Origin of the sequence: Bradyrhizobium sp. BRP56 (assembly GCF_020194035.1) — a bacterium.
Classification (GTDB): domain Bacteria; phylum Pseudomonadota; class Alphaproteobacteria; order Rhizobiales; family Xanthobacteraceae; genus Bradyrhizobium; species Bradyrhizobium australafricanum.
The window spans coordinates 57672-114808 of record NZ_JADYVV010000022.1 but is presented as its reverse complement, the minus strand read 5'-3'; the positions used below and the strand labels follow the sequence as shown (position 1 = coordinate 114808).

The following is a 57137-nucleotide window of genomic DNA, read 5'->3' as shown; positions in this document are numbered from 1 at the left end:
ATGTACCGGAGACGTCGGCCGACGTCTCCGACCTGGAGCGTGAAATCGGCTTCCGCCCGCAGACGCGGATCGAGGATGGCATTGCCAGGTTTGTCGCCTGGTATCGGGCCTATCACGACGTCGATCGGACCTAGGCGCCGCGAGAATCGTCGTCGTGTTTCAGCCCGCAGTCAGAGCTTGATCTTCGCGCAAACGCGATCCGCGTTTTGTTGCGACGGAAAACCGCTTCGCACTCTTCCGGATCATGCTTTAGTGCGCTGCTTGCGAGTCCGGGCTCGAGAAAAAACTGATTCAGTTTGGAACGGAGTGTGGCAATGCGAGTTATCTCGGGTTTTGCGATCGCCTCAGCCGTGATCATGATCTCCAGCGCAATGGTTCCCGCGCATGCGATCGACGTGCAGGTGGCGCGCGCCTGCGATGCCTTGGTCGCGAAGGCATTTCCGCCGCTACAGCCCGGCAATCCCGCTTCCGGGAGCGCGCGGGGAGGCGCCAAAGCCCAGCGGGACTATTTCAACAAGTGCGTCGCCAATGGTGGCAGGATGGACGACGATACGCCTCCTAAATCGAAATAGCGCGCGATCGCGACGCGTGGCGAATTAGCGATGCTTATGGCGAATCTTCGCTGTCGTTGCTGTTCGTGGGGGCTGTGCAAGCGCGTGCGAATGCAGCGACAAGCGCGCGAAAGGCGTCCGCTCCCTCTGTTCAAGCCGGACGCTTCGGTCCCGCTCATTTTAATTAGAATAGCGTTAGCGCGGTTGGGTCCGGCGGAGGCGAAATCGCGCTTGATCCGATGTCCAGCGTTGAATTCATTTCGCTGGATTGCTCGAGCGCTTCAGGGCACCGTCAGCCGCTTCAATATTCGCAACCGATCGAAACACTCTGCGATCCTTGATGGACGTGGCAGCAGCAGATTTTGCGTCTGCGGAGCAGCTTTGGTGGAATATCTTGTGTGCAGCTGAGCACGTCCCTTGAAGCGCGATCGCTGTAACACGGCGACATTGTGATAGCCGGACAATGCACGTTCGGTTGAACGACACGGCAGCCATCAATGATCACCAAGCAATATCATGCGCTTGGTAGAGCTTCCGACCCACATTGAGCCGCGTTGTCCAGCCGCGCGCCTCATAGCTGCCGCTGCCAACTCATCTGTACGACACATCAAAGGCCGCCGATCGAGCGCTTCGCGATCAGGTTGTGGAACCTGATTGAGAAAATTTAACTCGGAGCCATGTTGGTCGCAAACCTGCCCCATTAACCGCCTTCCATGTGCGCGGAATAACCCTGTCATCGAAACTTCAATCACATCGCTCATACCCTTAACCGCAGAGCGAGGGCGCGCCATGAAGCAGCACAAAGTTCAACATTTGCATCAGCCGATCGAAGAGGCGTTGCTCGCGACCAATCAATCGCTGCGCAACGAAGTCGTTGCGCTGATGCTTGATATCGCTGAGTTACGTGAAATCCAGGAACGCCCGGGCTCGTCGCGTTCGTTCGGCATGTCTCGAGAGCAGAACACCCCGCGCGTCGCGCTGCGCCGGGTTCACAGCTGAAGTCCGTCAGCCTCTTTCTCATCGGCAGAATATGCGGCCACATCCTCGCCAATCCGGCGAGCATGCTGGCGCGCCTGCAGTTGCGGACATTTCAATTCTAAATTGAATGATGCGCTGGCCCGATGCTCGTCTAGGCGAGCTGGCGGACGTTGCTGCGGATAATCGCGGTCGTGAGGGTTGGGGTGGTCAGTGCTCCAGCGGCACGGACTTGCGTGCCCCGACATCGGACAGACGCTCGCGCAGGATCCAATTCTGCAAGACCAGTTCGACCGCGGTATGCCGGAGCTCGCAATTCTCCGCGACGAGGCGTTCCAGGATGTCGGCCGCCTCGCTTGACGCGGGTTGGTTCCCCTCGAAGACCTTGAGACGCGCCATGGTGTCGATCCTCGCAAAATGTTGATCAGAGACTGGCTCTGACAAGCGTCAGCACGGAATGGTTCGCGGATTATCGGGCGGACGTGGTTCCGCCTGATGGCCTCGGGTGGGAAAGCGCTTAATTGATAATTCGTGGATCGAGATATGAGTGTTAGGTTTCGTGAAAATAATCCTCAAATATGTTGAAACCCTCATGACACCTAACGTCCTAGTAACTACTGCTGGGCGTGTACGCCCGCAAGCGGCCGGACGCGAAAGTCGCGGGATTAATTTGTTAGAAATTTGTGAAAGTTGCGCTTGACCGGTGGGGCGATTATCGCGGCGAGGCATGGCGCACTCACAATCTGTCGAGAGACCGATTGAATATTCTCATTTGCTTCCCGTTTGAGAATGCAAACAGTGCGCCAGTTATCCCGATCAAACTCTCATACACAGAAAGTCGTATAACTTTTTTTATCGGGCCCTTTCAGCGGAGGAATATTCCCCGTATATTCCGCTCAATACCTTGCAGCTTCGGCGTTTCTTCGCACTATGTGTTGCTGCCGACCGGCAAGTTCGAGGCTCCCGAAAGGCCCCCGGGAAACCCTCAATTTGAATTTCCTGTTGCATTTACATAGCTTATAGGCCATGCGATGATTGCTAATCTAGGGGGCAATGAGATGACCAATGAGGCGTCATTCTACTGAGGAGATCAGTTCCAAGGTCAAACAGGCCGAGGAGCTCATGGCGCGGGGGCAGTCCCAGGCCCAAGCGTGCAAGGTGCTGGGCGTTAGCGTGATGACATTTCATCGCTGGCGCAAGCAGGAGGCCGCACGTGGCCACCAGGCGAATGGTACTGTTACCGAATTCGCCGCTCGCACCGATGATAGAGATGGGATCCCCCCTGTCCATAACCGTATTGATGAATTACGGCTGGAAAATGAACGGCTGCGCCGTATCGTGACCGACTTGCTGCTCGAGAAAATGAAGATCGAGGAAAAGCTTGCGCTCAGGTCCGGCGGCGGGAGCGGCTTGCCCCGCCGGGGTGAAGCCCAAAGCTGACGTAAGCTCCGTTAGTGGATGCGTGAAGGCCTGGGAGCCAGCAGCAGCTGGTCGCTCAGATGTGCCTTCTCCGACCTTGCGCGCAGCTCTTCGAAGATCGGACGCAGTCTGGCCTGCGCAAGGTCCAGGCCCCTGACGATGTCCTGATTCGGCATGTCGGCCGGGAAGCGGGCCGCGCGCAGCTTTGTCTCGATCGCCTTGACCAGCACCTCGACGTCGTCGCGGTGCTGGCCCGCGACGAGCTCGGCGCCCATCAGGCGGATGAGGTGGAGGAAGGCCACCAGCGCGGCCTCGGTTTCGCCAGCCGATGAACTCATGCGCGCTCTCTATCCGATATCCGCAGCAGGTCTTGCGAGCTCACAACCCGCCTGATATTACACATATGAATTGTTAACACGAATGTTAATTCCCGATGACCGACCTTTCGGACGCTCGATTGGCGAAGGTACCGGTTAACTTCGGCGCCTTCTCGTTCGCTTTCGCTTCCCTCGAGGCGTTTGCCGTCGCGTTCGAGATGATAATCGTCGTGCTGTCCAGCATCGTCGGCGGCGCGGCCTATCACCTCTTTTACTACCACACGGTTTATAGCAACAGCTTCGAGGGTTTTCTAGGGATCGGGGTCCTCGCCGCCATCCTTCACATGTTCGTGGCGAAGTCGCAGGGCCTTTACAATGCGCAGGTGCTGGCCGGTCTCGACCGGCGCTGGAGCAGCCTGCTCGGCGGATGGCTGCTGGTCGTTCTGCTGATGACCCTGATCATCTTCCTTTTGAAGGTGGGTTCCGGCGTCTCGCGCGGGTCGGTGCTGTCATTTGGCCTGATCGGCGGCCTCGGGCTGGTCGGCGGACGGATGCTGCTGCAGGCGCCGCTGCAACGCGCGATCGACCGCGGCATGCTGGCCACGCGCCGCGCGGTCGTGGTCGGGATGGCGGACGAATTGTCCCGGGTGCGGCAAGCGAGCCTGCTGCGCGATTTCGGCCTCAGCGAGGTGCGACGGGTCCAGCTCTCCGGATCGTCCGACGACGCCGGCGACCGGGCCACCGTCGCGTCGGCCATTCTTGCAGCCCGCGAGTGCGGCGCCGACGAGATCATCCTGGCCATGCCCTGGCAGCAGGAGCCGCGCATCCAGTTCGTGTGCGATCAGCTGCGGGCATCGCCGCTGCCGGTGCGGCTGCTGCCGGACCGGACCGCGGAGCGGTTCCTGGCACTGCGGATGGTGGCGACCGGCCCGATCCCGACGCTGGAAATGCAGCGCTCGCCGCTTACTTCGCTCGAGCGCGCCGGCAAGCGGCTGTTCGACATCGTGGCATCGAGCGGCCTTCTGGTGCTGTTCGCGCCGCTGCTGATCGGAACGGCGATTGCGATCAAGCTCGACTCCAGGGGGCCGATCCTGTTCCGGCAGCGCCGTAACGGCTTCGACGGCAAGCAATTCACCATCCTCAAATTCCGCTCGATGCACGTGCTCGAGGATGGCGATGTCATCACGCAGGCTCGCCCGAACGATCCGCGGCTGACCGGGATCGGCGCGACCCTGCGCCGCCGCAGCATCGACGAACTGCCGCAGCTGGTGAACGTATTGCGCGGCGACATGTCGCTGGTCGGGCCGCGGCCGCACGCGCTGGCGCATGACGACAAATATTCGAAGCTGATCGCGAGCTATGCAGAGCGCCAGCACGTCAAGCCCGGCATCACCGGTCTCGCGCAGGTGCAAGGGCTGCGCGGCGCGACGCCGGCGATCGAGGACATGCAGCTGCGGGTGGCGCATGACCTCATCTACATCAAGAGCTGGAGCTTCGTGCTCGACCTGCGCATCCTGCTGCGCACGGTCGGCGCGGTGTTGCGTCACAAGGGTATCTGACGGCTGGGCATCTGGGCGCCAGGCGCGCGTTACTGCGGAATGCTCTGGTTGGCGTCCTTGAACTCCGCCTCGATGATGCGCCGGTTGGCGTCGCCAGCCACGCGATAGGCCTGCCCGATCGCGCCCTTCAGTTCCGGCGCCCGCGTGAGGATCAGGCGGATCTGCCGCTGCAGCAGGTCGACCAATTCGACATCGCGCGTGGTGTCGACCTGCGCCAGGAGGATCAGGCGCGGCGCGATCAGGTCGCTGCGGTTGAAGCCGGTATAGTAGGACATCTTGAGCGCCTTCGACGCGGTCGGGTTCAGCCAGTCGAACCGTCCGGTTGCCGAGGCGAGGCCGAACCAGGCGCCGGCGTCCATCGGCGAGAGGCGAAGCGCGCGCGTGAACGCGGCTTCGGCCGCCTCCGGCGACGTCTGCAATTGGCTCCAGCCGTCGCGCAGCCACAGCTCGCCTCGGACCATGCCGACCTCTGCGGCGATCGCCGGTTTGCCGCGCAATGTGTCGGCGGCAAGCCACCAGGCCGACAAGGCGAGCGTCGCCGCGCCGATCGCGGCGGCGGCGGGCATGAAGGCCGGCGAGAGACGCCTCGCATTCCGGCCGAGCACGTCAGCCATCGTGTTAGCCATCGTATTAGCCATGGCGCGCGGCCCGGTTGCCGGTCATCAGCAGGGTTCGCCGTGCTCCCTCGAGCTTGACGCAGGTCAGGCGACCGGTCGCATAGGCGCCGGTGTCGACATTGATGCGGTTGCGCAGCAGCTCGGCCTCATGCACCGGCGTATGGCCGTGCACCACGACCTTGCCGAAATCATCTTCCGAGATCAGGAAGTCGTCGCGGATCCAGAGCAGATCTTCCTTGCGCTGCTGGTTGAGCGCGACGCCGGGCCTGACGCCGGCATGGACGAAGAAGTAGCGTTTGTGCACATAACAGAGCGGCAGCGAGCGCAGGAAGGCGAGATGGGCCGGCGGCATCTGGCGGATCAATTGCCGGGCGAGCGCCCTGCGTTCGGAAGCGTCGGGATTGGGCGAGGGCGTCAGGCCGTAGGACATCAGCGTTTGCAAGCCGCCAAACTGCCGCCATTGCGCGAGCATGTCGGGATTGACGAGAAATTCCAGCAGGCAGGCCTCGTGATTGCCGAGCAGGCAGACCATGCTGCGGGTGCGGCGGCGTTGTTCGAGCATGGCGATGACATCGCGCGAATCCGGTCCGCGATCGATATAGTCGCCGAGGAACACCTGGATCGGTCGCGCCGGCCGGAACCGACGGATGTCGGCATCGATGCGGGCGCAGATCTCGTGCAGCAGGTCGGCATGACCGTGGATATCACCGACGGCGTAGATGCAGGTCTCGTCGCCCTCATGTTCGAGATCGCCGGTCTGGCCGACAAGACGCTGGAGGAAGCTGCGCATCTGGCGTCTAGCCCGCCTGCAACCGTGAACGGCTGATCCGCTGTGCCAGTCCTGTTCCGATCACGGCTCCCAACACGATCACTCCGGGCAGCGCCGGCAATTCCGGCAAGGTGAAGCCAGCAAGCAGCAGCGTCAGCAGGACGGCTGCCGCCGATGCAGGGTAGGACCAGTCGCGGCCGCGATTGCGCGCATCGGCCGTGAACGCTGCGATGCCGACGATGATAGCCGCAACTAGAGTCCAGAACATGGCGGAGCCGAATTGCGCGATCAAGGCCGCCGCGCTGGTCGCAACCACGGGGCGCGTGGTGGCGCCCTGCCAGTCCATATAGGTCGACGCCAGCGTTGCCGTGGCGCCGGCGCCGCTGCCGAGCGCGGGCAGGTCGGCGAGCAGATTGTGGGTCGATTGCACGAACTCGGACGGTGCATGAACAAAGGCGACCGCAAGCGGCACGTCGGGATGACGGTTGCCGATCGCCGTCGCCAGGGCGATCAGCGCGATCGCTGCCGCAGCAGCAGCGCTGCTCCAGCGGTGCAGATGAAGTTTCCGCGCGGCGAAGGTCATCAGGACGAGGGCGATGCCCGCGGCAATCGCGATCGCGGCGCCGCGCCGCCCAACCCAGCAGGCGCTGACGGCGCAGAGCAGCGCGGCGGCGGCGAGCAGCCAGCGCAGCCGTGTCAATTGGGCTGCGGTGCGACCATCGGCGTGTCCACCGACGTCGAGCGCGCGCGCAACACTGAGCGGAACGCCAACGAGAACGACGACCAGGAATCCGTTTGCCGTCTCATCGCGGGCAGCGCCAGGCCAGACTTTGACCGGATCGCTTGACAGCAGCAGGATCAGGGCCGCGACGGCCGCCGTTGCTGCAATGGTGCGGGCCACCATATCGGCGCGGCGGGCGTCGATCGCGATCGCGGCGGCGGTGATCATGACTGATATGAGTGACAGCCAGATCAGCAGCGCGCCGAGGCTTGCGCCGGTGTCGATCGTGATGCTGCCGCTGAGCTGTGCTCCCAGCGTTTCGCCGGCGAACTTCCACACCGGATGCGCCAGGGCTGCCAGGGGAAGCATCTGCAGGATGATCCAGAGCATCGGCAGAAGCGCCGCCGCAACAGCGGGACCGGCGACCGACTTGAGGAACGACAGCTCACCTGGACGGATCGCCGCGAGGCTCGCGAGCAGCCCGAGCGACGTCGCCGCGCCGACGAGACCCGTCGCGAGCGATGCGTCGATGAGACCGAGCGGAATCGACGCCCCGATCAAGATGCAGATGAAGGCCGTGACGTTCCACACGAGAGGGGGAGGTCCTGCAGAATGGCGGGCGCGCGCGCCCAAGGCAGCGGGATGCCCCGGGCTTGCCGCGAGGTCAACGGAAATCGGGCACGCCAAAGCGGGCAGTGTCATGCCCTGCTATTGCGAACGGCGCAGGGCGAGACGTGGCGTCGAGGTGCGAGACCAGAACAGCGACGCGAAGGTGCTTGCCAGATATCCGACTTGCAGCGCTACGATCGCAGCGATCATGAGCAGCGCGGTTTCCGACCACGACAGGCGCGCGCCCCCGATGGCGGCCAGCAGCGCGACTTCCGCGAGCGCCACCGGCGCCAGCACCAGACAGTGCTGGCGCAGCCCGAGAACGGTGCCGCCGATGAAATTGCCAAGGAAAACAAATAACATAACCAAACCCTGCGCCCGCATGATATCGGGCCGGGCCTAAGCCGGGGTTAACCCGCACGTCGCAGAGCCGTCGGCGCGGTGCCGGCCGACCTCGATCACCTGTGGTTTTGTTAGTCGATTAACATTCAGAACGGACGCAGATCGCCGTAACCATAGGCGGCCCAATAATCGCGGCCGCCATACGGTCCATAGGCGCCATAGAGCGGCGCGCAGGAGTAGCGATCGGGACAGCCGTGCCAGCAAACCCGTTTCCACTGGCAGACGTCGCCACGACAATATTGCAGCCGCTGACAGTTGCCGCTGACCCGTTGCACGGCGCGCGGGGCCGGGGAAACACCCAATTCAGCGGCAAAAACTGCGCTGCCAACAGAACCGCCCAACAGCAAGGCGACCATTCCCAACGCGATCGCGGGTAGCTTCCTGCGGGCCATCGAACCCTCAATTGGTTAACTCAAACCATCTCATTCACAGATAACGGGGAGATTGGACGAAAGCAAAGCCGGAGTGACGGCGCGCGGGGCTTTGTCTCACGGCGGTGCGCCGGTGTCGCCGAATTGCCTCACCTCGATAACATTATTTATCAATTGCATCGCAATATATCGCGGAAACTTGTGATTGTGATAGTCGACGTGTTACGGCACGGCCGGAGTATTTGAATGTCGCGTGCGAATTTCATTCGGGTGATGTTATTGCTTGCGGCCGCCTGTTGGGTCAGCGGTTGCCATTACATGCCGACCAACGGCCCGACGAGCTCCGATGTCGTGGCCGGGCAGCGCGATCCCGAAAGCCTGCCCTATGCGATGGTCAAGATCACACCGCAGATCGAGAACGTGCTGGCGTCATTCGCGCCGCAACTCGCCGGCGGCATTCAGGGCCCGCCGCCGAAGGACATCCGCTTCGGCATCGGCGACGTCGTCAGCGTCACGATCTTCGAGGCCGCCGCCGGCGGTCTGTTCATTCCGGTCGAGGCCGGCGTGCGTCCCGGCAACTACATCACGCTGCCGAACCAGAATGTCGATACCGACGGCAACATCTCGGTGCCCTATGCCGGCGCGATCCGCGCCAAGAACCGCACACCGACCGAAGTGCAGCGCACGATCGTCGATGCGCTGAAGAACCGCGCGATCGAGCCGCAGGCCGTGGTCGCCCTGATCGAGCAGCGCACCTCGCTGATCTCCGTGCTCGGCGAGGTCAATTCGCCGAACCGCTTCCCCGCCAATGCCGCGGGTGAGCATGTGCTCGACGCCATCACGCGCGCCGGCGGCCCGAAAGGGCAGGGTTTTGACACATGGGTCATGCTCGAGCGTGACGGCAAGCGCACCACGGTGCCGTTCGGCCAGCTGGTCTACGAGCCCAAGAGCAATATCTACGCCCATCCCGGCGACACCATTTATGTCTACCGCGAGCCGCAGACCTTCGTCGCCTTCGGCGCGTCCGGCGCGCAGGGCCAGTTCAATTTCGAGGCCTGGCGCATCTCGCTCGCCGAAGCCGTCGCCAAGGCGGGCGGCCTGAACGACTCCTCGGCCGATCCGGCTTCGGTGTTCGTCTATCGCGGCGAACTGCCGGAAGTGGCGGCCAAGCTTGGCGTCGACGTCAGCAAATATTCAGGGCCGATCATCCCGGTCGTCTACAACATCAATTTCCGCGATCCGGCCGGCTATTTCCTGGCCACGCGTTTCCAGTTGCGCAACAAGGACGTGCTCTATGCGTCGAACGCGGCATCCGTCGAGGACGCCAAGGTGATGCAGCAGATCCGCCTCGTGACCGCAACGGCGAACGATCCGATCGTAGCCGCCTACAACGCAACCTTACTTCGTAATTCGATCAAGCTTGCGCCCTGATACTGGGGCGTGAGCCGGCACGGCCGGCTTCATGACACGCTTAAGATTAGCTTCCGGCTCAAGCGAGGCGACGGCGTTGCCGTGGCCGGTGCGCTGGTCATCGTGGCTGTTCTGCGCCGTCGTCGCTTTGGCGCCTCTGCCGCTCGGCTCGGTCGGTGCTGTTGCGCCCGCGATCTGGTCGATCCTGCTCGGGATTGCACTGCTCGGGGTGTTGCCGATGCGCCTGCGCGGCAGTCAGCTCATGATCCTCGCCGTGACGGCGTTGTTGACGGCGCTTGCCATGCTGGTGCTGCACGAGCAGTCGGCGCTCCACCCCTGGTCGGGTGTGGCGCCGAACGCGTTGTGGGCGGAGGCCGGCAAATTGCTGCCTGCCGAGTTGCCGCCGGCCGTGTCGATCGCGCGCGGTCAGCCGTTCTATTCGATCGGCGTCGGAATCGTTTGCCTGCTCAGCTTCGCCATCGGCGTCGTGCTCGGTGCCAACCGCGGACTGGCGCGCGGGTTGTTGCGGGCGGTGGCCGCGGCGGGCCTGGTCTATGCGATCTGCGGCATCATCACTTTCGTGATCGATCCCACCCGGATCTACCTGCTGCACGAGAAGCAGGCGCACCTGGCGTGGCTGACATCTCCCTTCGTCAATCGCAACACTGCCGGCATCTATTACGGTTGCTGTGCGCTAATCTGGCTGTTGTTCGGCTGCGAGCTGATCGAGCGGCATTGGCCGCCGCGCCGTGCCGGCCTGTCACGGCTGCTCGGGCGCCTCGATATGCCGGCGCGGCGCCGGCTCGCCGGCCATGCGTTCGGCTGGCTCACTTGCCTGCTGGCGATGTTTCTGACCGGCTCGCGCGGCGGCGTCGGGATCTCGCTGCTCGCGGCGGTCGCGGCTGCTGCAATCTTCTTTCGCAACCGGGTGCCGCGCCGCTACGGCATGATCGTGGCGCTCGGCGTCGGCAGCCTGGTCGCGCTGGCACTGCTGCAGCTTCTCGGCGGCGGCGTCGGCGCGCGCTTCAGCACGATGGGCCTGTCCGATGAGGGACGGTTCTCGACCTATCGCGTAACGTTGCGGATGATCTGGGATCACCCGTGGCTCGGCGATGGTTTCGGGACCTTCGAATGGGTTTATCCGGCCTATCGCACCGACGACATCTCGCTGCGCGGGACCTGGAACCGGGCACACAACAGCTGGCTCGAACTGGCGTCCGATGGCGGAATGTTAATGGCCGGCGCCGCCATGATCGCGCTGCTCGCGGCGTTCGTCGTGCTCGCGCATGGCGTGCGGACCCGTCGCCGCGACGTGATCGTGCCGCTCGCGGCGCTCTGCGCGTCGGCCGCCGGCGCGCTCCATTCGATGATCGATTTCTCGCTCCAGATCACCGGCTATGCCGTTGTTATCGCGGCCTTGCTCGGGGCAGGCCTGTCGCAATCCTTCCGCTCCGGCAGCGGCGCCGGCGGTGGCCGTGACGCCCGTGTTACGGTCGGGCAGCCGGTTAACGCTGATTTCGCGCACCACGGCCCGGCCGCGGCCGGCGAGGCTATTTAATTGGCGCGATAACTCTGACTATGCTAACGAACTGTTAGTATTCGTTAGGAGATAGCTGTGTTCACATTTGAGCGATCCGGCGGCTTTTCCGCCCCGCGCCTGGCGACGTTGGTGGTGATGTTGGCGCTCGCGATGCCCGGTGGCGCGGCGCTGGCGGAGACTGCTGGCGGGCTGATCCAGCTGTCCCAGGCGGTCACCAATTTCAAGGCCAGCCCGGAGCAGCTGCTGACCCAATATCCGAATGCGGGTGTGGAGTTGACCTCGCGGGCGCGCGACTTCGCCCTCAACGATCCGACATCGCTCGATCCACTGATTGCGCTGCTCGCCAAGGCAAGCAAGGACCAGAAGACGGCGATCGCCGCCGGTCTCGCCCAGGCCGCGCGCATCGTGGTGCGCAGCAACCAGCCCTACGCGACGCGCATCCAGCAGGCGATTGCCGACACCAAGGATCTCGACACCGTGATGGCGTTTGCTGCTGCATCGGGTGACAGCGGCACCGCGGCGACCGGCGCCGGCGGCGCGGGCAGCGCCGGCGCATCCGGCGGCCAGACCAGCGCGCTGGGCGCCAGCGGCGCCGGCGGCGGCACGCTCGAGGCCATCGACGGCAACAGCGTGAACACCGGCATCTTCAGCTTCACCTCGTCGGTCAGCAGTTCGGGCAGCACGACAACCGGTACGGCCACGGGTACCGGCACCACCCTCATTTCAACAGTTACCCCCTGAGCGGACGTCCGATCGCCAATGGAAAACTTTCTGCAGCAACGCGCTTCGGTGTCGGCGGCGGGACGCTTCCCAGGATCATTGGAGGGCGCGAGGGCAGGATCCATCCTGCCGGCGCGACGATAGGACGAGATGCTTCAGCGCAACCAGATTTCGCCGTCTGTCGATCTGAGAAATCGTCCGGCTGAATTGCCGTCGCTGGCGGAAACCTTCGACGCCTTCGTCACCTATCTGCTCCGGCAATACTGGGTCATCCTCGGGACCGCCGCGCTCTGCCTGTTCGGCGGCATCTGCTACCTGGCGACGGCGGCGCCGAGCTATACGGCGCTTGCTACGATGATCATCGACACGCGCAAATTCCAGGCCTTCCAGCAGCAATCGCCGGTGAGCGAGGCCCCCGTCGATTCCGCCGCGGTCGAGAGCCAGGTCGAAATCCTGAAGTCGGAGAATGTGGCGCTTGCGGTGATCCGCGACCTCAAGCTCAACGAGGATCCGGAATTCGTCGGCTCCAGGGCCGGCGCGGTAGGAGCCGTGCTCGATTTCGTGTCCGGCCTGCTCGCCGGCGGGGCGCCGCCCACCGAATTCGATCGGACCCGGCGCGCGGTCCGCACGTTCCAGAAGCAGCTCGACGTCCGCCGCCGCGGCATGACCTATGTGATCGAGGTCAGCTTCCGCTCGCTCGATCCCGAGCGCGCGGCGCAGATCGCGAACGCCGTCGCCGACGCCTATATCGTCGATCAGCTCGATTCCAAATATCAGGCGACGCGCCGCGCCAGTGTCTGGCTGCAGGACCGCATCCAGGAGCTGCGCACGCAGGCATCCAACGCCGAGCGCGCGGTGCTCGACTACAAGAAGACCAACAACATCGTCACCTCCAGCGGCAAGCTGCTCAACGAGCAGCAGCTCGGCGAGCTCAACACCCAGCTGCTCCAGGTGAAGTCGCAGGTCACCGACGCCAAGGCCAAGCTCGACCGCATCGAGGCGGTGGTGAAGGGAGGCGTCCCCGATGCGACGGTGGCCGATACCCTGAACAACCAGGTCATCACCAAGCTGCGCTCGCAATATCTCGAGCTTGCCAACCGCGAGGCCGACTGGTCGTCGCGCTACGGCTACAATCATTTGGCCGCCGTCAACCTGCGCAACCAGATGCGCGAGATCCAGTCGTCGATCATCGATGAACTGAAGCGGCTCGCCGAAAGCTACAAGAGCGACTATGCGATCGCCCTGCAGCGCCAGAACGAGATCGAGCGCGCCGTGAACGACTCGGTGTCGCAGTCGCAGTCGACCAACCAGGCGCAGGTCACGCTGCGCGAGCTCGAGAGCTCGGCGCAGACCTATCGCTCGCTCTACGACAATTTCCTGCAGCGCTACATGGAAAACGTGCAGCAGCAGTCGTTCCCGGTCAGCGAGGCGCGGGTGATCACCCGCGCGTCGCGTCCGCTCAGCAAGAGCCATCCGCAGACCTTGGTTGTGCTCGCGCTCTCGGCGCTCGGCGGCCTGATCGCCGGGCTCGGGCTCGGCGTGTTGCGCGACCTCTATGACCGGGTGTTCCGCACCGCTGAAATGGTCGAGACGATCCTCGAGGCCGACTGCGTCGCCATCGTTCCCCGCGTCTCGCCGGGCCAGATCAAGGCGCCGGTCGCCGGTCGTCCCAATCTGCCGATCGGCCCGCGCACGATCCGGCGCGGCGACGAGCCGGTGCTGTGGGCGGCGATCGATTCGCCATTCTCGCGGTTCTCGGAAGCGATCCGCTCGATCAAGGTGAATGCCGACCTCAACGTCACCAAGCCGTCGAAGATCCTCGGGCTGACCTCGGCGCTGCCCAACGAGGGCAAGTCGACGCTGGCCTTCGTATTTGCGCAACTTGTTGCCCAGAGCGGGGCCCGCGTGCTCCTGATCGATTGCGATCTGCGCAATCCCTCGCTCAGCCGCAAGGTCGCCGCGACTGCCGAGCGCGGCATCCTCGACGTGCTGTCGAACAATGCGACATTGCAGGACACGCTATGGCGCGATCCCGAGACCGGCCTCGCCTTCCTGCCTGGCGCCACGCGATCGCGCATCGCCCATTCGCACGACGTGCTGGCCTCCGACCAGATGAGGGATTTCATCGACGGGGCCCGCAGCCATTATGACTACGTGATCGTCGATTTTCCGCCGCTCACGCCGGTGGTCGATGTCCGCATCACCGCCCACTTCGTCGATTCCTTCGTCTTCATCGTGGAATGGGGCAAGACCCAGGTGCAGGTGGTCGAGCGCGCGCTGCGCAGTGCGCGAGCGGTCAACGAGAACCTGCTCGGCGTCGTGCTCAATAAGGCCGATATTGCCGCGATGAGCCGCTATAGCGGCTATGGCGGCAAGAACTACTATTACAACTCGCACTATGGGCGATATGGCTACACCGAGTGAGACGCACGGCGGGATGCCCGGGCGCGCAGCCGCCTGGCTTGCGCGCGGCTTCCTTGCCGCGGTCGCATGCTCGTCCGTCGCCTGGGGCACGACCACTTTGCCGGCCTTTGTCGACCAGACCCGGCTCGACGGCGCAAAGGACCTGATCCTTCGCAACGTGCCGGTCAGCGACGCCGAGCTCGATGACCTCGGTCCGCTGCTGTCGCGCGCTGTGGCGGAGAAGGATTGCATGCCGGCCATCGATCGCAGCGCGGCGGTGATCCGGTTGCGGCGCGCCGAGAACGCACTCGCATCCGGCGCGCAGGTCGACGCCCGGATGGGCGAGCTTGACGCGGCCGTCCGCAAATCGCTCAGCTGCACGCCGGGCGATCCCTATCTCTGGCTCGTGCTGTTCTGGCTTCGCAATATACGGCAGGGCTTGAGCGACGCCAATTTCGACCTGCTGCGGATGTCGTACCGGCTCGGACCCAATGAGGGCTGGATCGTGGTCAAGCGCAGCGCGATGGCGCTCGCAATGTTCGACGCGCTGCCGCCTGACCTTTCATCCGACGTGGTTGCCGAGTTCGCGCGTCTGGTGAAGACCGAACTGTACACGGAGGCAATCGATCTGCTGAAGGGACCGGGCTGGGCGCACCGCGACACGCTGCTGGCCGGCCTTGCAGCTGTCCCGCAACGGAACGTCGACATCCTGACCCGCACCATGGCCGACATTGGATACGATCTCGATCGCCGCTCGCCGGCGGAACGGCGCAATTGGGAGCGCAAATCATACGACCGCCTCGACGAGCCTGCCCGAATGCCGCCGGAGGCGAGCGCTAGGCCATGACGATGGAATTTTGCATCGGACAGCACAACGCGCACTATGAGGGCGTCTATTCGGCGCAGGAGCGCGACTGGCGCCGCGTCTGCGCGGTCGACAAGGCGGATCATATCGCCGGCTTGCTCGGCGCAGCCGCCGCGAAGGTCGGCAATGTGCTCGAGGTCGGCTGCGGGACCGGCGCCGTGCTGGCGCGGTTGTCGGCGATTGGCGTCGGCCGCGACTTCACCGGCATCGACGTGATCGATCCCGCGACCAACCTGGAGATCGACGGCGCCGCTTCAGCCCCGTTCCGCTGGTCCAGCTATGACGGCGCGACGATCCCGTTCGCCGACGGATCGTTCGACCTCGTCTATGCCAGCCACGTCCTGGAGCACGTGCCCGAACCGCGCGCATTCCTGCACGAGCTCGCCCGGGTCGCGCGGACCTTCGTCTATGTCGAGGTGCCGTGCGAGCTGCATGCGCGGACCAACCGCCGGGCGTTGCAATCGACGCTCGACATCGGCCATATCAATTTTTACACGCCCGACACGTTCCGTCTGGTGCTGGAGACGGCGGGGCTGCACGTCACCGGCTTCGGCACCTATGACCACAGCCTGCCGGTTCACGCGTTCCATTCGTCGCGAGTGAAGGGGCTCGCCAAAAGCATTGTGCGGAAGTCGCTGTTGTCGGTCAGCCCGGCGTTCGCGACGCGGCTTGCGACCTATCATTGCGGGGCGCTCTGCCGGCGCGACGAGGCGCAGGCGCTGCCGCGGGACCGGTAAGCCATGGCGCCGCGCGTGGTCGTCTTCAACAACATGATCACACCTTACACCAACCGTCTCTACAACGAGCTGGCCAGCCGCGGGCTGGATCTCGCCGTGCTGTCCTGCACGCGACAGGAGGCCGATCGCTCCTGGGCCGGCTCGTTCACGCCGCGCTACATCACGCGCACGGTGCCGGGTGTATCGATCCCGCTGTCGCGGTCGCGTCACACCCATGTCAATATCGGGGTCGGGCGCGCCTTGAATGCGCTCGCGCCCGACCTGCTGTTCGTGAACGGTCTTTATCCCTCGATGCTGGCCGGCGCGGCATGGGCGCGCGCCAACGGCAAGGCGCTCGCGCTGACGATCGACGGCTGGCGCGAGACGATGCCCAACACCGCCTATCACCGTCTGGCGCGGCCCTGGCTGCTCCGCCAGTGCGACGCAGTGGTGTGTTGCAGCGACAAGGGTAGGGCGTATTTCCGCGGCGAGGGTGTTCGCGCCGACGACCTGTTCGTGGTGCCGTTGGTGCCGGCATGGGATCCGCCGGCGGTTGTGCCGGCATTCGACGACCGTCCATTTCATCTGCTGTGGTGCGCCCGCCTCAATGACGACGCCAAGAATGCGATCTTCTTCGAGAACGTCGCGATCGCGCTTGGCCGGATCGTGCCCGGGCTGAAGGTGCGTGTGGTCGGGTCCGGCGCCGCCGAACGGCGCATGCTGGCACGGCTCGGCGGTGCCGGCATCGATGTCAGCCACGACAGCTACCTGCCGTGGCAGGCGATATCGGAGGTCTTTCTGCAGTCGCGGCTGCTGCTGCTGCCTTCACTGCTAGAACCGTGGGGCCTGGTGTGCAACGAGGCCCTGCAGTGTGGGGTTCCGTGCCTGGTGTCGCCCCATGTCGGGGCAGGCGGCGAGTTGGTCCGTGACCAGGACAATGGCTATGTTTGTGCGCTCGATGAACGGGTTTGGGTCGACGCGGCGCGCGGCTTGCTCGAACATCCTGCGCGCTGGGAGGCGATGTCGCGGCAGGCCCGGCAGAGCGTGCGACGCGATGCGCTTGCCGACGCCGCGGCGCGTTTTGCGGCCGCGGTCGATCATCTCTTGAGGGCTCCGGCCCGGCAGGAGGCCGTGCAATGATCGGCAGATGGTGGCTGCGAACCGATGTCTTTCTGCACGCCTATCTGGTGATGGTGCTCGGCTGCATCTATTTCCTGTTCAATTTCATCGAGGGCATCTCGTTCGCGGAAAGGGCCGGGGAATCCACGCTGTTCCGCGGCGCCTGGCTGCTGCTCTACATCCTCCTGGTGCTGCACATTGCAATCGATCGGAAGCGCTTCGGCCTGCTGATGCTGCAGTCGCATCTCTATCTGACGTTCATCGCCTTCGCCCTGGTATCACTGGCGCTGAGCGCCGACCCCGCCGGCTCGTCGATCAAGTTCGCGATGTATCTGTTGACCACGATGTTCTCGGCATGGGTCGTGATCAGCTGCCCGGTCGATCGTCTCGTCGATACGCTGTTCCGGATCGGGATCGTGGTGCTGATCGTTCACGTCCTGCTCTTTCCGGTGATCGGCTCGCAATGGGATTACGACCCGCTGCACCGGCCGACGGTGCTCGGAACCCAGGCCTATGCCGGCGTGTTCGGTCACAAGAACCTCGCGGGCGCCTTTTTCGGCCTCATGGTGCTGATCTGCTTCGTGCGCATGCTGGCAGGGCCGCGGCGGCAATTCGGCTGGACGCTGCTGCTGATGGGATGTCATTTTTTCGCGCTCGCTGCGGCCGGCGCCGCAGGTCCGCTGATCAGCATGTTGACGGCGCTTGCCGTGACCTTCGGGCTCGTGCTCGTGGTGCTCGGGCACAGGGGGGCTGCCTCGATCTACTGGCTTGGCCTTGCTCTTGTTGCGCTCGTCGTGTTCGCCGTGCCGAGCGACGAGTTGTACGGGCTGGTCGGCCGCAGCGGAAACCTGACCGGCCGCTCGTTCCTCTGGTCGGTCTGGCCGCACTTCTTCTGGCAGCACCCGTGGCTCGGCTACGGGTTTTCGGGATTCTTCAACGAACTGCCGAGCTCGCCGGTGAACGAGCTGACGAGCATGGCGCCGTGGAATACAGAGTTCGGCTCGTTCGAGAACTCCTATCTCGACGCCTTTCTCCAGTTCGGCCTGCTCGGCGGTGCGCTCTATATGCTGCTGCTGGCGCTCGCATTGTGGAACAGCATCGTCTTCGCGTTCGAGCGGAGAGGGATCTACTGCATGGCGCCGTTCGCGATGCTGCTGTTCGTCGTAATCGCGTCGGCCAATGACTCCAGCCAGCTGCTGCACAATTATTTCGGCTGCGTGCTGGTGTTCTGGTGCTATTTCGGCCCGGAGGCCCGGCTGCATATGGCGCCGCGGCGGACATTCAACAGATTGCGGGTGAGTGAGGCGTGAGTGCGTTGACCGACAGGCTGGACCGGGTGGCGGCCCAGACCGGGGTCGCCGGTGCCGTGAGCGGATTGCTCCGCCGGCTGCGGCGTGCCGGGGGCAATGTCGCGCTTGGCCTGATCGATCAGGCGCTGCTGAGCGGGTCTGCCTTCGTGCTGACTATCGTGCTCGCCAATGTGCTCGATATCAATTCGTTCGGCAGGTTCAGCGTCGCCTGGTCATTATCGATCCTGATCGAGGCGGTGTTTCTGCGCGGCCTGTTCGACGACGGCTTGCCGGCAACTGCGCACCGCATCCCGAAATCGCTATGGCCGCAACTGCGGCTCGGCCTCTATCTATCGTCCTTGCTCGTTTCGGGTGCGCTCGGCCTGCTGCTGGCGGGTGCGGGCCTTGTGATCGTAGCCGTGGGCGGGGAGGCCGGCGGGCTCGTGATCGCAACGGGGCTCGCGATCCCGGCGGTTCGGCTGCAGAGCATGTTCCGCCGCATCTGCTATCTCGACGGGCGACTGCCGCGCGCGCTGGCGTCCTCGCTGACCTATTGCGTGGCGCTGGTCGTCTCGGCCGGGCTGATGATCGCACTCAAGCTCACCGGCGCCGCCGCGGCGATGGCGTGTATCGCGATCTCGGCCGCGCTCGCCGGCAGCCTGCTGCTGGCCCACACCAGCGAGCTGGCCTGGCCGCAAGCCAGAATCTTCCGCGGCTCGCTGCGGCGGCTGTTTCGGAACGGGCGCTGGTTCGTCGCGACCTCGCTCACCTACTGGATCGGCAGCATCGGGCTGATCCCGGTGTGCGGCTTCCTGATCGGGCTGGACGCGAGCGCGTCGCTGCGGATCCTGCTGTTGGTGTTCGCACCGCTCAGCCAGTTCTGCGCGACGATGTTCTCGGTTCGCCTCCCGGAAATCGCGGCTGAACTGCGCGCCGGCCGGCGCAGCGCAGTCGCCGCTGCCGCGCGCGAGAATGCCCTGCTGCTTGGGTCGATCGCCGCCACCTATGGCACGGTGGTCGTGCTGCTCGGCCAGCGCATTCTGGCGCTTGTCATCCACGGACAGAGCTATGAGATCGGCACCGGCAGCCTCGCCTTGATGGGAGCTGCGATGGCGCTCGACGCGGTGTGGCTCGGCCTCGCTCTGCCGCTGTTTGCGACCGGCAAGCCGCAGCGGTTCATGCTGAGCCGGATTGCCGGCCTCGTCGCGCTGTGCTGCGTCCTGCCGTTCGCAGCCGAGGCCTGGCAGGTGATGGGCGCGGTTGCGGCGATGGTGGCCTCCAGCGCGGCGTCGGTGATCACGGTTGTGCTGACCAATTCGGCGCGGGAGCGGACATGACCGACGACGCGCGCGGCGGCTTGCTCGAAAAGCTGCATATCGGCGCCTTCAATTGCGGCATCGACGGCTGGATCAATACCGACATCACGATGCACCTGTGGATCGCGCGGGTGCCGTTCGCGGCGAAAGCGCTACATCTCGCCGGCCTGCTGAGCGATGCCCGCTATGCCGAGCATCGCCAGGGCAAGTTTGCCGGACTGCGCCACATGAACCTGACCAAGCCGCTGCCGTTCGCGGATCGCAGCCTCTCGGCGGTGTTTAGCGCGCACGTCTTCGAGCACTTGTTTCCCGACGAGGTCGAGCGGCTGGCGCGCGAGATCGCGCGGGTGCTGGCGCCGGGCGGGGTGTGCCGCATCGTCGTCCCCGACATGGAGCGGATCGTCGCGCTCTACGATCCGTCGGCGCCGCAGGCTTTCCTCAAGGGCGTGTTCGAGATCGATCGCCGCAAGGAGGCCGCCTTCGCGCATCACTGGGGCTTTACCCGCGCCTCGCTCGCTGCGCTGTTCCGCAACGCCGGCTGTTCGGAAACCTACATCCGTGCCTATCGCGAGGGCGTCTGTCCCGATATCGACCGGCTCGACAACCGGCCGGACGAGTCGATCTTCTTCGAGGCCATCAGGTGAGTGCGACAGGAAAATCGATGCATCGTAGCGTGAGGGATCGCGCATGCCGTGCTAGACCGGACCGACCGGTAGCAGGAGACTGACCTTGCTGGGTGCGATTCAAGCCCGATTTTCCAATGCAGCGCGCCGGCGGCGCGGCGAATTCCTCGTTCGCACCGTGAACCTGCCGCTCGATGCGAAAATCCTCGATCTTGGCGGCGGCACCGGCCGGCACATTCGCGCGATCCTGCCGCGCCATACCGACATCACGGTCTGCGACATATCGGCCGACGATTTGAAGGCCGCGCGCGAGCGCTTCGGCTTCAAGACAGTCCTGCTCCGGGAGACCGAGCGCCTGCCGTTCGACGATCAGGCGTTCGACTTCTGCTTCTGCTCGTCGGTGATCGAACATGTCACCGGGCCGAAGCAGGATGTCGTGACGATCGAGGACGAAGCGGCGTTCCAGAGCATTGCGCGCGAGCATCAGAACCGTTTTGCGGGCGAGATCTCGCGGGTCGCAAAGTCGTTCTACGTGCAGACGCCGTACCGGTACTTTCCGATCGAAAGCCATACCTGGCTGCCGGGCATCATTGTCCTGCTGCCGAGACGTCTGCAGATCGCGCTGATCGAGCGATTCAATCGCTTCTGGTTCAAGCGCACCGCGCCCGACTGGCATCTGTTCGACTGGCGCGAGATGACCGAAACCTTTCCGGATGCGAAGGTCTATCGCGAACGCTATCTCGGCATGACCAAATCGCTGATGGCGATCAAGGCCTGAGGTAGCTATCCGCCTGCCACGTCAGTCGTCGCGCCGGGCTAGGACGTTGATTAGCGTGCCGACCGTCGCCTGGCGATCGAGCACCGGCGGCAGCGGGGAGCCGGCAAAGCTGCTCCCCAGCATCGTGAGGCCATGTTGTCGCAGCAGATCCTGCATGGCCGCCGGCGAGGTGTCAAATTTGGAGAACGCGAGATAGCGGAACAGCGGCCGCGCCGATACGCGCGAAGAGGCCGCATGCGCGAGCTTGTAGCTCCGGCGCAGCAGCGATCCGCGGTTGGGGATGGAGAGCAGCAAAAGCCCGCGAGGCCTGAGCACGCGATGCATCTCGGCGAGGCACTGCGCCGCGTCGGGAACATATTCCAACACGCTCGCGCACAGCGCGCCGTCGAAGGATCGATCGGGAAACGGCAGGCTTGCGATGGTCGGGATCTGCTGAAATGTCAGCCGCGCGGCGAGCGCGCCGCCGGCGCGGCGGCCGTGTGCCGCCGCAATCATCTCCGATGATGCGTCGACGCCGGTGACGTCGCAACCGCGTGCGGCGAGCAGGCGGGACAGCGTTCCGGTGCCGCAACCGGCGTCGAGCCAGCGCTGTCCGTTGAGGTCCGCGTTCCCGAGCAGACCGAACATCGCGGCCGTCCGCGCCTTGAAGGTGCGGCTCTGATGCAGCGTCTCCCATCCCGACGAAATCTCGTCGTGAAAGCGGATTTCGGGTCGCTCGCGGGTCTGGCCCATGGTGGCCATGATATTCCCTACCAGTGGAAACCGCTCACCTTGGCGCGCACCTGCTCGGGCAATCCGATCTCCGACAGTTCGAGCACGACCTGGTCGGGACGGGTCGCCGTCAGCGCCGCAACGAAGCGCGGATCCGCCGTCGTCAGCACAATAATGTCGGCCCATTCTATGGTCGCCGTCACATCGTCGTTCAACAGGCCGACCAGCTCCGGATTGCGCATCAGGAAATCCCGGTTGGCGCCGATCAGTTGCGACAGCTGCACATTGGGGTCGTAGATCCGGATGTCGCGCCGTTCGCCGCGCAGGCTCTTCACCAGCCTCACGAAGGGACTGTCGCGGACGTCGTCGGTGCCGGCCTTGAAGCTGATGCCGAGGAACGCGATGCGGCGGCCCTCATGCGACAGGATCCAGTCGGCGCCGCGCGACATGATCATGTCATTGCTCGGCAGGATGCTCTCGAGCACCGGCGTCGACAGTCCGCGGCTGTGCGCCAGGTGTTTCAGCGCCTTGACGTCCTTGGGCAGGCAGGAGCCGCCGAAGGCAAAGCCCGGCCGCAAATAGGCCGGCGAGATGTTGAGCCTTGTGTCCTGCATGAAGATGTTCATGACGTCGCGGCCGTCGATGCCGAGCGTCTTCGCGATCGTGCCGATCTCGTTGGCAAAGCTGACCTTGAGCGCATGCCAGCTGTTGTCGACATATTTCACCAACTCGGCGGTCTCGACCGGCGGCGTGATCTTGGCGCCCGGCAGGTCCTTGTAGAGCGCCATGACGCGGTCGGCTGTTTCCTGGTTGAAGGCGCCGACCACGGTCTTGGACGGCGCGTTGAAATCCGCAATGGCGCTGCCTTCGCGCAGGAACTCGGGATTGAAGGCAAGGTCGAAATCGCGTCCGATCCTGTTGCCGGAGGCTTCCTCGATCAGCGGCCCGACGGTGCCGCGGGTGGTGCCAGGCAGCACGGTGGAGCGGATCGTCACGGTGTGCGGCGCGTTCTTGGCGCGCAGTCCGCGGCCGATCTCGATCGCGACCTGTCGGATCGCGGTCAGGTCGAGGTTGCCGTTGCCGGAGGAGGGCGTGCCGACGCAGACCATCGATATGTCGCTGTTGACGATCGCTTCGGTGGCGTCGGTGGTCGCGGTCAGCTGACCGGTTGCCACCGCGCGCGCCACCTTGTCCGAGATGCCCGGCTCGACGACCGGCGACCTGCCTCCGCGGATCAGGTCGACCTTCGCAACGCTCTTGTCGACGCCGATGATCTGGTGGCCGAGCTCGGTGAAGCAGGCGGCGCACACCGTTCCGACATAGCCGAGGCCGAAAATGCTGACGTTCATGCTTCGACCTTCAACAATCCAGGACGTGCGCGTGGCCGCAGCCGCGTCGCGTTTGACGTGAGTGAGGCGGCTGCGCGTTCAAGACGATGCCCGCCCGGCGGCTGCGTTCGCGCTGGAAGGTTGCGAGGTCGGCCGCTCGGCGGGGGCATGCGCGCGCGGTGCGCGGTTCTGCGCGGGGACCTTCCCGGCGAACAACGCCTCATAGGCCGCGAGCAGCTTCGGCTCCTCATGCGTCCACGAAAGCGCCCGCTCGACGCGGTTACGGCCAAATGCCCCCATCGTCTGCCGCAATGCCGGATCGTCGATCAACGCGATGATCTTGCTGGCGAAATTTCTCGGGTCGTTCTTCGCGGCATAGAGCGAGGCGTCGAGTGCCGAGCGGCGGCCTTCGCGAACGTCGAACTGAACGATCGGCCGTCCGAGCGCCATGTACTCCATGATCTTGTTCATGGTGGAGATGTCGTTCATCGGCGTGACGCGGTCCGGATTGACGCAGACGTCAGCGGTCGAGAGCATCGTGAACAGCGCGTCATCCGCGATGGCGCCGGTGAAGTTCACGTAGTCGGAGAGCTGCATATCCTCGCAGAGCTTGACCACCGCATTCCACTCCGGCCCGGTGCCCGCGATGTTGAACTGGATGTCGGTGCGGCCGATATCGTGCACGATGTGGCCGATCGACTGCAGCAAGAGATCGATGCCTTCCGACTGGCCGATCACGCCGACATAGCCGACGCTGTAGCGCCGGCCACGGCGCCAGGCCGGATCGGCCGGCCGCGAGCGCACCCGGTCGAGATTGGGGCCGGATCGCACCACGAAAACCCGGTTGGCCGGCATGCCGCCGCGCGTGATCGCGATCTCGCGATAGGATTCGTTGGTCGCGATCGAGATGCTCGCCGTCTTGAAGGTGAGATATTCGACCAGCCGCAGCAGCTGCCAGAACATGTCCCTGCGGCCGAATTTTGCTTCGTAGAGCTCGGGATTGACATCGTGATGATCGAACACGAAGCGCTTGCCGCCGAGCTTGAACAACAGGCCGATCAGGAAGATCAGGTCGGGCGGATTGCAGCCCTGGATCACGTCGAAGCCGTGCTTCCACGCCACCTTGATCGCGAGCAGCGTTTCCCAGAACAGCGCGACCGGATATTCGATCAGGTAGGCGGCGATCCCGCGCGCTTCCACCGGCATCGGATGGCGATAAATGTGAATGCCTTCGAGGCATTCGTAGGATTCGTTATGACCCCGCCCCTTCGGGCAGATCACAGAAACTTCATAACCCGCCTTGCGCAGCGACGTTGCTTCGCACCACACCCTGCGATCGAAAGGAACCGGAAGGTTCTCGACGATGAACAGGATCCGCCGCGGTGATGGTTCAGCTCTCGACATCTGAGATGATCTATACCATTGACCTAACAACATCACAATCCGACTAACATCGGCATTAACATGCACGGCTTCCACTATGCAATCCCGGCACCTATGTGACGGCGACGAGACAGGGACATGGCAGGCAGAGTGAGGGATTGGGGCCAAAGGGCATTGATTGCGCTGGTTTTGAGCGCGCTGCTGCCGCTGGCCTACAAATGGCCGCTGCAGTGGAATGGTTCGACGTCAAGCGATGCGCTGAGTGCGAGCCGCGTGAACGCGGTGATCCCGCCGACGCTTTTCGGCATGACCATCAATGCGATCGGACAGTCGCAGCCAAAGTCGCAGCCCTGGCCGGAGCTCAAATTCGACGGCGTTCGGCTATGGGGCGCGATCTACTGGGCACAGATCAATCCGGCGCCCGGCATCTACAATTGGGCGCGCTTCGATGCCATCCTGGCGGCGGCCGAGCGAGAACACGTCGAGATCGTTCTCAATCTCGCCTATACGCCGCGCTGGGCCGCGTCGGTGAAGGATGCGCCGCCGGCGTTCACGCCCGGCGCAAGCTCGCCGCCGGCCGATCTCGCGTCATGGGACGACTGGGTGCGCGCGGCCGTGGCGCGCGCCGCCGGCCGCATCAAATACTGGGAAATCTGGAACGAGCCCGAGGATCCCAAATATTACTCGGGCGATATCGCGACCATGGTCCATCTGCAGAAGCGGGCCTACGAGATCATTAAAGCCAGCGATCCCACCTTGACCGTGCTGACACCGCCGTCCAACGGCACGCCGGACGGATATCGCTGGCAACAGGCCTTCATGGCGCAAGGCGGCGGACAATATGCCGATGTGTTCGCCTTTCATGGCTATACGAGCGAACCCGAGGCGGTGATTGGAATTATTGCGCGCTTCAAGAAAATCCTTGCCGCGCACGGCCTGTCCGCGAGGCCGATCTGGGACACCGAGGCCGGCTGGTCGTCCTATGAGGACAATCCGGACGGGTGCCTGGCCCGCGCCTACGTCCTGAAATGGATCAGCGGCGTCGACCGGTTCTATTGGTACGAATTTGCCGGAGGCGGCAGCGACTTTGGAAAATTATGGGACCCGGCGCGCGGGCTGCTTCCGAGCGGCATTGCCTACCGCACGATCCAGTCCTGGCTCGTCGGCGCAAGTGTCGTGGGGGCAGGCAGGACGTCGCCGACGACCTGGCGCGTCGAGCTTCGTATGCCGGATGGCCGTAACGGTCTGATCCTCTGGACCACCAAAGGCCGGTCCGTTTATCGGGTCGACCCGCGTTTTAGCCTTTACGAGGGCCTCGACGGCGGCGAAGGGCCTGTCGCCAACGGCGAGGTCGAGATCTCGCCAAAACCGGTCCTGTTGCTGGAATGATAACAATGTTAAGTCTCCGGCAATGAGATAATTATGACGATGTTTCCTGGCTTCATTGCGGGCGTTGGGCGCGATACAAGGAGCGCTGTTAACTTGAGGCGATTGACCGACTGTGAAGCAGATCGCGCAGAACTATAAGAGCGGTGAGCTCAAGCTGATCGATGTGGCGGCGCCGCGCTGCCGTCCCGGCGGGGTTTTGGTGCGCACGGCGTTCTCGGCGGTGTCGACCGGCACCGAGATGATGAAGTTCACCGAAGGCCGCCTGTCGCTGCTCGGCAAGGCGCGCGCGCGACCCGACCAGGTTGCCAAGGTGGTGAGCTCGGTCCGTCAGCAGGGGTTGCTTGCGACCTATCAGAAGGTGATGAACCGCCTCGATTCCTACACGCCGCTCGGCTACTCGCTGTCGGGTACCGTCGTGGAAGTGGGCGATGGCGTCGGCGGCTTCTCGGTCGGACAGCGCGTCTGCTGCGGCGGCAATCAATATGCAACCCACGCCGAATATAATTGGGTGCCGGTGAACCTCTGCGTGCCGCTGCCGGACGGCGCGGCGCTGGACCAGGCCGCATTCACCACGATCGCCTCGATCGCGCTGCAGGCGATGCGCCAGTCGGAGATCCGTTTCGGCGAGACCGCCTGCGTGATCGGGCTTGGCTTGATCGGCCAGATCATGGTGCGGCTGCTGCGCAGCGCCGGTGTCGTGGTCGTGGGGCTCGACCGGCTGGAGGCGCGGTGCCGGCAGGCGGAGGCTGCGGGCGCCGCGGTCTGTGCCGTCGCATCGGATGATGCCGCGGCCGAATTCCGCGCCCGGATCGACCAGCTGACCGTAGGCAACGGCGTCGATTGCGTGTTCATCACCGCGGGCAGCGACGATCCCGATCTCGCATCGCGTTCGGCGGCGCTGCTGCGCGACCGCGGGCGCATTGTCGATATCGGCAAATGCACGCTGAACCTGCCGTGGAGCGAATTCTACGACAAGGAGCTCGATGTGCGCTTCTCGCGCTCCTACGGCCCCGGCCGTTACGATCCGCTCTATGAGGAGGGCGGCATCGATTATCCGATCGGTCATGTGCGCTGGACCGAGAAGCGCAATATGGAGGCGATCGTCGCGCTGCTCGCCGACGGGCGGCTCGATTTTTCCTCGCTGATCTCCGAAACGGTGCCGCTGGAGCAGGCGACGTCGGCGTTCGAGCGCATGAGCCGCGGCGAGGTCAGCCTCGGCATGGTGTTCGCCTATCCGGACGCCGCTCCCCGCGCGATGCAGATGACCTATCGTCCGGCGGTTGCCCTGCGCAGCGGCCGGGTGCGGCTCGGCGTCATCGGCGCCGGCAATTATGCCTCCAGCATGCTGTTGCCGCAGCTTGCGAGCAACCAGCGCGTCGATCTCGTCGAGGTCGCCACCAATACCGGCCTGAGCGGCGCCACGGCGGTCCGCAAATTCGGCTTCGCGCGCGCCTCGACGGATGCGGCATCGGTGCTCGGCGCCGACGACATCGATGCCGTGCTGATCGGAACGCGCCATGCCTCCCATGCCGACCTCGCGACGCAGGCGCTGCGCGCCGACAAGGCGGTGTTTGTCGAAAAGCCCTTGGCGATCGATACAAGCTCGCTCGATCGATTGGAGCAGGTGATCCGGGAAACCGGCAACAACCGCCTGATGGTGGGCTTCAACCGGCGCTTTTCGCCGCTGCTGCAGGGCATGCGCGCGGTGTTCGCGCCGGCAGGACCGCAGACCCTGCAATATCGCGTCATCGCCGGGCCGCTGGAGAAATCATCCTGGTATCTGCAGGCCGAGAGCGAAGGCAGCCGCTTCGTCGGCGAGGGCGGCCATTTCATCGACGTGTTGTGCTGGTGGCTCGGCGCCGAACCGGTGCGTGTCTCCGCGAGCACGGCGGGCAAGGACGTCGACAATCTCGTCGCCACCTTCGATTTTGCCGACAGTTCGGTCGCGAGTCTCAGCTATCTCACCGGCGGCGATCCGCGGGTGCCGAAGGAAGCGCTCGAGATATCGGCAAGCACGGGTTTTGCCGCCTTCGACAATTTCTCGGGCTTCGAGGTCTGGCACGCCGGACAGCGCACGGCGAAGACGGCGCGGCTCGACAAGGGCCAGCGGCCGATGCTGGATGCCTTCATCGCAGCGGTCGCATCGGGAGCCGCGATGCCGATTGCGCTCGACTCGCTGCTGGCGACCACGCGCGCAACGCTTGCCGTGCAGGAAAGCGCGGCCGCCGGGATGCCGATCGATCTGACGGCCGGCTCGGCAGAGCAGGGCGTCGCGCGCGCCTCGACGGCGTGAGATGAATCCGGCCTGGTATCTGCGCAGGCTGCAGCGCATGGAGCCGTCCGAGCTTGCGGGGCGGGTGAACGACCAAGTGCTGCATCTGCTCTGGCGGATCACTCCGCCGGATATCGCGCGGCGCGCCGGCGCCAGGCTCGCTCCCGGACCGCGGCAGCTGCGCCTGAAGCTGCTGCCTTCGCGGGCCAGCGCTCCGCAACAGGCCGCCGAACCGCTGATCCAGAGCGCCGACCGGATTCTCGCAGGGCACTGGCGGATTTTCGCCAGGGATCATGGGGCCCTCGGCGAACGGCCCGACTGGTTCGTCGATATCAGAAGCGGCAAGCGGGCGCCGGCCGGTGTGCACGCATTCGCGGTTCCCTATCGTGACGAAACCGCGGTCGGAAACATCAAATACATCTGGGAGCCGTCGCGTCATCACCATCTCACGGTGCTCGCGGCCGCGTATTACCTGAGCTCCGACGAGCGCTACGCCGTGCGCGCGGCCGAGCATCTGGTGAGCTGGTGGCGCGAAAATCCGTTCCCGCGCGGCCCGCACTGGATCAGCGGCATCGAGCTTGGCGTGCGGTTGATCTCATGGGCCTGGGTGCGCCAACTGCTGCAGAACTGGCCTGGTGCTGCTGCGCTGTTCGAGGACAACGATCTGTTCCTGACGCAGCTCTATGCGCATCAATACTGGCTGTCGCAGTTCCCAAGCCGAGGCTCCTCGGCCAACAATCACCTCATCGCGGAGGCTGCCGGGCAGTTCGTGGCTGCTTGCGTGTTTCCGTTCTTCCAGGACAGTGCGCGATGGCGCGAGCAATCGGCCGCCACACTGGCGCACGAAGCCGCTGCGCAGACGCTTGTCTGCGGCAGCAACAGCGAGCTCGCGACCGACTATCATGGCTTTGTTCTCGAACTGCTGCTGGCGGCGGCAGTGCAGGGCGAGTCCTCCGGACATCCGCTTGGCGATGCGGTGTGGACCACGATGTGCCGCATGAGCGATGTCATTGCCGCAATGCTGGACGACCGCGGTCATCCGCCGCGGCAGGGCGACGGCGACGACGGCATCGGCCTGCTGCTCGACGATCACGCCGGCAATCGCTGGCTCGGCTTGCTCGCCAGCGGCGCGCACCTGTTCGGCGCTCTGCCATGGTGGCCCACATCGCCGGAGCCCGATCTGCGCAGCTTTGCGCTCACCGACGGCATCGAGGCCCGTGCGATCGCCGGGCGGCCCAAGCGCCGCCCGCATCTGCTCGAAGGGGCGGGACAGACCTTTCTGATCGATTCCGACCGCGCGGTGTGGTGCCGTTGCGACCACGGCCCGCATGGCTTCGGCCGCATTGCCGCCCACGCCCATGCGGACGCGCTGTCGCTCGAATGCAGGATCGGCGGTGTCGAGATCTTTGCCGACCCCGGCACCTATTGCTACCACGGCGATCCGCGATGGCGGGCCTACTTCCGCTCCACGCTGGCGCACAACACGCTCTGCCTGTTCACGCGCGACCAGTCGGTGTCGGGCGGGCCGTTTCTCTGGACACGGCATGCGCAGAGCCGGCTTGTCGCCGCCAGCGGTCTGGACGATCGCGATGCGGATGCGAGCTGGGTCGCGGAGCATTCGGGATATCGCGACGAAGCAGGTGTCGTGCATCGCCGCTCGGCGCAATTGCAGCGTCAGGCGGCGCGGCTCGTCGTCACCGATACCGTGCTTGCTGATGAAGGGCTTGCGGTGCCGGCGAGCCTCAGCTGGCATCTCGGTCCCGAGGTCGAATGCAGGCTCGAAGGGCACAGGGCGCAGCTCGCATGGCCGGGTGGGCGCGGCGAGCTCGATCTGCCGGCGGCCCTCAACTGGATGCCGTATCGGGGTGACGAGGCCATGCCGGCCGGCTGGTATTCGCCGTCGTTCGATCTCAAGGTGCCGGCGACGACCTTGATCGGCTCCGGTACGCTCGCGGGCGGGCAAAGCCTGGTGACCGAGCTGCGCTGGTTTTCAGACCCGGCCGGATCATGAAGATCCTGGTCGCTCACAACAGGTATCAGGGACGCGGCGGTGAGGACGTCGTGTTTGAAGCGGAAGTCGACCTGCTGCGCGCCGCAGGACACAGCGTTGAAACGCTCACGGTCAGCAACGCGGCGATCAATTCGCTCCCCGCGCGCATCACGACCACGCTGTCGATCGCCGATAATGCGGAGGGACAGCGGGTTGTGGCGGAGGCGATCGACCGCTTTCGCCCGGACGTCGTGCACGTCCACAATTTCTTCCCGCTGCTGTCGCCCGCCGTGTTCGATCTCTGCCGGCAAAAGTGCGTGCCCGCGGTGGCGACCCTGCACAATTATCGCAGCATCTGCACCGGCGGCATGCTGCTGCGCGACGGCCGCATCTGCCACAAGTGCCTCGATCGCGGACACCTCTGGGGCGTCGTGCACCGCTGCTACCGCGGATCGCTTCCGGGCTCGATCGCCTCGGCCTACATGATCGCGCAGCACCAGCGCCGCGGCACCTGGACGCGTCCCGGCCTGCGCCTGATCGCGCTGACGCAGTTCGCCAAAACCCTGTTCACGCAGGCTGGCTTCGACGCAGACCGGATCGACGTGAAGCCGAACTTCATGGCCGATCCGGGGGCGCTCGATCCGGCGGCGCCGCGCGCGGGACTGCTTTACGTCGGACGGCTGAGCCGCGAGAAGGGCGTCGGCGTGCTGCTCGAGGCCGTTGCCGGGACCGGCATGCCCTTGCGGATCGTGGGCGAGGGGCCTGAGCGCGTCGCGCTCGAGGCTCGGGCGTCCGGCAATGTCACGTTCCTTGGCGGGCTCTCGCGCGATGAGGTGCTGCGGGAAATGGCGAATGCCCGGGCATTGGTGGTGCCGTCGCTATGGTACGAAGGATTTCCGATGGTCGTGGTCGAGGCCTTCGCGCGCGGCACGCCTGTCATCGCCTCCGAGATCGGCGGACTTGCCGAGGTGGTGAGCGCCGGCAAGACCGGCGCGCTGGTGCCGCCGGGCGATGCGGCCACGCTCCGAAAGCGGATCAGTGAGGTTCTCGGCGCCGCCGAACTGACCGCTGCATGGGGGCGGGCCGCACGGGCCGCCTATCTCGAGCGCTACGCGCCGGACGAGAACCGCCGGCTGCTCGAGGCCATCTACGCGCGCGCCGCCGGGGGATGATCGCCGCAGGTCGGCGCTCTGCCCGCGATCGGGCATCGTCCCGCCGGTTCCATGCCGGCGACGCTAACATATTGCGGCAAATCTGGTGTTAATTTGTTACAGCAGGGTGTCTGAGCGGCATCGCGCCAGGTTTTGATCTTGCGGTCGAACGGCGCTGATTCTGCGGGTGATTCCATGGATCTCGCTCGATCGAGGCCGCAAACTGCTGCCAAGCGGCGTTATAACACTGGCCGGTGGGGCGCCGGTCGCGGAGTTTGACGCTTTTTTGCAAAACGTCTCATGCGGTGCAGAAATATTTTTTTCAGATCAGAAAATCGCGTCGAAGCGCTCACAGCATCAGCGAAATTCTGCGCTCCCGCGGTATCCCGGGCCCCCGTGAAACCCCGTATAATCACTACCCTTTTTTGCGCCGCGGCTAACATTGGCGATTGGCATGCGCTGAATGTTATAGTGCATTCGAAGTCGTGCTAAGTCTCACATAAATCTCAGGGAACCGGGTGTTAACAGCGCATTGCTGATTGACACTCCGGCCTAGCGGACTTAACAATGGACTTAACAAGTTCGTAACCTGGGTCCACATTTGGGTTGCATCGCAACAAACCAGTTGTGAATCAACAGCTTAAGTGTGGGCGAGCGGCTTGAATCCTCGTATCCCAAGCAGGGGCTACATCGATGGCGACTTACAATCTAGACCAGACGGACCTCAAAGCAGCGATCAACTCCACGATCGATCATTCGACCCAGCAACAGATTCTTGACTATCTGATCAACGCGGGGATCGGATACACCAGCCCGGATAACGGCGCGACGATTCCGGTGCAAGAGGGGTCTGGGATCACCAACCCGGATCCGAACGCCAACGTTCTGATCGAAACCAACCCCGTTAACACCGTTAACACCGACGCCAACCTGAAGGCGATCATTGAGGACACTAACCAGGACGTCACGCTGACGGTGAACGGCAGCACCCCGGTGCTGGTCGCGACCGGTCACGGCAACGATCAGGTGTTCATCAACAACACCGGCGACACGACGGTTCTCACCGGCTCCGGCAACGACACCATCTTCGGCGGTGCCGGTCACGACTCGATCGATGCCGGCTCCGGCAACGACGTACTGGTCGACAACGTCTCCGGCCACAGCACGCTGGATGGCGGCAAGGGCAACGATCTGCTGTTCGGCTCCGGTGCCGACACCCTGAACGGCGGCGCCGGCAACGACACGCTTTACGGCGGCAGCTCGTCGCAGCTGAGCGGCGGCAACGGCAACGACGTGCTGGCGTCCGGCAGCACCGCCGGCAATTCCAGCACGCTGGATGGCGGCAAGGGCAACGATGCGCTGTACGCTGGTGCGGGCAACGACAGCCTGGACGGCGGCGCCGGCAACGACTCGCTGTATGGCGGTTCCGGTGTCGACACGCTGCATGGCGGCAACGGCAATGACCTCCTTGTCGGCGGTGCTCAGACTGCTGCTGAGTTCGGCGGCAACGGCAAGGACGTGCTCTACTCGGGCAGCGATGCGTCGCACGCGACCTCGCTCGACGGCGGTGCCGGCAACGACTCGCTCTATGGCGGCGCCGGCAACGACACGCTGCATGGCGGTTCCGGCAACGATACGCTGGTCGCCGGCTCCGGCACGCAGACTCTGATCGGCGGCGACGGCAAGGACTCGTTCGTCGGCTCCGACACCGGTACGGCCTCGATGGTTGGCGGCTCCGGTCAGGACTACTTCTACCTGAACAACGCCACCAGCAGCGATACCATCGATGGCGGTGGCGGCAACAAGGACTCCCTGACCTTCCTGGATCACGCTTCGACCGACGTGAGCGACATCAGCGCTGGATCGAACGGTTCTATGGACATCACCTTCAGCAATGGTCAGGTGACCCAGACCAGCAACATCGAATTCCTGATCTTCAACGATGGTCACTCGACCAAGCTGTAAGATCCTAGGTCTTCACTAAGCGAAGGCGCCGCCCCAACCGAGGTTGAGGCGGCGCTTTTTTCTTTGATCGCCGGCATGGCCGTCAAAAGTGGGTGATTGCATGATCGAATGGGCTGCGGTTGATGATCATGACGCGCCTGCGATGAGTTCGACGGCTCGCGTCGGGGGAAGTGCATGCGCACATTCCGATTGGAACCTTGTCGACCGATCCGAGTCGGATGTATCAAATCAATCACAAGTTCCGCCCCGGGGCATTTTCGCCAATCGACGTTAGAAGTTAGTTCGTCACATTCGGACCACGTAGCTTTTGTAAGCCGTGCCGCTCGCTTGACACGACGGAGTTGTGGCCGACGGCTATCCGAGAACCCGGCACCTTAAGTCGAGACGAACAATCACTGCAGAACTCAGCCGCTTAACGAACCCGCGGAGCTTTCGAATTGGCCAAGAAAAAAATGCTGAATGCCGGCGCTGGATCGACGGTTACCAAGCGCATCCAGCCGCTCCTGACATCGCATGAATGGGACGAGATTCGATTAGACGTCGACGGCGGCGTGAGCCCCGACGTCGTCGGGTCGATTACCGATCTTGCCCGATTGTTCCCGGCGGCCTCGTTCGACGCGATCTGGTGTTCTCATGTCATGGAGCATCTCTACGCCCATGAGGTTCACCCCACATTCGTCCAGTTCCGCCAAGTCCTCAAGCCGGACGGATTCGCGTTGATCATGTCTCCCGACCTCGAGGCGGTCGCGCAGCACATGTTGACGCGCGGCCTCGGCGCGATCGCTTACGTCTCGCCGGCTGGTCCGATCCGGCCATTGGACATGATCTACGGGCATTCCGGCGCGATCGAGCAGGGGCGCTATCACATGGCGCACAAGACCGGCTTTTCGACCGAGCGGATGGGAAACCTGCTGCTCAGCGCCGGTTTCCCGACGGTTTCCGTTCGCAGCGGGAATTTTGAGATCTGCGCATTGGCGCTGATGCCGGAGGCCAGGGATGAGCGGATCAGGCCGCAGCTGGAGGCCTGCGGATTCGACTTCCAGGAGACGGTGACCGCCGACTCGTGATTTGTCGATGTTAAACAATGTTATAAGGTTCCCTGGTTAAATCGCGCGAGAACGTGCTCGAAATTGGCTTCGCGGCCTGCCGTGAAACATATCTTTTTCGGGTGACGCGCTGAAAATGCTGCGTTAGCGAACTAACAGTGATAAGTTAATCTCGCTGGGGACCGGACCTTGCGCAGTCGAAACTTCGAGGCATCCATGACCAAACACCTCTCGCTCGTCGGCGCACCTTCGGTGGAGGCGCTGCCACCTTCGGGCCTCGCTTGTCTCGTCATCGTGGCAAGGCAGCATGGCTTGCATCTGACCCCGTCCCAGCTGATCCACGACAACCTCCTGGGCGATCAGGAAGTCACGCTTGCCGAGCTTTTGAAGTGTGCGAATTCCTCGGGCATGACGGCAAAGGCCGTCACGCTGGACTGGAAGGGTCTGAGCCATCTCAAGAGGGCGCTGCCGGCCATCGTTCGGCTGCGCGACGGCAGCCACATGGTGCTGCTGCGCCTCGAAGGCGACGAGAACAGCTCCCGGGTGGTCCTGCAGGATCCGAACGCGAGCGAGGACGCGCTGCTCGTCATCGATCAACCGCGCTTTGAGGACATCTGGTCGGGCGACGTCGTCATGGCCAAGCGCGACTATGAGATTTCCGACGAGACGCAGCCGTTCAGCTTCGGCTTTGTCACCGCATTGTTGTTCCGCGAACGGCGCATCCTGCGCGACGTCGCGATTGCGGCGCTGATCCTGGGCTTCATGGGCCTGGCACCGATCATGTTCTGGCGGCTGCTCTCGGACAAGGTCATCTTCTACAAGGCCTACAACACGTTCTATGTGCTGTGTACTGCGATGCTCGTGGTCATCGTGTTCGAGGCGGCATTCTCGTTCCTGCGGCAGTATCTGGTTCAGCGTTTGACGGCACGCCTCGACGTCAAACTGTCGACCTACGTGTTCGAGAAGGTGCTCAATCTGCCGATCGACTACTTCGAGCAGAATCCCGTCGGCCTGATTTCCCGGGATATCCGCGAAGTATTTCGAATTCGCGGCTTTCTGACCGGGCAGTTGTTCGGGACCATTCTCGATTCGACGACGCTGTTCTTCTTCCTGCCCGTCATGTTCTTCTTCAGCCCGCTCATGACGCTGATGGTTCTTGCCTTTGCTGCGATGATCGTGACCTGGCTGATCGTGATGCTGCCCGCCTATCGGAAGAAGTCCTCGGCAACCCTAGCGGCCGAAGGGGCACAGGGAGCGTTTCTGATCCAGAGCCTGAACGGCATGCGGACCATCAAATCGCTGGCGCTCGATGCGCGCCAGCGCCACATGTGGGACGTGCTGGTGGCGCGCGTCGCCAAGGCGCGGCTTGCGGAAGGCATGACCGGAACCGCCATCCAGACGCTGGTGCGCCCGCTGGAACGGTTGGCGGTGAGCGCTCCCTATGCGTTCGGTGTCTACATGGCCGTGTCGAGTGGCGATCCGGTCTACGTTGGAGCGCTGTTTGCCTTTCTGATGCTGTCGCAGCGCGTTGCCGGGCCGCTGATGCAGATGGCCCAGCTCATCAACCAATACGACGAGGCGCGCACTGCGGTCACGATCGTCGGCAGGCTGGTGAATCAGCCGGCTGAGGAGGGACGTTCCGGCCATGGTGTGAGGGTCCCGCTGAAGGGGCTGGTCGAATTCTCCGGCGTCACGTTCAAGTACAAGGGCGCGGTGTCGCCGGCGCTCAACAATATCTCCTTCGAGATTCCGCTCGGCACGACGCTGGGCGTGATGGGCAAGAGCGGCTCGGGCAAGACCACGATCACGCGGCTATTGCAGCGCCTGCACTCCGACTATGGTGGGCTGATCAAGGTCGACGGGATCGATGTCCGCGAATACGATGTCGACCACCTCCGGCGCAACGTCGGCGTCGTGCTGCAGGAGAACTTTCTGTTCAGTGGCACGATCCGCGAGAATATTGCGGCCGCAAAGCCCGATGCGACCTTCGACGACATCGTCAGGGCGGCGCGATTGGCCGGTGCCGAGGAATTCATCGACAAGCTGCCGCGAGGCTACGAGACCTATATCTACGAGGGATCCACGAATCTTTCCGGCGGCCAGCGCCAGCGCCTCGCGATCGCGCGAGCGCTGATCGTCAATCCGCCGATTCTGATCCTGGACGAAGCGACCAGCGCGCTCGATGCGGAGAGCGAGACGATCGTGAACGCGAATATTTCGCGGATTGCCCATGGCCGCACGCTGATCATCATCTCGCACCGTCTGTCGTCGCTGACGAAGGCCGACGCGATCCTCGTTCTCAACCGCGGCGTCGTCGACGATATCGGTCGTCATGAGGAACTTCTTGAACGGAACGACATCTACAGCTCGCTCTGGTACCAGCAGAACACTCACCTTGCGCCGGCGGGCCGCAATGAAAAGAATTTCAGGAGTCCGACCCTTGTCTCCTAATCAAGCTTCGCTCGCGACCGTTCGCCAGTTCCAGTCCGAGACCGATGCGATCCGCGAGGCCGCCGAGCCGTTGCTGGCCCGCGCAACGTTGTTCGTCCTGGTGGGGTTCCTCGCCGCCGTCGTGGCGATCATGTGCTTCACGCGCGTCGATCGCGTGATCACGAGCGTGGGCGGCAAGATCGTTCCCGTCGATCAGATCAACGTCCTGCAGGCTTTGGACGCGTCCATCATCAAGACGATCGATGTTCGGGAAGGTCAGCAGGTTGAGACGGGACAATTGCTCGCGACCCTGGACTCGACGTTCACGGCTGCCGATGTCACGCAGTACAAGCTGCAGGTTGCGAGCCTTGAGGCGCAGGTCGCCCGGGACGAGGCCGAATTGTCCGGAAAGCCGTTGTCGTACGGCCAATCCAACGATCCTGATGTCACCAGGTACAACTCCTTGCAAAAGGCGCTCTACGACCAGCGCGTCGCGCAGTACCACGCGCAGGTGAACAGCTACGATTCCAAGATCAGCCAAACCGAAGCGACGATCCAGAAGTCGAAGAAGGACGACGAGCGGTACAGTCAGCGTGCCGAGATCGCCGGCAAGATCGAGGACATGCGCTCGACGCTCGCCGAAAGCGGCAGCGGGTCCAAGCTGAACCTGTATCTGTCGCAGGACACGCGCCTGGAGCTGTTGCGTCAGATCGACAACACGCACAACACTTTGCTGGAAGCGCAGCACCAGCTGGATTCCTTGAAGGCGGATCGCAACGCCTTCACCGAGCAGTGGAACGCGCAGCTGAGCCAGGATCTGGTCACGACGCGCAACAACCTTGATACGGCCCGCTCACAGTATGACAAGGCGATCAAACATCAGGACCTTGTGCGGTGGACGGCTGCCGAGCCATCGGTCGTCTTGACCCTCGCCAAGCTCTCGGTCGGGTCCGTGCTGAAGCCGGGTGATCCCTTCATCACGCTGATGCCGCTCAAGACGCGGCTCGAGGCCGAGATCCAGATCCTGTCGCGCGACGTCGGCTTCGTCCGGCCCAACGACCCCTGCACGATGAAGATCGATGCCTTCAACGCGGCGGAGCACGGTACGGCCGAAGGCAAGATTCGCTGGATCAGCGAAGGCGCCTTCACGAACGACGATGATGGAAAGCCTGTCGACGCCTTCTATAAGGCGCGGTGTTCGGTCGACCAGACCAACTTCAAGGATGTTCCGAAGACCTTCCGCCTCATCCCCGGCATGACGCTGCAGGGTGATGTCAATGTCGGCACCCGCTCGGTGGCGATGTATCTGCTCGGCGGCATGCTGCGCAGCGCAAAAGAAGCAATGCGCGAGCCATGACGGTATCGACGCGTTCCCTTCTCGACTTGCTGCGCCCCGGCTCGTCCCGTTCAGACTCGAAGCCGTTTGAACGGGGGCTGGAGGCGTACGAGAACCAGCAATATCTCGAGGCGTTGCGGTTTTGGCGGCTCGCCTCGCAAGCCGGCGATCCGGAGGCGGATTACCGGATCGGGCTGCTCTATGCGCGGAACGAGGGCGTTATCGGCAGCCTTCCGGATGCGGTCGCGTGGTACGAACGCGCCGCCCTGAAGGGACATACCGAAGCCCAATTCCAGCTTGGCTTGATCTACTTCAACGGCGTCAACGCCACGGTTGGACCGAACAGGCCAGAGATGTGGCGGCAATCCACTGCGGCGCGTCTGGGCGACAAGGCGGTCAACCTCCACGATCTGGTTTTCCCGAACGGAATCGGCGTGCCCAGGGATATCGACGCCGCGTTCCTCTGGTTATCGGTGGCGGCGGAGGCCGGCAAAGCGGAGGCGCAAGCGATCCTTGGCGATATGTACGCCAACGGGCAAGGCTGCACGAAAGATCACGCTGCCGCCCTGCGCTGGTACGAGGCCGCGGCCGAGCAGAAGGCGGCGGCCGGTGAGTTCGCGCTTGGCGATGTGTATTATCAGGGGCGGGGCGTTCCCGTCGATTTCGCGCAGGCCGCAATCTGGTATCACAAGGCCGCGGAACAGGGACATGTGCGCGCACAGGTTGCGCTCGCTTTCATGTGCCTCAAGGGCACCGGGCTTCCCGAAAATGTCGAAGAGGCCGCACGGCTGTTCCAGAGCGCCGCTGCGCATGACGATACGATCGCGCTCTACAACATTGCGCTGTTGCGGTTGAGCGGCAAAGGGGCTGTCAAGGATCTCGACAGGGCCGAGACCGCATTGCGCAAGGCGGCGCGGAAGGACTATTTGCCGGCGATCCAGGCGCTTGCTGAGTTCTATGCGCTCGGGACTGCCGCCGAGCCGGATTTGCGCGAGGCCGCGTATTGGTACGAGAAGGCGGCCGAGCGCGGCGATACGCAGGCGCAGTTCTTGACCGGACGCTTCTATGCCACCGGCACCGGCGTTCCACCGAGCATCCGCCAGGCTGCGAAATGGTTCGAGCGTGCGGCGGAGGGCGGCCACGCCACGGCGGCCCACAACATTGCGGTGTTCTATCTCAACGGCAGGGGCGTGGCGCGCGACGTCGCCACTGCGATCAAGTGGTTCGAGCGCGCGTCCGAGGGAGGCATTAGCGCCGCAGGCGTGCAGCTCGGCCGGCTCTACTCGGCGGGCAACGGCGTGCCGCGCGATCAAGTGCGCGCGGCGGAGTGGCTCAGCAAGGCGGCCGACGGCGGCGATGCCGATGCGAAGACGGCCTATGCGATGTTTCTTATCCAGGATGAATCGTCCGCGGAGCGTCTTGCGCAGGCACGTGCGCTGCTGACCGACGCTGCCGAGGCCGGCCATCCGGCCGCGGCATTTCAGCTGGGCGGCCTTCACATGGGAAGATCCGGCGGCGCCGTCGACGTTCCGGCCGCAGCCCAATGGTTCAAACGCGCGGCGAGCGCCGGCCACGTCGAGGCCCAGCACACATTGGCGCTACTGTATTCCGATCCCAAGAGCGGCCTCAAGGATCCGCAGGCCGCCGCCAGCTGGATCGTCAAGGCCGCGGACGGCGGCAACGCTGCGGCGCAGTTCAAGCTTGCGGTGATGTATTGCACCGGACAAGGCGTCGAGCAGGACCTCGCCAACGGCGTCACGTGGTACGAGGCGGCGGCGCGCCAGGGCCATACGACGGCGCAATACAACCTTGCCGTGATGCTGGGCCGGGGACAGGGCCGCGATGCCGATCCGGCGAAGGCGGCCGAATGGTTCGAGGCCGCTGCGAAGCAGGGCATGATCGAAGCCCAACTCGCAATTGGCGATGCGCTGCGCGCCGGCAACGGCGTCGCACAGGATCGCGATCAGGCGCTGTACTGGTATCGACAAGCGGCGCAGCAGAACAACGAAGGGGCGCGACGTCGTCTGCAGGCAATGGGCGAGAGCGTCGGCTGAACTTGTTGGAGACGGCATCGCGTCGCGCGCAGGCAACGGCAGAGATGATGGACAGCTTTGTTTTTGAGCGCGAAGGCACGGAAGCGGGCAAGTCCGCGTGACAATCTAGGCAGAACTAACAATGGTTTTCACATCGACGACAGAGAGATTGCGCTAATGTTGCGTTCGCGGAAGAAATGTTCATTGTACCTCTGGTTGTGTGGAGATGATCGATAAGGATCAAGAGGTCACGATCCGGGCATGTCAGGCCGCGTGATCTCGGGATCGAACTTCCGCGCGACCGGGAAAGAGAAACTGGACCCGGCGCTGAGCGTTGGCAGGAGATTGAGTGGCAATGAACAAGATGGTCGAACGGAGCGTCAGGGATACAAAGGATATGTTGCCCGTTGCCAGTCCGGTTCAGCAGGACGACCATCCGCAGAGCCTTTTCCTGGATCCCGACGTAGGCGATCTCCAGTCAGGATCGCGTCTGCGCGGCGCGATACTGGAGTATTCGGGGCGTGGGATTTCGGGTTGGATTGTCGATGCCCAGTCGCCCGCTTCAACCGTTTCGATCGCGCTTTTTGTCGGTTCCCACTGTGTCGAGGAGGGACGGACAGGCCGATCTATGCCGGCCCGCGTAGGTCCGCGGAGCGTGATCGGACGTCCCGGATTTCGTATCGATCTATCCGCGCCGGGAGTGCGCCGTCGCTTGGCGCGCGCCCTGAGAAACGCGCTTGTGGAGCCTAAGCGTGCGCAGATCTATCTGCGTATCAGCCTGAATGATGGCGAGTACTACGAAATACCCCTGTTCGAGAACTATGCGCCAGGCGAATTGATCGTCGCGCTGGGGTTCTCGACCGCGGACTACGACGACCTGTTGTTTCCGAGCAACAACAGGATCGTTGCTGGACTGGCGGACGCGCCTCCCAAGGAGGTGCGCTACATTTGCTTCTACCTCCCGCAATTCCATTCATTTGATGAAAATGACAGGTGGTGGGGGCCAGGGTTTACCGAGTGGACCAACGTCGCGCGCATGCGTGCCCAGTTTCCGGCACACGAGTCCCCATGGTTGCCGGCCGATCTTGGATTCTATGACGTCCGGCTGCCGGAAACGCGTCGTCAGCAGGGCGAGCTGGCGCGCCAGTACGGCATCGATGGATTTTGCTACTACGTCTATTGGTTCCAGGGCCGAAGGTTATTGGAAAAGCCGCTTCAGCTGCTGCTCGAGGACGGCGAGCCGAACCTGCCTTTCTGCATTTGCTGGGCAAACGAGAATTGGTCTCGTCGGTGGGACGGCTCGGACGCTGAGCTTCTGTTGGGACAAAACCACTCCCTGGACGACGATGTCCGCTTTATTGACGACATGGCCGACCTGCTGCTCGATGAGCGCTACATAACTGTCGACGGTCGAAAGGTCATCGTCATCTACAGGCCGTCATTGTTGCCGGACAAGCAGCGCTTGTTCGAGATTTGGCGCGAGCGAGCCAGAGAACTCGGAATCGGCGAGCTTCTCATTTGCAATGCGATGACGTTCGGAGAGTTCGATCCGCGCGACGTCAATTGCGACGCGGCAATCGAGTTTCCTCCGCACACGGTCTCGACAAGGGAGGTGCCGCCGACCGAAGTCGATGCACCGCCGACCTTCGCTGGAAAGGTGTACGACTATGTCGACGCCATGCGATCGTCGATCGGCAAGATCTACGACTTCCCGTTCTTTCCTGCGGTGATGCCGCGTTGGGACAATACGCCTCGCAAGGGGCCGCGCGGTCACGTCTTTACCAGGTCCAGTCCGGAAGCGTTTGAGGTTTGGCTTCGCGATGCAACCCTGCGTGCCAAGGGCAACAGCTTTTCCGAATCATTGGTGTTTATCAATTCCTGGAACGAGTGGGCGGAAGGTGCGCATCTCGAGCCGGATTCGCGCCATGGACGGGCGTTTCTCGAGGTCGTGCGAAGGGTCGCTTCGGCTGAGCCCATTTCGGCCCAGATTCGAAATAGCCCGGATTTGCTGGATTGCCTGAGTAGGCAGGAGCTTGAGTGGGCGGTAAAAGAAGCCTCGACGCATGTCGAAGTGCTCGCAAGCCTGCACCGGTCGGGCCTCACCCATTCGGGGGTGCAGCGCGTAAGAAGCGGCACGCCAGTGGAGGCAGAAGGCGCGTCCGGTAATCCGGCAGGTTCGTTGCTGGTGATCGAGAACATCAATTCTCAAACCGTCGAACGGGTGATTGTCGATCCGCGCTATGAGATATTGGTGCGGGGATGGATTTGCGCGGGCAACGCCTTTGAGGCCAGCCGACAGAGAACGGGATTCCTGGTCCTGTCGGGGCTTACTCCGGATGGCGCAGCAAACGGCGGCTATTGCCTGATCGTAGATTGGCACGAGCGCGTGGACGTGAAGGAGTATATGAAGGCCGAGAGCAAGGACTGCTATTTCGGTTTCCAGCTGTCCTTCTCGATTCGAGATTTGCCGGATGGTGAATATCAACTCGCGGTTCTGGAGGTCGGCGACGGGACTAGTGCACTCGTGCGGTCTCGCCACTCGATCATCGTGAGACGTTGAGGTCGCCACCGATGCTCGCAAGTGTTGTCATCGCGTGCTACAAGCATGAGCAGTATCTTGAGGAATGCCTTGAGACTGTCTATCAACAGACGTTTGCCGACATCGAGCTCGTCATCGTAGACGACAATTCGCCGGACAAGAGTTTTGAAGTCGCGCAGAGGGTTCTCAAGAAGAGGTCGTTCGGAAAGCGCTTTGTTTCCTGCAAGCTGCTCAAGAACCCTCAAAATCTTGGCGCCCACTACACCTGGAACAGGGCATTATCGCTGACGAACGGCGACATGATTTTCCTTTTGAATTCGGACGATGCCTTTTCCAAGGATCGGGTTCGGCTGTTCGCGGATAAGCATGCCAATGATCGGCTGTTCTTCGGTTTCTCGGCGGTTGAGCCAATCGACGAACATGGAAAGTCGATCAGCAACTTCCAGTTTCCAACGCGCCTGCGCTATGCGATCGATCGGGCCCAGATCGCAGGTGCGCCGTTGTCATGGACATTTCTGGATTCTCAGATCGCGGCATCGACCGGAAACTTTGTCTTCAGCCGTGAACTGCTGCGGCAGGTGGGTTGGCTTGCCGATCTCAAATACTGCCATGACTGGGACTTTGCGTTGCGCGCGGTAACCAAGGTCGAGCCGACCTATCTCGAGACCGACCGCTATCTGTACCGACTTCATTCAACCAACAGTTTCCGAAGTCTGAGCAAGGTGGCAGAGAGCGAGACAAAGGCTTGCATGATGTCGTATTGCCTGAATGCAATCGCGTCACGGCCTCAGAACAAGACCTGCCTCAGTCCGTCGAATTTCGGCGATTCATTCTATGACTTCGTGAAGCTGCACCCGAACTTCAACTATTGGGTGAAGCAGATCTACGCGCCCTATCATGTAGAACACCGGACGGTGGAGTCGAACGATCGGACCCTGCCGGTTCGCTGGCGCTGATCGAGCAATGCAAGGCCGGCCTTGTCCGTTCCGACACAATCGGAACGGGGCCTTGATTGGGATGGAGACCGAGCGATTGCTTCGTCGCTTCGTCGGCTGGGAGCCTGGCGTCCGATCGAATTGCGCCGACGAGAGGTCTGGAGCGTGCCGCAGCCGCAGCAGGGGGCTGGAACTCAAAAAGCTGAACGCGCCGGGCGGGAGGCTTGCGGATAACGATGTCAAAAGCATCGTTCTTGTAAGCCCGAACGACTAGCGGACTGCTTCATTCCCGTCGTCCATCGGCGATCTCCGATCGTTCCGGTCCTGTGACGCGGTTTTCGTGCAAATGACGTCGGGCCCCCTTGCTCTATTGTATTGATTTTCCTCGAAATAACCTTACAAGAGTTAATTGTGAGCACTGCGTGTTATAGCCTTATTCTTGTAGGATATGTGCGCTAATAGGGAATTCGTGGTGCGAACCAATGTTAATAGCTTGTTGATCTCGTGGGAGCGGCTCAGGTTGGACATGGAAATTCCAGCATTGTCTAGTTTCAGCTCAGGCGTGAATCTCGATACGCTTCCAGCAAGTGAGATCGAGGCAAGGCTTAGAGATTTCTTTTCCGGGCGGATCGCAAATCCGAAACCCGACGAGCTGATCCAATCGGTCAAGCAGTTGGAGCAGCAATTCGGTGATTACAAGGAATTCCAGTTTGCAAAGGCGGCGGCGCTTGTGCAGGCATGCGATTTCGCCGGAGCGCGTGGAATCCTTCTCGACCTCGTCAAGCAGATGCCATCCGACTCGCGGGTGTTGCATCGCCTGGCAATCGCGGCCCTCAATATGGGGTCCGCCCATGAAGCGCAGGATGTCTATCTTGCCGCGCTCATTGCGGCCCCGAAAAGTGAAAATCTGCGGCGAGAGTTTGCCGGCCTCCTGCGCGTGATGGAGGCCAAGAAGCTCTACGCCGGGGTCGATCGCAAGAAACACGGCTTGGCGGTGGTGTGCGCCATCAAGAACGAAGGCGACGATCTGCTGGAATGGCTACACTTCCACAAACTGGTCGGCGTTGATCACTTCTACCTCTACGACAACGGCAGCACTGATGATACTCGTGCCGTGATCGAGTCCTTCCCGTGGCCCGAAATGATCACCTATCATTTCGTGGAAGGGGAATTCGGCCAGATGCGCGCGTTCTCGCATGCGATCGACAGCTACCGCAATTGTGCCGAATGGTGCGCCTTCATCGATGCCGATGAGTATCTGTTTCCGACGCAGGCCGGCAACATCAAGGACGTCTTGACCGAGCTCGGGCCGGCGCCGGCGGTGGCGGTGCATTGGTTGAACTTCGGGTCGAACGGTCACGACGCGAGGCCGGCCGGTCTGTGCATCGAATCTTTCACGCGTCGTGCTCCGGACGATTTCCCGGATCATTTCATCATGAAGTCAATCGTGCGGCCTGACACCATCGTGTCCTATCTGCATCCCCATCAATCGCTTGTCTTGGGTTGCTACGTTCACGAGGACGGCACGCCTGTCTTCCCGATCGGCGGGCGCTGCACTGCTCCGAAGCGGAACAAGCTCGTGATCAATCACTACTACACGAAGTCGCGGCAGCAATTGCTGAAGAAGCGTGAACGGGGCAGGCCGCTCGGCGATGGAGATCCTGAAAAGATCCGCGCAATGGAATTCTTCACGTTGCGCGATCGCAACGATGTCGAAGACGCCACGATCCAGAGGTTTCTTCCGGAGCTGAAGAAACTGATTCAGGGTTGAATTCAAGGGAACAGCGATGTCCTCGCTGGAGGAGGGCGCGCCAGGCGGCGCGCCCGATCGTGTGCTTGAAGTGATTCTTGATCGCCGCGATCGGCTACTCTGGCCGCAGCGATCGGCTACAGCGGTTCCAGCCGGTATTTCGCAAGCAACTGCTGTGCGGCGACGAGATCAATCTCTGCCGGCCTTTGGAAGATCGACATGTTGTTGGCGCGCGCGATTTCGCGAGCGACCGTCCGCACCGAATGATAGTGGGGACGATTCTCGAAGTCGTGAATTGCGATGAAGGCTCCCGGTGCGGCGTGAAGCACGCACTGTACGAAGCAAGCCACGCGAAACCGGCCGTCAACGAAATACAGGTCGGCGGTCTTGCTTTCCGGGCGCTCCCAGACACGTTCGTGATACTCGGGCCACGAGCGCTCCTTGTCCTTTTCCACGGGATAACCCCACTCGCGCAGCTTGCCGATATCGACGTGCAGCAGCAAAGGCTTGGTGCTCGCGTCGCCCGTGGCGTCGGCAACGTTGGCGAGCCACTCCGCGGAGGAATCAATGGAAATGACCCACTCCTTCTTGGTTTGACAGGCCAGCCAGGTGCTTCCTCCCGAGCCAAATTCCAGATACCGCGTCGAGAGGTCCACGAAACTTTTGAACAGTGTCAGTTCCTGACCGTCCATTGCGATGTTCATGACGGGATTCCGTGTTTCTCGAGTTGTTGTCTGGCGGGTGGCTGCCAATCCACCGTCGGAAGGCGGTCGCGGCTCGTCAAGCAGCGATGAGATCTGGTTGAGTCGTCATCGCGCTTCTCGACGTCCTGTTGGCCATCCACGCCGGTGATTGGAAAGATCGGCGACTACTGGCTCAGGCCGACGCGTTCCACCTTGTAGCCGCCGTCCAGGATGGCGCGCCACCAGGGTTGCTCGTCGACATACCAGCGCACGGTCTTGGCGATGCCGGTCTCGAAATTCTCCTCGGGGCGCCAGCCGAGCTCGGTTTCGAGCTTGGTGGCGTCGATCGCGTAGCGGCGGTCGTGGCCGGGCCGGTCGGCGACGAAATTGATCAGCTGGCGGCGCGGGCCTGCCGCGGCCGGCACGACCTCGTCGAGCAGGTCGCAGATGCTCTCGACCACGTGCAGGTTGGTGCGCTCGTTGCGGCCGCCGACATTGTAGGTCTCGCCGACCTCGCCGCGCTCCAGCACCAGCGTCAGCGCCTTGGCGTGATCCTCGACGAACAGCCAGTCGCGAATGTTCTTGCCGTCGCCATAGACCGGCAGCGGCTCGCCGGCGAGCCCCTTGATGATCATGTGCGGGATCAGCTTTTCCGGGAAGTGGTAGGGGCCGTAATTGTTGGAGCAGTTGGTCACCAGGGTCGGCAGCTCGTAGGTCTCGCGCCAGGCCCGCACCAAATGATCGGACGACGCCTTGCTGGCCGAATAGGGCGAATTCGGCGCATACGCCGTGGTCTCGGTGAACAGCCCTTCGTCGCCGAGCGAACCGAACACCTCGTCGGTCGAGATATGCAGGAAGCGGAAGCGGTCGCGCTTCTCGGGCGAGAGCGTACGCCAGTGACGCAGCGTCTCCTGCAGGATCGTGAAGGTGCCGACGATGTTGGTCTGGATGAATTCGCCGGGGCCGTCGATCGAGCGGTCGACATGGCTTTCCGCGGCAAGGTTCATCACCGCGTCGGGCTGATATTTCTCGAACAGCCGGCGCAGGTTCTGCGCCTCGCAGATGCAGGCCTTCTCGAAGGTGTAGTTCAGGCTTTCGGCGGCGCGGGGCAGCGAGGCCAGGTTTGCCGCATAGGTCAGCTTGTCGATGTTAACGACGCGGGCGTGGGTGTCGCGCAGCAGGTGGCGGACCACGGCGGAGCCGATGAAGCCGGCGCCGCCGGTGACGAAAATCGTCGATCCCTTAAACCGCATGTTTGAATACCTCCGCCGCGCGCGGCTCGCCGTGGAATGAGCGGTAGACCGACAGCAGGTACTCGCCGTAGCTGCTCTTGGCGGTCTTCTGTGCGACCCTCGCGAAGGCCTCGAGCGAGATATAGCCCTGGCGCAGCGCGATCTCCTCGGGGCAGGCGATGCGCAGGCCCTGGCGCTGCTCCAGGATCTGGACGAAGTGGCTGGCCTCGACCAGCGAGGAATGGGTGCCGGTGTCGAGCCAGGCAAAGCCGCGGCCGAGCACCTCGACATAGAGGTCGCCGCGTTCGAGATAGGCCTTGTTGACGTCGGTGATCTCGATCTCGCCGCGCGGGGATGGCCTGATGCCGGCCGCGATGTCGACCACATCATTGTCGTAGAAGTAGAGGCCGGTGACCGCGACGTTGGACTTCGGCCGCTTCGGCTTCTCTTCGATCGACAATGCCCGGCCGGTGCCGTCGAGTTCGATCACGCCGTACTGTTCGGGCGCGTTCACGACGTAGCCGAACACGGTGGCGCCTTTCTTGCGGATCGAGGCGGACGACAGCATGCTCGGCAGGCCATGGCCGTAGAAAATGTTATCCCCTAACACAAGGGCAACAGAGTCATCGCCGATGAAGTCGCGCCCGACGATGAAGGCGTCGGCAAGGCCCCGCGGGGTCTCCTGCGTAGCATAGGCGAACCGGACACCCATCTCGCTGCCATCGCCGAGCAAGCGCTGGAACAGCGGCTTGTCCTGCGGCGTGGAAATGATCAGGATATCGCGGATTCCGCCCAACATCAGCGTCGACAGCGGATAGTAGATCATCGGCTTGTCGAAGACGGGCAGCAGTTGCTTGGAGACGACTGTCGTCACCGGGTAGAGGCGCGAGCCGGTGCCACCGGCAAGGATAATGCCTTTCATGGTCCCTCACAATTTGACTATCAGAACATAACATATAGCGTGCGCTGCACAAGTTTGTTATGAGAGGGAAATTAACATTTCAAGCGCGTCAAACTGGAACAAATGTTAGATGAACGTCATCAACACCGAGCTTCCTGAAGTCCTGATCGTCGAGCCGAAGCTGTTCGGCGACCAGCGCGGCTTCTTCCTCGAGACCTACCAGGCTCCGCGTTATGTCGAGCACGGCATCACGCGTCCGTTCGTGCAGGACAACATGTCCCGCTCGGCCTATGGCGTGCTGCGCGGGCTGCATCTGCAAAACCCGCTCACCCAGGGCAAGCTCGTCTCCGTGTTGCGCGGCAAGGTGCTGGACGTTGCCGTCGACGTGCGCGTCGGCAGTCCGAATTTCGGCAAGCATGTCGCGGTCGAATTGAGCGAGGAGAACCGCCGGCAGTTATGGGTGCCGCGCGGCTTCGCCCACGGTTTCGTGGTGCTCTCGGAGACCGCCGACTTCTTCTACAAATGCGATGATTTCTACAGCCCCAAGGACGAGCTCTCGATCCGGTGGAATGATCCCGCGATCGGGATCAAATGGGGCGTCGACAAGCCACAGCTGTCGGCCAAGGATGCGGACGCGCCGCTCCTCGCCGACGCCAGCAACCTTCCGACCTATGGACAAATCTGATGCGGATCTTGTTGACGGGAACACGCGGCCAGGTTGGCAGTGCGCTCAAGCCCTTGCTGGAAAGCCACGGCACGATCATCGCGCCGCCCACCGCGGAGTTCGATCTGTCGAAGCCGGAGATGCTGACGAGCCAACTTGAGAGTCTGAAGCCCGATCTCATCATCAATCCGGCGGCCTATACCGCCGTCGATCGCGCCGAGGACGAGCGTGAGTTGGCGTTCCTGGTCAACGCGAAGGCACCTGAAGCGATCGCCAAATGGGCTGCAGCGAACGGCGTGCCCCTGGTGCATTTCTCCACGGACTACGTCTTCAACGGCTCGGGCGACAGGCCGTGGCGCGAGGACAGCCCGACCGAGCCGCTGTCGGTCTACGGCGCCAGCAAGCTTGCCGGCGATGTCGCGATCCAGGCGGCGGGCGGGGCGCATCTGATCGCGCGCACCTCATGGGTTTATGCCGCAAAGGGCACGAATTTCCTGCGCACCATCGCGCGGCTCGCCGGCGAGCGTAAGGAGCTGCGGATCGTGGCCGATCAGATCGGTGCGCCGACCACGGCATCAGCGATCGCCGGTGCGGTCGCCGGCATCGTCCTGCCGAACCTCACCACGTTGCACGATCAGCTCGTGCGCCGGGGAGGTGTCGTCAATCTCGTTTGCGCCGGCGAAACCAGCTGGCACGGCTTCGCAACCGCCATTGTCGGCGGGCTGAGGTCCCGCGGGGTCACGCTGGCGGTCGAGAACATCGCTCCGATCGCAGCGGCCGATTTTCCGACCAAGGCGGTCCGTCCGGGCAATTCGCGGCTGGATCTGTCGCGGCTGAAGGCGCAGTTCGGCGTGGCGATGCCGACCTGGCAGGAAGCGCTGGCGCGCGAACTGGATGCATTTGTCCAGCTTGGCGCGCCCGCCCACGCTTAGGACGGCTTCGGAAGTGGATGCCGGTGCGCGTGAAGAACCGGTGCGCGTGAAGAAAACGCGTCAGACAAGAAAAGAGCCTTGGTTCTGATTTGATCAGAACCAAGGCTCCAGGATTGAACCGGCCGGCGGCTATCGTCGCCGGGCGCGAGCGCTCAGCGCGGCCGACCGATGCTGTCGTAGGTGAAGCCGTGCGCGGCCATCTCGTCCGGACGGTAGATGTTGCGCAGGTCGACGACGACCGGATGCTTCATCTCCTGCTTGATGCGCTTGAGATCGAGCGCGCGGAACTGGCGCCACTCGGTCACGATCACCAGCGCATCGGCCTGGCGCGCGCATTCATAGGCATCCTTGCAGTACTCGATCTCCGGCAATTCCTTGCGCGCCTGCTCCATGCCGATGGGATCGTAGGCACGAACCTTGGCGCCGAAGTCGATCAGGCCGTTGATCAGCGGGATCGAAGGGGCCTCGCGCATGTCGTCCGTATCGGGCTTGAAGGTCAGGCCGAGCACGCCGATGGTCTTGCCGCGCAGCTCGCCGCCGAGCACGTTGGCGACCTTGCGCGCCATCGCGCGCTTGCGATTGTCGTTCGCGGTCAGCGTGGCCTCGACGATTTTCAGCTGGACGTCGTGGTCGAGCGCGGTCTTGAACAGCGCACGGGTGTCCTTCGGGAAGCAGGAGCCGCCATAGCCGGCGCCGGCATGCAGGAACTTGGTTCCGATCCGGTTGTCGAGCCCGATGCCGCGCGCGACCTCCTGCACGTTCGCCCCGACCCTCTCGGAGAGATCGGCGATCTCGTTGATGAAGGTGATCTTGGTGGCAAGGAAGGCATTCGCGGCGTATTTGATCAATTCCGCCGTGCGTCGCGCGGTATAGAGGATCGGCGCCTGGTTCAGGTAGAGCGGACGATAGACTTCGCCCATCACCCTCTTGGCCCGGTCGTCCTCGGTGCCGACGACGATGCGGTCGGGATGGCGGAAATCCTGGATCGCGGCACCTTCGCGGAGGAATTCGGGGTTCGACGCAACGGCGAAATCGGCGTCGGGATTGGTTTCGCGGATCAGGCGTTCAACCTCGTCGCCGGTGCCCACGGGCACGGTCGATTTCGTCACCACCACGGTGAACTTCTTGAGCGCCGCGCCGATCTCCTTGGCAGCAGCATAGACGTAGCTCAGGTCCGCATGGCCGTCGCCGCGCCGCGAGGGCGTTCCGACCGCGATGAACACGGCATCGGCGTCCGCGACGGCGCCCGCGAGCTCCGTCGTGAAGGTCAGCCGTCCGGCCGCGGCGTTGGTGTCGACGAGCTTATCGAGGTCAGTTTCGTAGATCGGGATCTTGCCGTGCTTCAGGGCTTCGATCTTGCCGGCGTCCTTGTCGACGCAAACGACCTGATGGCCGAAATCGGCAAAACACGCTCCGGACACGAGACCTACATATCCCGTTCCAACCATTGCAATCTTCATGAATCCGCTCGTCGATCAGTGTGGAGAGGAGGAGTTAGCACTAGCACAAATGGCGCCGATAACGCCAAGTTTTATAGCGTATAGTTTGTGTTGGAGCTCGGCGGCTTTTTGTGCAAACGGTGATCGCCTCGGTGCAGCTGAGCGCCCGTTAGTCACCTCGGGCGCACCATGGACACATTCTCAACTTGAAATCGACCGACAATCGAGCCGCCGTTTGAGGGTGGACATGAGCATGAAGACGATTGGCAAGCAGAAGCCCTCGGGAGCTGAATACGCGTCGTTGCAAACGCGGTTCTCCAGATCCGATCGCACGACGTTTTCCGGGTTCGTCTATGATCGCGCCGATCTCGGCCGACGCTACACCGTCGACCTGCTCGTCGACGGCGAGCCATACATGTCATCATTGTGTGACGAGTTTGTAACGGAGCTTGCCGACGCCGGGATCGGCGATGCGCGATTTGGCTTTACCTTCAACGTGCAGGATCAGGTCAGCGCGAACGCCACGATCATTGAGGTAAGGCTGGCAAATATCGGCAGTCCGGTCGGGGCTCCGATTCGTTGCGATGTCGCCGCGCCGGAAGCGCGGTGGCACCGGATCGGCGATATCGAGTGGGCCGGAGGTTTGCGCTTCGAAGGCTGGCTTGCTCAGGACATCGACGAGGACATCGAAATCCTGATCGCGCAGCGCCCGGTGATGACCGTGAAGCCGACCGGGTGGACCAACGTAGCGCGGGGCGGCGAGTTCGGCGTCGGCCGCCGGATCGATTTTCATCTGCCCGAGCATTTTGCGGACGGCCGCATGCGCGGACTATCCGCGCGGACGATTTCGGGACGGAGCCTGATCTCGGAGCCGATTTCCTTTGTCGCTTTCGATCGCGGATTGGAGCAAACGCTGGCGGATCTTGGGCGCTGGGATAGCGAGCGGCTTCGTGGAGAGCTGTTCGACCGGGTGCTGCCGGCCTCGATGCCGTTTCACGCCTATCGCGGCTGGAAAGAGCGCTTCTCGCCGACGACACAATCTGAACAGTCTGATGTTGCATCCGAGGCGGCAGTCGTCCTGATCGGCGATGCCAGGGTGGACGAGAGCATCGAAAGCCTCGAAGCCCAGCGGCACTCCGCCTGGTCGGCGGTGTCCCTGCCGGCGCGGGCGTTCAGTCAATTCGATCCAAAAGCAGCGCGCGAGTTTGTCGAGGGCGATGCCGCCGGCAGTGCGTTCTTTGTGTTTTGTCTGAGCGGAACGATCCTCGCGGAAGACGCCTTGCAGCGCTTCGCCGATCTCTTCGCGTCCGAGCCCGGCTGCGATATGGTCTATGGCGACGTCGAGGTCGCTGCGGGCGCCGGCGCTGTCTGGCCGCTGGCGTTCTCCGCATTCGATCTCGAACGCGCGCTCGAGCAGGGCTATGGGGCGTATTGTTTTGCGGTGCGTCGGGAGCCTGCCGTGGAAGCGCTGCGATCGGCGACGTCGCTCTACGACATCTTCCTTTGCTGCGCGGAGCCGGATCGAATCTATCATCTTCCGGGATCGGTTGCGGCATTGCCGCGGATTGATGCATCGGCCGCAACATCCGAACTGGTCGCCGCGAGCAAGGTGTATTTTGCCAGGGCCGGCATCGAGGCCAATGTCGAGCCGCGGAAAGCGGGTCTTCTTCCGGCTGTTCAGGTCAAACGCGCCGTCGATTGGAGCGAGCGCACCACCATCATCATCCCGACCAGAAATCGCGCCGAGCTGCTCAAGCGATGCATCGAGACGGTTATGCCGGCGGCAAATGAGACGAACGCCCGGATCCTTGTCGTCGACAACAGCTCGACCGAGCCGGAAACGCTGGACTATCTGGACAGCCTGTCCGCGCAGGAAATCGACGTCATCTCGGTCGAGGGGCCCTTCAACTTCGCATTCATCAACAACGCCGCCGTCGCTTGCGTCGATACGGAGAACATCTGCTTTCTCAACAATGACGTCGAGGCGCTCGACGACACCTGGCTGGCGGAGATGCTGTGGCGGCTCGCCGCTCCCGATGTCGGAGCCGTCGGCGCAAAGCTGCTATGGCCGAGCAGCGTCGTGCAGCACGGTGGAGTGGTGCTGGGGGCCAATTTCTCGGCCGCGCACGCCTTCAACGACCGGATGGATGGTGATCCCGGTTATGGCGATCTGCTTCAGGTGGCGCACGAATGTTCGGCGGTGACGGGGGCGTGCCTCTTGATGCGCAAGCGCGATTTCGTGGCCGTCGGCGGCATGGACGAGATCCGCTTTCCGATCAGCTTCAACGATATCGATTTGTGCCTGAAGCTGCGCCAGCTCGGAAAGCGGATCGTGTTCACGCCGGACGCGAAACTCGTTCATCTGGAGTCGGCAAGCCGCGGTCGCGATTCCGCGCCGGATCGCAGGGCACGCTTCAGGCGCGAGCTGTCGATCCTGCGCGCGAAATGGGGCGAGGTGCTGCTCGACGATCCCTATTACAGCCCGCTGTTGGGGCTGGATTCGACGCCGTTCTCTTCGCTTGCATGGCCGCCGCGATCATGGGAGCCGCGTGCCAACCTGCCGCCGGTGGCGACCGCTCCTCCGATCGGGTTGTAGCAGGACGTCCACCACCGCCCAGTCGCATACGGCAGCAACCGTTGCATCGGCATCAAAGCCTGCCTGCAGCTTCAGGTCCGTGCTTCGACCGCGCCCCGGAGGCGTCGGGCTCCATTCCGTCGCGGCGATCGGCAGGCCGGTTGCCAGCAGCGCGTCCACCAGCGGATGGCCAAACGCTGGTTCGCCGATGTGGAGAACCAATTTCGTGATGCCGTGACCTTCGATGAGCGTGGCGACGTCGTCGACGGCAATATCGCCGGTGACGATGACATTCGTGCGCTGCATCAGCTTGAGATCGTCGAGGGTACTTCCCAGCACGATGATCTCGACGTCTTCGTCGGCGTCGGCCAGTTCATCGCTCAACGCTCGTATGAAGCGAAATTCCGCGGCGTTGGCGTGCAGGACCAGCAGGCCGAGACGCGCGGGGCCGCTCACGGCGGGATACAGCGCCGGCGGCGCGGGCGGGTCGCTCAGCCTCACGGCTTGCAGGCCGAGAACGGCTTCCGAAAAGGCCGCGCCGTCGTCACCGATCGCAGTCACGCGCCGCGCCCCGGCGACCAGGCTCGTCCAATCCGGATGAACGCCTGATCCAACCGCCACGCGCGTTGCAAGCGCGGTGTCGGTGATCAGGAGGTCGTAGGCAAAGTGTTGCGTGAGCTGCGCCAGACATGCGCCGGGAATGCGGTTTGGCTCTGCGATCTCGAGCGACCGGATTCTAAGATCGGCGAGAGACTTCAGAAGAGCTTCGCGGCCCTCAGGCGTCGCAACGTCGAGTGCGATCGACTGCGGCGCTCCGCCATCCGGATCGAACATCGCAGCCAGCTGGCGTTGTCCCTCGGAGCGGATCTGCACGACCACACCGTGCTGATCCTCTGCCGCCAACTGCCGGCAGCGCCTGATGGCAATTGCGCGGCCGGCGAACGAGCCGCAGAGGACGACGGATGGGCCGGCGGCGACCTGCTGGTTCGTGAGCAGCTTGAGCTCAAGCGCGGCGCGGCAATCGCGGAGTGGATCGGCAAGCAGGAATGCGGCGCAGTCCGTCGCATAGCGCCGGTAACGGTGTTCGAGAACGCGAAGATTTCGCATCACGAGCGAACGCTTCTCGCCCAGAAACGAGCGCGAGCCCTCGTGCCCGACGAAAACCGAAGGAATGCACACGTTGCGGAAGCCGGCCTCCGCTGCGCGCAGGCAGAAGTCGACGTCTTCGAGATAGCCGCGATAGAAGTCGTCGGAGAGCTCGCACACGGCGTCGAGGCATTCGCGGGTAATGTAGAGGCAGAACCCGATGCCGTTGGGGATGTCGATCGCAATCCCGGAATTTGCCCTGCCTGCAAGTTCGTCCAGCAATTCGATTTCGCCGGCCGGGGGCAGGGGATTTGACCGGTTCGGGATTGGAAAGCTGGTGTATTCGCCGTTGTTCGACAGCGGGGTCGCCGTGCCTACCCGCGGCGTCGCTTGCACGGCGCTGCGCAGGCGTTGCAGCGCGTATTTCGGCACGATCGTGTCCGAGTTCAGCAGCACGACGTCGCCGGCGCCGGTCTCGCCAAGCGCCCGGTTGACCGCACCGACAAAGCCAAGATTGTGCTCGTTGGTCAGGAGCCGGATGCGGAATTCGGCGGCGAGCTCATTGAGCAGGCGCTTGATGTCGGGCTCGGGCGATGCATCATCCACAACGACGATGGTCGAGCCCGGCGTGCAGGCGAGCGCGTTCAACGCGCTGTCGATGCAAGCTCGCGTCGCGGCCAGATCCCGGTATACGGGGATGATGATGGTGAGCGGAGGAGGTTCGCCGTTTCGAAGGCGAGCCGGCCGGCGTGGTGCGGCCCGGTGATCCGGAACGCGGTTGGCCGGGAGTTGAACACTTGCGATCACCCGGTCCGCCTGCGTGATCTGCAGGCGCTGCGAGGTCGCGGATGCGGGCCGGATCAGACGGAAGCTTGCAGCCTGTCGCCCGTCACGCGCGAATCTGTGGCGTGGATCGGCGGGAAGCTGGATCGTGCTGGATTGATCCGCCTGCGCCAGCGAAAGGTGCGGGTCGTCCGGCCCGCGCCACGTCACCCATCCCTTCACCTCTTCATCGAGAAAGTCGATACGGGCGCAGCTGTCCTGGCCGCTCTGTTCGAGCAGAAGGAGGGCGCCCCTGACCGAATCCGGATCGTCATCACGCCGCGTGACGCTTCGCGCCGCCTCGATCTGCTGAATGTCGTCGCCCCAGGCCATCATTCGCCGGGCAGCGACCAGATCGTCCGGCTCGAGCTCGAGCGCCCTCGCAACGCTGGCGATGGCCGCATCCCTGAGATCGAGATGAAACAACGCTTCTGCGCGCAGCAGATGGGCGCGGGCGCCCGGATGCGGCAGGATCCGGCAGCGGCGGTCGGCGAGCGCGAACGCCAAGCGGAAATCACGCGCCTCGAGCGCCCCGACAGCGGCCCGCTCGAGATCGACGTGGTGGAGCGTTTTGGACGTAAAGGCGATCCTGCGCGCGTCGGCGGTCAAGTGGCGCCCTTATCTGCCCGCATGGTCAGCCTGCCGTCTTGACGGCGCCCTGCCGGCTCCGGAACACGCGCACCCGTCCCTCGAGGCGCGGTCCGTCCTGGTGCGGCATCGGAGTGGCGGGTTCGACGCGCCGCGGCTGCTGGGGCGCGAGCGGGGCTGCCTGCACCCGGCGCTCCTCGAGGTTGAGCTTGAGGCCCACCAGCGGTTCCCGTCCTGAGGGACCCGACACCACAATCCGGTTCCCGGTGACCCGCAGGGTCGGAGCCCCCAGGAAGATGGTTTCAGCCGCGATGGAGAAGCGATCCGCGCCGGGACCCGTGGCCTCCAGCGAGAACCCCGTGATGGCCAATGCGCGTCCCCGGGTTCCGGCAAAAGTTCCGAGAGGAACGAACTGGTTGTCGCCGCGCTGCGGCCTGGCGAACTTGACGGCATACTGCAGCTGGAGATCCCGCGGCTTGTTGGGCCATTCGAGGGAAATTCCCTCGATCCGGGCCGGCGCGGACGGGCCGGCAATCCAGACATTCGAGCCGACGGTCACGTCGCCCAGACCCGCGACATGTGCGAGCAGCTTGAGGTCGCTCAACTCGCCGGGGCCATCCTCCGGCTCGAACATGTCGAATGGCTGGCTGGCCGGCTGCTCAGCCGGCTGTCCCTGGGTCAGCGGCTCGATCTTGATATTGGCGGCGGTCGACCCGCCGGCGCGCCCCGCAGTGACCTCGACGATCAGACGGCTCGGCCGGGCGACCGACACGACCAGCGCGGTCTCGGGCGCAAACAGGGTTCCATTGACGACGTCCGGTCCGGTAATGATATTACAATTGTTAAGACTGGCGCGATCCGCGTATAC

Annotated in this window: 46 protein-coding genes and 1 pseudogene (1 of these 47 only partly in view); 31 read left to right on the top strand and 16 right to left on the bottom strand. The window is 63.4% G+C overall.

The features are described from left to right. The 3 genes and pseudogenes from I6F38_RS17655 to I6F38_RS17645 all read left to right on the top strand — a co-directional run. Nucleotides 1-134 (top strand): annotated as a pseudogene (locus I6F38_RS17655) (UDP-glucuronate 5-epimerase); the annotation flags it as partial. Nucleotides 135-314: 180 nt separating this feature from the next. Continuing rightward, complete coding sequence (locus I6F38_RS17650; RefSeq protein WP_225161244.1) at nt 315-572, top strand: hypothetical protein; 258 nt, start codon at nt 315-317, stop codon at nt 570-572. Nucleotides 573-1340: 768 nt separating this feature from the next. Continuing rightward, nucleotides 1341-1550: a hypothetical protein gene (locus tag I6F38_RS17645; protein WP_016841790.1), complete on the top strand. Its 210-nt coding sequence runs from the start codon at nt 1341-1343 to the stop codon at nt 1548-1550. Nucleotides 1551-1736: 186 nt separating this feature from the next. Here I6F38_RS17645 and I6F38_RS17640 read toward each other — a convergent pair whose 3' ends face one another. Beyond that, entirely contained in the window at nt 1737-1925 is a 189-nt protein-coding gene (locus tag I6F38_RS17640) for a hypothetical protein (RefSeq protein ID WP_028331611.1), read from the bottom strand. Nucleotides 1926-2591: 666 nt separating this feature from the next. Here I6F38_RS17640 and I6F38_RS17635 point away from each other — a divergent pair. Then, entirely contained in the window at nt 2592-2966 is a 375-nt protein-coding gene (locus tag I6F38_RS17635) for a helix-turn-helix domain-containing protein (protein WP_018270679.1), read from the top strand. A gap of 11 nt (nt 2967-2977) precedes the next feature. Here I6F38_RS17635 and I6F38_RS17630 read toward each other — a convergent pair whose 3' ends face one another. Beyond that, entirely contained in the window at nt 2978-3283 is a 306-nt protein-coding gene (locus tag I6F38_RS17630) for a hypothetical protein (RefSeq protein WP_225161243.1), read from the bottom strand. A 95-nt stretch (nt 3284-3378) separates the two neighbouring features. Between I6F38_RS17630 and I6F38_RS17625 the strand changes: the two genes are divergently transcribed. After that, complete coding sequence (locus I6F38_RS17625) at nt 3379-4821, top strand: undecaprenyl-phosphate glucose phosphotransferase (protein WP_225161242.1); 1443 nt, start codon at nt 3379-3381, stop codon at nt 4819-4821. A 29-nt stretch (nt 4822-4850) separates the two neighbouring features. On the opposite strand, the gene I6F38_RS17620 is transcribed toward I6F38_RS17625, so the two are convergent. The 5 genes from I6F38_RS17620 to I6F38_RS17600 all read right to left on the bottom strand — a co-directional run bounded on the left by I6F38_RS17620 (nt 4851) and on the right by I6F38_RS17600 (nt 8331). Beyond that, nucleotides 4851-5447, bottom strand: coding sequence for a hypothetical protein (locus tag I6F38_RS17620; protein ID WP_225161241.1), 597 nt, complete (start codon nt 5445-5447; stop codon nt 4851-4853). A 4-nt stretch (nt 5448-5451) separates the two neighbouring features. Continuing rightward, nucleotides 5452-6228 carry a metallophosphoesterase family protein gene (locus tag I6F38_RS17615; protein ID WP_082654012.1) on the bottom strand — a complete coding sequence of 259 codons (777 nt, stop codon included), beginning with the start codon at nt 6226-6228 and terminating at the stop codon, nt 5452-5454. Between the two features lie 7 nt (nt 6229-6235). Further along, on the bottom strand, nt 6236-7519 hold the full coding sequence (locus I6F38_RS17610) for a hypothetical protein (protein ID WP_225161240.1): 1284 nt from the start codon (nt 7517-7519) through the stop codon (nt 6236-6238). Nucleotides 7520-7636: 117 nt separating this feature from the next. Then, entirely contained in the window at nt 7637-7921 is a 285-nt protein-coding gene (locus tag I6F38_RS17605; protein WP_225161239.1) for a hypothetical protein, read from the bottom strand. Nucleotides 7922-8025: 104 nt separating this feature from the next. After that, nucleotides 8026-8331 carry a hypothetical protein gene (locus tag I6F38_RS17600; RefSeq protein ID WP_225161238.1) on the bottom strand — a complete coding sequence of 102 codons (306 nt, stop codon included), beginning with the start codon at nt 8329-8331 and terminating at the stop codon, nt 8026-8028. Between the two features lie 225 nt (nt 8332-8556). Here I6F38_RS17600 and I6F38_RS17595 point away from each other — a divergent pair, with 225 nt between their 5' ends. From I6F38_RS17595 to I6F38_RS17545, 11 genes are all read left to right on the top strand, one after another. Next, complete coding sequence (locus I6F38_RS17595; RefSeq protein WP_225161237.1) at nt 8557-9741, top strand: polysaccharide biosynthesis/export family protein; 1185 nt, start codon at nt 8557-8559, stop codon at nt 9739-9741. Between the two features lie 31 nt (nt 9742-9772). After that, on the top strand, nt 9773-11278 hold the full coding sequence (locus I6F38_RS17590; RefSeq protein WP_225161236.1) for an O-antigen ligase family protein: 1506 nt from the start codon (nt 9773-9775) through the stop codon (nt 11276-11278). 57 nt (nt 11279-11335) lie between these two features. Then, nucleotides 11336-12001: a hypothetical protein gene (locus I6F38_RS17585; RefSeq protein ID WP_225161235.1), complete on the top strand. Its 666-nt coding sequence runs from the start codon at nt 11336-11338 to the stop codon at nt 11999-12001. 129 nt (nt 12002-12130) lie between these two features. Further along, nucleotides 12131-14404 (top strand): polysaccharide biosynthesis tyrosine autokinase, encoded by a 2274-nt coding sequence (locus tag I6F38_RS17580; RefSeq protein ID WP_225161234.1) that lies wholly within the window; start codon nt 12131-12133, stop codon nt 14402-14404. A gap of 13 nt (nt 14405-14417) precedes the next feature. Next, nucleotides 14418-15230 carry a hypothetical protein gene (locus I6F38_RS17575; protein WP_225161233.1) on the top strand — a complete coding sequence of 271 codons (813 nt, stop codon included), beginning with the start codon at nt 14418-14420 and terminating at the stop codon, nt 15228-15230. Beyond that, a complete protein-coding gene (locus tag I6F38_RS17570; protein WP_225161232.1) occupies nt 15227-15985 on the top strand; it encodes a class I SAM-dependent methyltransferase in 759 nt (252 codons plus the stop codon). Before I6F38_RS17575 ends, I6F38_RS17570 begins: the two co-directional genes overlap by 4 nt. A 3-nt stretch (nt 15986-15988) precedes the next feature. Beyond that, nucleotides 15989-17104 (top strand): glycosyltransferase family 4 protein, encoded by a 1116-nt coding sequence (locus I6F38_RS17565; RefSeq protein WP_225161231.1) that lies wholly within the window; start codon nt 15989-15991, stop codon nt 17102-17104. Continuing rightward, the gene (locus I6F38_RS17560) at nt 17101-18393 is read left to right on the top strand and encodes an O-antigen ligase family protein (protein ID WP_225161230.1); all 1293 of its coding nucleotides are present in this window, start codon (nt 17101-17103) and stop codon (nt 18391-18393) included. The genes I6F38_RS17565 and I6F38_RS17560 overlap by 4 nt, the downstream gene beginning before the upstream one ends. Further along, a complete protein-coding gene (locus I6F38_RS17555; RefSeq protein ID WP_225161229.1) occupies nt 18390-19709 on the top strand; it encodes a polysaccharide transporter in 1320 nt (439 codons plus the stop codon). The genes I6F38_RS17560 and I6F38_RS17555 overlap by 4 nt, the downstream gene beginning before the upstream one ends. Next, the gene (locus I6F38_RS17550) at nt 19706-20332 is read left to right on the top strand and encodes a methyltransferase domain-containing protein (protein ID WP_225161228.1); all 627 of its coding nucleotides are present in this window, start codon (nt 19706-19708) and stop codon (nt 20330-20332) included. Before I6F38_RS17555 ends, I6F38_RS17550 begins: the two co-directional genes overlap by 4 nt. 85 nt (nt 20333-20417) lie before the next feature. Further along, nucleotides 20418-21089, top strand: coding sequence for a class I SAM-dependent methyltransferase (locus I6F38_RS17545; protein WP_225161227.1), 672 nt, complete (start codon nt 20418-20420; stop codon nt 21087-21089). Between the two features lie 21 nt (nt 21090-21110). Here I6F38_RS17545 and I6F38_RS17540 read toward each other — a convergent pair whose 3' ends face one another. From I6F38_RS17540 to I6F38_RS17530, 3 genes are all read right to left on the bottom strand, one after another. Then, a complete protein-coding gene (locus tag I6F38_RS17540; RefSeq protein ID WP_225161226.1) occupies nt 21111-21830 on the bottom strand; it encodes a class I SAM-dependent methyltransferase in 720 nt (239 codons plus the stop codon). Nucleotides 21831-21838: 8 nt separating this feature from the next. Beyond that, a complete protein-coding gene (locus I6F38_RS17535; RefSeq protein ID WP_028331593.1) occupies nt 21839-23149 on the bottom strand; it encodes a nucleotide sugar dehydrogenase in 1311 nt (436 codons plus the stop codon). 78 nt (nt 23150-23227) lie between these two features. Further along, nucleotides 23228-24532 carry a glycosyltransferase family 4 protein gene (locus I6F38_RS17530; RefSeq protein WP_225161225.1) on the bottom strand — a complete coding sequence of 435 codons (1305 nt, stop codon included), beginning with the start codon at nt 24530-24532 and terminating at the stop codon, nt 23228-23230. Between the two features lie 117 nt (nt 24533-24649). Here I6F38_RS17530 and I6F38_RS17525 point away from each other — a divergent pair, with 117 nt between their 5' ends. From I6F38_RS17525 to I6F38_RS17470, 12 genes are all read left to right on the top strand, one after another. After that, entirely contained in the window at nt 24650-25900 is a 1251-nt protein-coding gene (locus tag I6F38_RS17525) for a glycosyl hydrolase (RefSeq protein WP_225161224.1), read from the top strand. A 112-nt stretch (nt 25901-26012) separates the two neighbouring features. Beyond that, complete coding sequence (locus tag I6F38_RS17520) at nt 26013-28193, top strand: bi-domain-containing oxidoreductase (RefSeq protein ID WP_225161223.1); 2181 nt, start codon at nt 26013-26015, stop codon at nt 28191-28193. Between the two features lies 1 nt (nt 28194). Further along, a complete protein-coding gene (locus I6F38_RS17515) occupies nt 28195-30183 on the top strand; it encodes an alginate lyase family protein (RefSeq protein ID WP_225161222.1) in 1989 nt (662 codons plus the stop codon). Between the two features lie 50 nt (nt 30184-30233). Continuing rightward, nucleotides 30234-31334 (top strand): glycosyltransferase, encoded by a 1101-nt coding sequence (locus tag I6F38_RS17510; RefSeq protein ID WP_346657117.1) that lies wholly within the window; start codon nt 30234-30236, stop codon nt 31332-31334. A gap of 672 nt (nt 31335-32006) precedes the next feature. Further along, complete coding sequence (locus I6F38_RS17505; protein WP_225161220.1) at nt 32007-33278, top strand: calcium-binding protein; 1272 nt, start codon at nt 32007-32009, stop codon at nt 33276-33278. 452 nt (nt 33279-33730) lie between these two features. After that, nucleotides 33731-34345: a methyltransferase domain-containing protein gene (locus I6F38_RS17500; protein ID WP_057020229.1), complete on the top strand. Its 615-nt coding sequence runs from the start codon at nt 33731-33733 to the stop codon at nt 34343-34345. A gap of 195 nt (nt 34346-34540) precedes the next feature. Further along, nucleotides 34541-36775, top strand: coding sequence for a peptidase domain-containing ABC transporter (locus tag I6F38_RS17495; protein WP_225161219.1), 2235 nt, complete (start codon nt 34541-34543; stop codon nt 36773-36775). Then, the gene (locus tag I6F38_RS17490; RefSeq protein ID WP_225161248.1) at nt 36765-38111 is read left to right on the top strand and encodes an HlyD family type I secretion periplasmic adaptor subunit; all 1347 of its coding nucleotides are present in this window, start codon (nt 36765-36767) and stop codon (nt 38109-38111) included. Before I6F38_RS17495 ends, I6F38_RS17490 begins: the two co-directional genes overlap by 11 nt. After that, nucleotides 38108-40144, top strand: coding sequence for a tetratricopeptide repeat protein (locus tag I6F38_RS17485; protein ID WP_225161218.1), 2037 nt, complete (start codon nt 38108-38110; stop codon nt 40142-40144). Before I6F38_RS17490 ends, I6F38_RS17485 begins: the two co-directional genes overlap by 4 nt. A gap of 334 nt (nt 40145-40478) precedes the next feature. Then, nucleotides 40479-42683, top strand: coding sequence for a glycoside hydrolase family 99-like domain-containing protein (locus tag I6F38_RS17480; RefSeq protein ID WP_225161217.1), 2205 nt, complete (start codon nt 40479-40481; stop codon nt 42681-42683). A gap of 11 nt (nt 42684-42694) precedes the next feature. Further along, the gene (locus tag I6F38_RS17475) at nt 42695-43618 is read left to right on the top strand and encodes a glycosyltransferase family 2 protein (protein ID WP_225161216.1); all 924 of its coding nucleotides are present in this window, start codon (nt 42695-42697) and stop codon (nt 43616-43618) included. A gap of 505 nt (nt 43619-44123) precedes the next feature. Beyond that, nucleotides 44124-45368, top strand: coding sequence for a glycosyltransferase family 92 protein (locus tag I6F38_RS17470; protein WP_225161247.1), 1245 nt, complete (start codon nt 44124-44126; stop codon nt 45366-45368). A 116-nt stretch (nt 45369-45484) separates the two neighbouring features. Here the strand turns inward: I6F38_RS17470 and I6F38_RS17465 are convergent, their stop codons facing one another. From I6F38_RS17465 to rfbA, 3 genes are all read right to left on the bottom strand, one after another. Then, the gene (locus I6F38_RS17465; protein WP_225161215.1) at nt 45485-46051 is read right to left on the bottom strand and encodes a hypothetical protein; all 567 of its coding nucleotides are present in this window, start codon (nt 46049-46051) and stop codon (nt 45485-45487) included. A 164-nt stretch (nt 46052-46215) separates the two neighbouring features. Further along, entirely contained in the window at nt 46216-47283 is a 1068-nt protein-coding gene (gene rfbB, locus I6F38_RS17460; protein ID WP_225161214.1) for a dTDP-glucose 4,6-dehydratase, read from the bottom strand. After that, a complete protein-coding gene (gene rfbA / locus I6F38_RS17455) occupies nt 47273-48184 on the bottom strand; it encodes a glucose-1-phosphate thymidylyltransferase RfbA (protein WP_018270712.1) in 912 nt (303 codons plus the stop codon). Before rfbA ends, rfbB begins: the two co-directional genes overlap by 11 nt. A 109-nt stretch (nt 48185-48293) precedes the next feature. Between rfbA and rfbC the strand changes: the two genes are divergently transcribed. Beyond that, nucleotides 48294-48848, top strand: a complete 555-nt coding sequence (gene rfbC / locus I6F38_RS17450; protein WP_225161213.1) for a dTDP-4-dehydrorhamnose 3,5-epimerase — start codon at nt 48294-48296, stop codon at nt 48846-48848. Continuing rightward, nucleotides 48848-49759 (top strand): dTDP-4-dehydrorhamnose reductase, encoded by a 912-nt coding sequence (rfbD, locus tag I6F38_RS17445; RefSeq protein WP_225161212.1) that lies wholly within the window; start codon nt 48848-48850, stop codon nt 49757-49759. The genes rfbC and rfbD overlap by 1 nt, the downstream gene beginning before the upstream one ends. Before the next feature lie 152 nt (nt 49760-49911). Here rfbD and I6F38_RS17440 read toward each other — a convergent pair whose 3' ends face one another. Then, nucleotides 49912-51219 carry a UDP-glucose/GDP-mannose dehydrogenase family protein gene (locus tag I6F38_RS17440; RefSeq protein WP_225161211.1) on the bottom strand — a complete coding sequence of 436 codons (1308 nt, stop codon included), beginning with the start codon at nt 51217-51219 and terminating at the stop codon, nt 49912-49914. On the opposite strand from I6F38_RS17440, the gene I6F38_RS17435 reads away from it, so the two are divergent. After that, nucleotides 51218-53794, top strand: a complete 2577-nt coding sequence (locus I6F38_RS17435; protein ID WP_225161210.1) for a glycosyltransferase family 2 protein — start codon at nt 51218-51220, stop codon at nt 53792-53794. The genes I6F38_RS17440 and I6F38_RS17435 overlap by 2 nt on opposite strands. Here I6F38_RS17435 and I6F38_RS17430 read toward each other — a convergent pair. Together I6F38_RS17430 and I6F38_RS17425 are read right to left on the bottom strand one after the other, a co-directional pair. Then, on the bottom strand, nt 53735-56290 hold the full coding sequence (locus tag I6F38_RS17430) for a glycosyltransferase (protein WP_225161209.1): 2556 nt from the start codon (nt 56288-56290) through the stop codon (nt 53735-53737). The two genes, I6F38_RS17435 and I6F38_RS17430, sit on opposite strands and share 60 nt — an antisense overlap. A 25-nt stretch (nt 56291-56315) precedes the next feature. Beyond that, nucleotides 56316-57137, bottom strand: partial view of a hypothetical protein gene (locus I6F38_RS17425; protein WP_225161208.1) — the 3' portion only. Its footprint extends 102 nt past the window's final position; only the last 822 of its 924 coding nucleotides appear in the window; its start codon lies off the right edge, out of view; it ends in the stop codon at nt 56316-56318.

Coding starts and splice junctions, on each gene's coding strand:
- I6F38_RS17650 (WP_225161244.1), top strand. CDS start 315: ATGCGAGTTATCTCGGGTTTTGCGATCGCCTCAGCCGTGATCATGATC.
- I6F38_RS17645 (WP_016841790.1), top strand. CDS start 1,341: ATGAAGCAGCACAAAGTTCAACATTTGCATCAGCCGATCGAAGAGGCG.
- I6F38_RS17640 (WP_028331611.1), bottom strand. CDS start 1,925: ATGGCGCGTCTCAAGGTCTTCGAGGGGAACCAACCCGCGTCAAGCGAG.
- I6F38_RS17635 (WP_018270679.1), top strand. CDS start 2,592: ATGAGGCGTCATTCTACTGAGGAGATCAGTTCCAAGGTCAAACAGGCC.
- I6F38_RS17630 (WP_225161243.1), bottom strand. CDS start 3,283: ATGAGTTCATCGGCTGGCGAAACCGAGGCCGCGCTGGTGGCCTTCCTC.
- I6F38_RS17625 (WP_225161242.1), top strand. CDS start 3,379: ATGACCGACCTTTCGGACGCTCGATTGGCGAAGGTACCGGTTAACTTC.
- I6F38_RS17620 (WP_225161241.1), bottom strand. CDS start 5,447: ATGGCTAACACGATGGCTGACGTGCTCGGCCGGAATGCGAGGCGTCTC.
- I6F38_RS17615 (WP_082654012.1), bottom strand. CDS start 6,228: ATGCGCAGCTTCCTCCAGCGTCTTGTCGGCCAGACCGGCGATCTCGAA.
- I6F38_RS17605 (WP_225161239.1), bottom strand. CDS start 7,921: ATGCGGGCGCAGGGTTTGGTTATGTTATTTGTTTTCCTTGGCAATTTC.
- I6F38_RS17600 (WP_225161238.1), bottom strand. CDS start 8,331: ATGGCCCGCAGGAAGCTACCCGCGATCGCGTTGGGAATGGTCGCCTTG.
- I6F38_RS17595 (WP_225161237.1), top strand. CDS start 8,557: ATGTCGCGTGCGAATTTCATTCGGGTGATGTTATTGCTTGCGGCCGCC.
- I6F38_RS17590 (WP_225161236.1), top strand. CDS start 9,773: ATGACACGCTTAAGATTAGCTTCCGGCTCAAGCGAGGCGACGGCGTTG.
- I6F38_RS17580 (WP_225161234.1), top strand. CDS start 12,131: ATGCTTCAGCGCAACCAGATTTCGCCGTCTGTCGATCTGAGAAATCGT.
- I6F38_RS17575 (WP_225161233.1), top strand. CDS start 14,418: ATGCCCGGGCGCGCAGCCGCCTGGCTTGCGCGCGGCTTCCTTGCCGCG.
- I6F38_RS17570 (WP_225161232.1), top strand. CDS start 15,227: ATGACGATGGAATTTTGCATCGGACAGCACAACGCGCACTATGAGGGC.
- I6F38_RS17565 (WP_225161231.1), top strand. CDS start 15,989: ATGGCGCCGCGCGTGGTCGTCTTCAACAACATGATCACACCTTACACC.
- I6F38_RS17560 (WP_225161230.1), top strand. CDS start 17,101: ATGATCGGCAGATGGTGGCTGCGAACCGATGTCTTTCTGCACGCCTAT.
- I6F38_RS17550 (WP_225161228.1), top strand. CDS start 19,706: ATGACCGACGACGCGCGCGGCGGCTTGCTCGAAAAGCTGCATATCGGC.
- I6F38_RS17540 (WP_225161226.1), bottom strand. CDS start 21,830: ATGGCCACCATGGGCCAGACCCGCGAGCGACCCGAAATCCGCTTTCAC.
- I6F38_RS17535 (WP_028331593.1), bottom strand. CDS start 23,149: ATGAACGTCAGCATTTTCGGCCTCGGCTATGTCGGAACGGTGTGCGCC.
- I6F38_RS17530 (WP_225161225.1), bottom strand. CDS start 24,532: ATGTCGAGAGCTGAACCATCACCGCGGCGGATCCTGTTCATCGTCGAG.
- I6F38_RS17525 (WP_225161224.1), top strand. CDS start 24,650: ATGGCAGGCAGAGTGAGGGATTGGGGCCAAAGGGCATTGATTGCGCTG.
- I6F38_RS17515 (WP_225161222.1), top strand. CDS start 28,195: ATGAATCCGGCCTGGTATCTGCGCAGGCTGCAGCGCATGGAGCCGTCC.
- I6F38_RS17505 (WP_225161220.1), top strand. CDS start 32,007: ATGGCGACTTACAATCTAGACCAGACGGACCTCAAAGCAGCGATCAAC.
- I6F38_RS17500 (WP_057020229.1), top strand. CDS start 33,731: ATGCTGAATGCCGGCGCTGGATCGACGGTTACCAAGCGCATCCAGCCG.
- I6F38_RS17495 (WP_225161219.1), top strand. CDS start 34,541: ATGACCAAACACCTCTCGCTCGTCGGCGCACCTTCGGTGGAGGCGCTG.
- I6F38_RS17485 (WP_225161218.1), top strand. CDS start 38,108: ATGACGGTATCGACGCGTTCCCTTCTCGACTTGCTGCGCCCCGGCTCG.
- I6F38_RS17480 (WP_225161217.1), top strand. CDS start 40,479: ATGAACAAGATGGTCGAACGGAGCGTCAGGGATACAAAGGATATGTTG.
- I6F38_RS17475 (WP_225161216.1), top strand. CDS start 42,695: ATGCTCGCAAGTGTTGTCATCGCGTGCTACAAGCATGAGCAGTATCTT.
- I6F38_RS17470 (WP_225161247.1), top strand. CDS start 44,124: ATGGAAATTCCAGCATTGTCTAGTTTCAGCTCAGGCGTGAATCTCGAT.
- I6F38_RS17465 (WP_225161215.1), bottom strand. CDS start 46,051: ATGAACATCGCAATGGACGGTCAGGAACTGACACTGTTCAAAAGTTTC.
- rfbB (WP_225161214.1), bottom strand. CDS start 47,283: ATGCGGTTTAAGGGATCGACGATTTTCGTCACCGGCGGCGCCGGCTTC.
- rfbA (WP_018270712.1), bottom strand. CDS start 48,184: ATGAAAGGCATTATCCTTGCCGGTGGCACCGGCTCGCGCCTCTACCCG.
- rfbC (WP_225161213.1), top strand. CDS start 48,294: ATGAACGTCATCAACACCGAGCTTCCTGAAGTCCTGATCGTCGAGCCG.
- rfbD (WP_225161212.1), top strand. CDS start 48,848: ATGCGGATCTTGTTGACGGGAACACGCGGCCAGGTTGGCAGTGCGCTC.
- I6F38_RS17435 (WP_225161210.1), top strand. CDS start 51,218: ATGAATCCGCTCGTCGATCAGTGTGGAGAGGAGGAGTTAGCACTAGCA.
- I6F38_RS17440 (WP_225161211.1), bottom strand. CDS start 51,219: ATGAAGATTGCAATGGTTGGAACGGGATATGTAGGTCTCGTGTCCGGA.